Source organism: Amycolatopsis pittospori (genome assembly GCF_013870525.1).
GTDB classification, from domain to species: domain Bacteria; phylum Actinomycetota; class Actinomycetes; order Mycobacteriales; family Pseudonocardiaceae; genus Amycolatopsis; species Amycolatopsis pittospori.
Genome location: NZ_JACBXD010000001.1, coordinates 111092 through 166755, shown reverse-complemented (window position 1 = coordinate 166755; position 55664 = coordinate 111092). Strand labels below are relative to the sequence as shown.

General features: G+C 67.5%; 55 protein-coding genes, 1 tRNA gene and 1 riboswitch (2 of these 57 running past the window's edge). Of the genes, 25 read left to right on the top strand and 31 right to left on the bottom strand.

Going from position 1 to position 55664, the window contains the following annotated elements; translation table 11 throughout:
- Positions 1–25, top strand: partial view of a VOC family protein gene (locus H5J31_RS00870; protein WP_181770451.1) — the end only. The gene continues 386 nt to the left of window position 1, outside the view; 25 of the gene's 411 nt are visible here — the last part of the coding sequence; the start codon falls outside the window, past its left edge; it ends in the stop codon at positions 23–25.
- Positions 26–28: 3 nt separating this feature from the next.
- Here the strand turns inward: H5J31_RS00870 and H5J31_RS00865 are convergent, their stop codons facing one another.
- Positions 29–586, bottom strand: a complete 558-nt coding sequence (locus H5J31_RS00865; RefSeq protein WP_181770450.1) for a helix-turn-helix domain-containing protein — start codon at positions 584–586, stop codon at positions 29–31.
- A 77-nt stretch (positions 587–663) separates the two neighbouring features.
- Between H5J31_RS00865 and H5J31_RS00860 the strand changes: the two genes are divergently transcribed.
- The 4 genes from H5J31_RS00860 (at position 664) to H5J31_RS00845 (ending at position 5035) form a co-directional block, all read left to right on the top strand.
- Entirely contained in the window at positions 664–1836 is a 1173-nt protein-coding gene (locus tag H5J31_RS00860; RefSeq protein WP_181770449.1) for an MFS transporter, read from the top strand.
- A 161-nt stretch (positions 1837–1997) separates the two neighbouring features.
- Positions 1998–2942 carry a ParA family protein gene (locus H5J31_RS00855; RefSeq protein ID WP_181770448.1) on the top strand — a complete coding sequence of 315 codons (945 nt, stop codon included), beginning with the start codon at positions 1998–2000 and terminating at the stop codon, positions 2940–2942.
- The gene (locus tag H5J31_RS00850) at positions 2939–3619 is read left to right on the top strand and encodes a hypothetical protein (protein ID WP_181770447.1); all 681 of its coding nucleotides are present in this window, start codon (positions 2939–2941) and stop codon (positions 3617–3619) included. Before H5J31_RS00855 ends, H5J31_RS00850 begins: the two co-directional genes overlap by 4 nt.
- A 6-nt stretch (positions 3620–3625) precedes the next feature.
- Complete coding sequence (locus tag H5J31_RS00845; RefSeq protein WP_181770446.1) at positions 3626–5035, top strand: restriction system modified-DNA reader domain-containing protein; 1410 nt, start codon at positions 3626–3628, stop codon at positions 5033–5035.
- 51 nt (positions 5036–5086) lie between these two features.
- Here the strand turns inward: H5J31_RS00845 and H5J31_RS00840 are convergent.
- From H5J31_RS00840 to glp, 4 genes are all read right to left on the bottom strand, one after another.
- Positions 5087–5159, bottom strand: a tRNA-Ala gene (locus H5J31_RS00840).
- Between the two features lie 90 nt (positions 5160–5249).
- Positions 5250–6062, bottom strand: a complete 813-nt coding sequence (sepX, locus tag H5J31_RS00835) for a divisome protein SepX/GlpR (RefSeq protein ID WP_181770445.1) — start codon at positions 6060–6062, stop codon at positions 5250–5252.
- A gap of 162 nt (positions 6063–6224) precedes the next feature.
- The gene (locus H5J31_RS00830; protein ID WP_181770444.1) at positions 6225–6896 is read right to left on the bottom strand and encodes a GNAT family N-acetyltransferase; all 672 of its coding nucleotides are present in this window, start codon (positions 6894–6896) and stop codon (positions 6225–6227) included.
- On the bottom strand, positions 6896–8167 hold the full coding sequence (glp, locus tag H5J31_RS00825) for a molybdotransferase-like divisome protein Glp (protein WP_181770443.1): 1272 nt from the start codon (positions 8165–8167) through the stop codon (positions 6896–6898). Before glp ends, H5J31_RS00830 begins: the two co-directional genes overlap by 1 nt.
- Before the next feature lie 218 nt (positions 8168–8385).
- On the opposite strand from glp, the gene H5J31_RS00820 reads away from it, so the two are divergent.
- Both H5J31_RS00820 and H5J31_RS00815 read left to right on the top strand, forming a co-directional pair.
- Positions 8386–8958: a 5-formyltetrahydrofolate cyclo-ligase gene (locus H5J31_RS00820; RefSeq protein ID WP_207897256.1), complete on the top strand. Its 573-nt coding sequence runs from the start codon at positions 8386–8388 to the stop codon at positions 8956–8958.
- 82 nt (positions 8959–9040) lie between these two features.
- Positions 9041–10363 carry a UTP--glucose-1-phosphate uridylyltransferase gene (locus H5J31_RS00815; RefSeq protein WP_236004425.1) on the top strand — a complete coding sequence of 441 codons (1323 nt, stop codon included), beginning with the start codon at positions 9041–9043 and terminating at the stop codon, positions 10361–10363.
- 160 nt (positions 10364–10523) lie between these two features.
- On the opposite strand, the gene H5J31_RS00810 is transcribed toward H5J31_RS00815, so the two are convergent.
- The 6 genes from H5J31_RS00810 to H5J31_RS00785 form a co-directional block, all read right to left on the bottom strand.
- A complete protein-coding gene (locus tag H5J31_RS00810) occupies positions 10524–11246 on the bottom strand; it encodes a class I SAM-dependent DNA methyltransferase (RefSeq protein WP_181770440.1) in 723 nt (240 codons plus the stop codon).
- Entirely contained in the window at positions 11239–13446 is a 2208-nt protein-coding gene (locus H5J31_RS00805; RefSeq protein ID WP_181770439.1) for an MMPL family transporter, read from the bottom strand. The genes H5J31_RS00810 and H5J31_RS00805 overlap by 8 nt, the downstream gene beginning before the upstream one ends.
- A gap of 112 nt (positions 13447–13558) precedes the next feature.
- Positions 13559–13828 carry a hypothetical protein gene (locus H5J31_RS00800; protein ID WP_181770438.1) on the bottom strand — a complete coding sequence of 90 codons (270 nt, stop codon included), beginning with the start codon at positions 13826–13828 and terminating at the stop codon, positions 13559–13561.
- A complete protein-coding gene (locus H5J31_RS00795; protein WP_181770437.1) occupies positions 13825–14172 on the bottom strand; it encodes an ArsR/SmtB family transcription factor in 348 nt (115 codons plus the stop codon). The genes H5J31_RS00800 and H5J31_RS00795 overlap by 4 nt, the downstream gene beginning before the upstream one ends.
- 28 nt (positions 14173–14200) lie before the next feature.
- Positions 14201–14956: a GNAT family N-acetyltransferase gene (locus H5J31_RS00790; RefSeq protein ID WP_181770436.1), complete on the bottom strand. Its 756-nt coding sequence runs from the start codon at positions 14954–14956 to the stop codon at positions 14201–14203.
- Positions 14957–15034: 78 nt separating this feature from the next.
- The gene (locus tag H5J31_RS00785) at positions 15035–15769 is read right to left on the bottom strand and encodes a DUF2786 domain-containing protein (RefSeq protein WP_181770435.1); all 735 of its coding nucleotides are present in this window, start codon (positions 15767–15769) and stop codon (positions 15035–15037) included.
- Between the two features lie 93 nt (positions 15770–15862).
- Between H5J31_RS00785 and H5J31_RS00780 the strand changes: the two genes are divergently transcribed.
- The gene (locus tag H5J31_RS00780; protein WP_181770434.1) at positions 15863–17326 is read left to right on the top strand and encodes a phytoene desaturase family protein; all 1464 of its coding nucleotides are present in this window, start codon (positions 15863–15865) and stop codon (positions 17324–17326) included.
- Here the strand turns inward: H5J31_RS00780 and H5J31_RS00775 are convergent.
- The 4 genes from H5J31_RS00775 to H5J31_RS00760 all read right to left on the bottom strand — a co-directional run bounded on the left by H5J31_RS00775 (position 17290) and on the right by H5J31_RS00760 (position 20714).
- Positions 17290–17955, bottom strand: coding sequence for a response regulator (locus H5J31_RS00775; protein WP_181770433.1), 666 nt, complete (start codon positions 17953–17955; stop codon positions 17290–17292). The genes H5J31_RS00780 and H5J31_RS00775 overlap by 37 nt on opposite strands.
- Positions 17952–19124, bottom strand: a complete 1173-nt coding sequence (locus H5J31_RS00770; protein WP_181770432.1) for a sensor histidine kinase — start codon at positions 19122–19124, stop codon at positions 17952–17954. The genes H5J31_RS00775 and H5J31_RS00770 overlap by 4 nt, the downstream gene beginning before the upstream one ends.
- Positions 19125–19377: 253 nt before the next feature.
- Positions 19378–19935 (bottom strand): TetR/AcrR family transcriptional regulator, encoded by a 558-nt coding sequence (locus H5J31_RS00765; RefSeq protein ID WP_181770431.1) that lies wholly within the window; start codon positions 19933–19935, stop codon positions 19378–19380.
- A complete protein-coding gene (locus tag H5J31_RS00760; RefSeq protein WP_181770430.1) occupies positions 19914–20714 on the bottom strand; it encodes an SGNH/GDSL hydrolase family protein in 801 nt (266 codons plus the stop codon). Before H5J31_RS00760 ends, H5J31_RS00765 begins: the two co-directional genes overlap by 22 nt.
- A 416-nt stretch (positions 20715–21130) precedes the next feature.
- Here H5J31_RS00760 and H5J31_RS00755 point away from each other — a divergent pair, with 416 nt between their 5' ends.
- Positions 21131–21568: an Imm10 family immunity protein gene (locus H5J31_RS00755; protein ID WP_207897219.1), complete on the top strand. Its 438-nt coding sequence runs from the start codon at positions 21131–21133 to the stop codon at positions 21566–21568.
- Positions 21569–22029: 461 nt separating this feature from the next.
- Here H5J31_RS00755 and H5J31_RS00750 read toward each other — a convergent pair whose 3' ends face one another.
- Positions 22030–22833 (bottom strand): class I SAM-dependent DNA methyltransferase, encoded by an 804-nt coding sequence (locus H5J31_RS00750; protein WP_181770429.1) that lies wholly within the window; start codon positions 22831–22833, stop codon positions 22030–22032.
- 87 nt (positions 22834–22920) lie between these two features.
- Positions 22921–24402, bottom strand: coding sequence for a GAF domain-containing protein (locus tag H5J31_RS00745; protein ID WP_181770428.1), 1482 nt, complete (start codon positions 24400–24402; stop codon positions 22921–22923).
- A gap of 105 nt (positions 24403–24507) precedes the next feature.
- On the opposite strand from H5J31_RS00745, the gene exaC reads away from it, so the two are divergent.
- Together exaC and H5J31_RS00735 are read left to right on the top strand one after the other, a co-directional pair.
- On the top strand, positions 24508–26031 hold the full coding sequence (exaC, locus tag H5J31_RS00740; protein ID WP_181770427.1) for an acetaldehyde dehydrogenase ExaC: 1524 nt from the start codon (positions 24508–24510) through the stop codon (positions 26029–26031).
- Positions 26031–26414 (top strand): DUF779 domain-containing protein, encoded by a 384-nt coding sequence (locus H5J31_RS00735; RefSeq protein WP_181770426.1) that lies wholly within the window; start codon positions 26031–26033, stop codon positions 26412–26414. Before exaC ends, H5J31_RS00735 begins: the two co-directional genes overlap by 1 nt.
- Here the strand turns inward: H5J31_RS00735 and H5J31_RS00730 are convergent.
- Positions 26368–26940 carry a TIGR03086 family metal-binding protein gene (locus H5J31_RS00730; RefSeq protein ID WP_181770425.1) on the bottom strand — a complete coding sequence of 191 codons (573 nt, stop codon included), beginning with the start codon at positions 26938–26940 and terminating at the stop codon, positions 26368–26370. The genes H5J31_RS00735 and H5J31_RS00730 overlap by 47 nt on opposite strands.
- A gap of 39 nt (positions 26941–26979) precedes the next feature.
- Between H5J31_RS00730 and H5J31_RS00725 the strand changes: the two genes are divergently transcribed.
- Both H5J31_RS00725 and H5J31_RS00720 read left to right on the top strand, forming a co-directional pair.
- Positions 26980–27675, top strand: a complete 696-nt coding sequence (locus tag H5J31_RS00725; RefSeq protein ID WP_328701329.1) for an MOSC domain-containing protein — start codon at positions 26980–26982, stop codon at positions 27673–27675.
- Positions 27665–28273, top strand: a complete 609-nt coding sequence (locus tag H5J31_RS00720) for a TetR/AcrR family transcriptional regulator (RefSeq protein WP_181770423.1) — start codon at positions 27665–27667, stop codon at positions 28271–28273. Before H5J31_RS00725 ends, H5J31_RS00720 begins: the two co-directional genes overlap by 11 nt.
- A gap of 66 nt (positions 28274–28339) precedes the next feature.
- On the opposite strand, the gene H5J31_RS00715 is transcribed toward H5J31_RS00720, so the two are convergent.
- Positions 28340–29932: a beta-N-acetylhexosaminidase gene (locus H5J31_RS00715; RefSeq protein WP_181770422.1), complete on the bottom strand. Its 1593-nt coding sequence runs from the start codon at positions 29930–29932 to the stop codon at positions 28340–28342.
- Positions 29933–30041: 109 nt separating this feature from the next.
- A complete protein-coding gene (locus H5J31_RS00710) occupies positions 30042–31949 on the bottom strand; it encodes a propionyl-CoA synthetase (RefSeq protein ID WP_181770421.1) in 1908 nt (635 codons plus the stop codon).
- A gap of 147 nt (positions 31950–32096) precedes the next feature.
- Between H5J31_RS00710 and H5J31_RS00705 the strand changes: the two genes are divergently transcribed.
- A complete protein-coding gene (locus tag H5J31_RS00705; protein ID WP_181770420.1) occupies positions 32097–33866 on the top strand; it encodes a serine/threonine-protein kinase in 1770 nt (589 codons plus the stop codon).
- 75 nt (positions 33867–33941) lie between these two features.
- Here the strand turns inward: H5J31_RS00705 and H5J31_RS00700 are convergent, their stop codons facing one another.
- Positions 33942–34313, bottom strand: a complete 372-nt coding sequence (locus H5J31_RS00700; RefSeq protein ID WP_328701328.1) for a hypothetical protein — start codon at positions 34311–34313, stop codon at positions 33942–33944.
- A gap of 1 nt (position 34314) precedes the next feature.
- Between H5J31_RS00700 and H5J31_RS00695 the strand changes: the two genes are divergently transcribed.
- Positions 34315–34548, top strand: a complete 234-nt coding sequence (locus H5J31_RS00695; RefSeq protein ID WP_328701327.1) for a hypothetical protein — start codon at positions 34315–34317, stop codon at positions 34546–34548.
- A gap of 146 nt (positions 34549–34694) precedes the next feature.
- On the top strand, positions 34695–35588 hold the full coding sequence (locus H5J31_RS00690; RefSeq protein ID WP_236004461.1) for an EamA family transporter: 894 nt from the start codon (positions 34695–34697) through the stop codon (positions 35586–35588).
- Here the strand turns inward: H5J31_RS00690 and H5J31_RS00685 are convergent.
- The gene (locus tag H5J31_RS00685; protein ID WP_181770417.1) at positions 35572–36624 is read right to left on the bottom strand and encodes a DUF3558 domain-containing protein; all 1053 of its coding nucleotides are present in this window, start codon (positions 36622–36624) and stop codon (positions 35572–35574) included. The genes H5J31_RS00690 and H5J31_RS00685 overlap by 17 nt on opposite strands.
- A gap of 83 nt (positions 36625–36707) precedes the next feature.
- Positions 36708–38279 carry a dolichyl-phosphate-mannose--protein mannosyltransferase gene (locus H5J31_RS00680; protein ID WP_181770416.1) on the bottom strand — a complete coding sequence of 524 codons (1572 nt, stop codon included), beginning with the start codon at positions 38277–38279 and terminating at the stop codon, positions 36708–36710.
- Positions 38280–38347: 68 nt separating this feature from the next.
- Between H5J31_RS00680 and rsmI the strand changes: the two genes are divergently transcribed.
- Entirely contained in the window at positions 38348–39181 is an 834-nt protein-coding gene (gene rsmI, locus H5J31_RS00675; protein WP_181770415.1) for a 16S rRNA (cytidine(1402)-2'-O)-methyltransferase, read from the top strand.
- A gap of 4 nt (positions 39182–39185) precedes the next feature.
- Here rsmI and H5J31_RS00670 read toward each other — a convergent pair whose 3' ends face one another.
- Positions 39186–39662 (bottom strand): QsdR family transcriptional regulator, encoded by a 477-nt coding sequence (locus tag H5J31_RS00670; protein WP_236004421.1) that lies wholly within the window; start codon positions 39660–39662, stop codon positions 39186–39188.
- A gap of 177 nt (positions 39663–39839) precedes the next feature.
- Between H5J31_RS00670 and H5J31_RS00665 the strand changes: the two genes are divergently transcribed.
- Positions 39840–40799, top strand: a complete 960-nt coding sequence (locus tag H5J31_RS00665) for a quinone oxidoreductase family protein (RefSeq protein ID WP_181770414.1) — start codon at positions 39840–39842, stop codon at positions 40797–40799.
- A 1-nt stretch (position 40800) separates the two neighbouring features.
- On the opposite strand, the gene H5J31_RS00660 is transcribed toward H5J31_RS00665, so the two are convergent.
- The 5 genes from H5J31_RS00660 to H5J31_RS00640 form a co-directional block, all read right to left on the bottom strand.
- The gene (locus H5J31_RS00660) at positions 40801–42078 is read right to left on the bottom strand and encodes an aminodeoxychorismate synthase component I (protein WP_181770413.1); all 1278 of its coding nucleotides are present in this window, start codon (positions 42076–42078) and stop codon (positions 40801–40803) included.
- Positions 42079–42198: 120 nt separating this feature from the next.
- A complete protein-coding gene (locus H5J31_RS00655; RefSeq protein WP_181770512.1) occupies positions 42199–42813 on the bottom strand; it encodes a glycoside hydrolase family 25 protein in 615 nt (204 codons plus the stop codon).
- 93 nt (positions 42814–42906) lie between these two features.
- On the bottom strand, positions 42907–43671 hold the full coding sequence (locus H5J31_RS00650; RefSeq protein ID WP_181770412.1) for an ABC transporter permease: 765 nt from the start codon (positions 43669–43671) through the stop codon (positions 42907–42909).
- Positions 43661–44671: an ATP-binding cassette domain-containing protein gene (locus H5J31_RS00645; protein WP_181770411.1), complete on the bottom strand. Its 1011-nt coding sequence runs from the start codon at positions 44669–44671 to the stop codon at positions 43661–43663. Before H5J31_RS00645 ends, H5J31_RS00650 begins: the two co-directional genes overlap by 11 nt.
- Positions 44672–44758: 87 nt before the next feature.
- The gene (locus H5J31_RS00640) at positions 44759–45346 is read right to left on the bottom strand and encodes a PadR family transcriptional regulator (protein WP_181770410.1); all 588 of its coding nucleotides are present in this window, start codon (positions 45344–45346) and stop codon (positions 44759–44761) included.
- Between the two features lie 62 nt (positions 45347–45408).
- Between H5J31_RS00640 and metG the strand changes: the two genes are divergently transcribed.
- The 3 genes from metG (at position 45409) to H5J31_RS00625 (ending at position 49836) form a co-directional block, all read left to right on the top strand.
- The gene (gene metG, locus H5J31_RS00635; protein WP_181770409.1) at positions 45409–47202 is read left to right on the top strand and encodes a methionine--tRNA ligase; all 1794 of its coding nucleotides are present in this window, start codon (positions 45409–45411) and stop codon (positions 47200–47202) included.
- A gap of 7 nt (positions 47203–47209) precedes the next feature.
- Positions 47210–48046 (top strand): TatD family hydrolase, encoded by an 837-nt coding sequence (locus H5J31_RS00630; protein ID WP_181770408.1) that lies wholly within the window; start codon positions 47210–47212, stop codon positions 48044–48046.
- Positions 48047–48459: 413 nt separating this feature from the next.
- Positions 48460–49836: a transglycosylase family protein gene (locus H5J31_RS00625; protein ID WP_181770511.1), complete on the top strand. Its 1377-nt coding sequence runs from the start codon at positions 48460–48462 to the stop codon at positions 49834–49836.
- 60 nt (positions 49837–49896) lie between these two features.
- Here H5J31_RS00625 and H5J31_RS00620 read toward each other — a convergent pair whose 3' ends face one another.
- A complete protein-coding gene (locus H5J31_RS00620) occupies positions 49897–50973 on the bottom strand; it encodes a DUF222 domain-containing protein (RefSeq protein WP_181770407.1) in 1077 nt (358 codons plus the stop codon).
- Between the two features lie 222 nt (positions 50974–51195).
- Positions 51196–51783: a GNAT family N-acetyltransferase gene (locus H5J31_RS00615; protein WP_181770406.1), complete on the bottom strand. Its 588-nt coding sequence runs from the start codon at positions 51781–51783 to the stop codon at positions 51196–51198.
- 40 nt (positions 51784–51823) lie between these two features.
- Between H5J31_RS00615 and rsmA the strand changes: the two genes are divergently transcribed.
- From rsmA to H5J31_RS00595, 4 genes are all read left to right on the top strand, one after another.
- Positions 51824–52660, top strand: coding sequence for a 16S rRNA (adenine(1518)-N(6)/adenine(1519)-N(6))-dimethyltransferase RsmA (gene rsmA, locus H5J31_RS00610; RefSeq protein ID WP_181770405.1), 837 nt, complete (start codon positions 51824–51826; stop codon positions 52658–52660).
- 245 nt (positions 52661–52905) lie between these two features.
- Positions 52906–52996: riboswitch (SAM riboswitch) on the top strand.
- Between the two features lie 211 nt (positions 52997–53207).
- The gene (locus tag H5J31_RS00605) at positions 53208–54218 is read left to right on the top strand and encodes a methionine ABC transporter ATP-binding protein (protein ID WP_181770404.1); all 1011 of its coding nucleotides are present in this window, start codon (positions 53208–53210) and stop codon (positions 54216–54218) included.
- Between the two features lie 122 nt (positions 54219–54340).
- A complete protein-coding gene (locus H5J31_RS00600) occupies positions 54341–55306 on the top strand; it encodes a 4-(cytidine 5'-diphospho)-2-C-methyl-D-erythritol kinase (RefSeq protein WP_181770403.1) in 966 nt (321 codons plus the stop codon).
- A 67-nt stretch (positions 55307–55373) separates the two neighbouring features.
- Positions 55374–55664, top strand: partial view of an ABC-F family ATP-binding cassette domain-containing protein gene (locus H5J31_RS00595; protein WP_181770402.1) — the 5' portion only. The gene runs 1482 nt beyond the window's last position; only the first 291 of its 1773 coding nucleotides appear in the window; the start codon lies at positions 55374–55376; the stop codon falls past the right edge of the window.

The following is a 55664-nucleotide window of genomic DNA, read 5'->3' as shown; positions in this document are numbered from 1 at the left end:
GGTCCGTATCCAGCAGCGCGCCTGAGCGCTACCGGGTGCGGGCGCGGACGTGGATCCGCTCGCCCTCTCCGCCGAAGAGGCTGAGCACCTCGACCCGTTCGCGTCCGGCGGCGCCGAACCAATGCGGCGTCCGGCAGTCGAACTCGGCGGCCTCGCCGGGACCCAAGACGACGTCCTGGTCGCCGAGCACGAGCCGTAGCCTGCCCCGGAGCACGTAGAGCCACTCGTGCCCGGTGTGCGTCCGCGGCCGGGGTTCGTCGTCGCCAGGCGGGATCGTCATCTTGTAGGCGCGGGGCCCACCTTGATGCCGGGTGAGCGGGATGAGCGCCCGGCCGTCCCGGGGTGCGTCGAGCACCCTCGGCGAGGGGACGATCTCGTCGACGCGCAGGCCCAGCGCGGCGATGACCGGCAGCAGCAGTTCGAGGCTCGGCTTGCGCTGCCCGGATTCGAGGCGGGACAGGGTGCTGGTGGAGATGCCGGTGGCGCGGCCGAGCTCCACCAGCGTCGTCCCCTTCTTCTCCCGGGCGCGGCGCAGCCGGGGCGCGATCAGCTCGATCGCCGCGGCGACGGCGGGTTGACTCTCCATAAGGTCAGCACAGCATCTCGTCCCGATTCCGGCAAAGAACTTTGCCGAAACAGCCAACCGCTGCGGATGCTGGCGCCATGATCGAAACCAAGCGCCTCCCCGCCGGCGTCTATCTCCTCGCCTTCAGCCTCTTCGCGATGGGAACCGCCGAGTTCCTGCTCGCCGGGGTCCTCCCCGCCGTCGCCGCCGACCTCGACGTCTCCCTCTCTGCCGCGGGCGCGCTCATCACCGCGTTCGCGCTAGGAGTTGTCCTGGGCGGCCCCCCGTTCGCCGTCCTCAGCCTGAAATGGCCACGCCGAACCGCCCTGATGGTCACCCAGCTGCTGTTCGCCGCCGCGATCGCGGCCGGCCTGATCGCCGACGACCACCTGGTCCTCCTGCTCACCAGATTCGTCGCAGGCCTCGCCTACGCGGGCTTCTTCGCCGTCGCCTCGGTGACCGCGATCAGCCTCGTGACCCCCGACCGCAATGCCCGCGCTTCGGGCGTCGTCGTCTCCGGACTCAGCGTCGCCATGGTGGCCGGGGGACCGGCGGGCACCCTGCTCAGCCACCTCACGGACTGGACCGGCGGCTTCTGGGGCGTCGTCGCGCTGACCCTCTTGGGCACCGTCGCCTGCGCCTTCGGCCTGCCCGCCACCTCGTCTGGTGCCGTGAGCGTTTCCGGGGAACTGCGCGCGATGCGTTCTCCGCGCCTCTGGGGCGTCTACGCGGTCACGATCCTGAGCACGGCCGCGTACATGGTTTCGTTCAACTACCTGGCGGCCGTCCTCGCCGACGTCACGCGTGTTCCCGTCGTGTGGATCCCCGCTGTCCTGGCACTTTTCGGGATCGGCGCCTTCGTCGGCCTGTCCGTCGGCGGCCGGATCTCCGACCAGCGGCCGCATCATGCGCTGCTCGGCGGTGCGCTCGGCATCGCCGTACTTTCCGGACTGTTGGCTCTTTTTGCTGCTTCCGTCTGGGTTGTCGTGCCTTTGGTGTTCCTGCTGGGAATCGCGGCCTTCGTGCTGAACCCGGCTCTCTATGGGCGGGTTTTCGCGATCGCCGGTTCGGCCCCGACTCTGGCCGGCGCCACGACGGTCTCGGCCTTCCAGCTGGGGATCAGCCTTACGCCGGTCTTTGCCGCCGTGGCCCTGAATCTGGACGCTCCGGTGACCGCGGTGTCGTGGATCGGTGCCGCACTGGCGTTGTTGACGATTCCGTTGATCATCGCCGATCGAAACTTCGAAAAGGCTAAATCATATCCGCGATGATGTACCGAATCCGTGGGTCTTTCGGTCTCCTGTTCGATTTTGCCCGATACGGCGAACGGGCTAACGCGCAGCGCACATTCGTGTCGTTGTGGCTGCTTGTCGGTTGCCCTTTGCGTACATGTTCTGCGAGTGTCGTCGAGCCGAGTGGACGGGGAGAGTGTATGCGGGTCGTGGCGGTCATGAACTACAAGGGCGGGGTGGGGAAGACGACCATCACGGCGAATCTCGGCGCGATCGCCGCAAACCTCGGCCTGCGTGTGTTGCTCATCGACCTGGATCCGCAGACGAATTTGACCTTCTCCTTCTTCTCGATCGACGAATGGCATGATCGAATCAAGGACAAACGGACGATCAAGCAGTGGTACGACGCCGAGATGCCGGGGCGGGATATCTCGTTGTCCGACCTGGTTCTCACGCCGGAGCGGGTCAACGACGCGCTCGAGACCGCAGATGGACGGCTCGATTTGATCTCTTCTCATCTCGGTCTCATCGACATCGATCTCGAACTCGCCGCCCGGCTCGGCGGGACCACCACCTTGGACGGATCGAAACGAAAGTTCCTCGATCTGCACAGCTGTCTGCGCCGAGGACTGGAGGACAGCGACTTCGGCCAGTACGACCTGGCACTCATCGACTGCGCCCCGAACTTCGGCCTCGTGACCAAGACAGCGATCGTGGCCAGCCAAAAGATTCTCGTGCCTGCCAAGGCGGACTATCTGTCCACCCTGGGGCTGGAGTACCTTGTCGGCAATTGCGACAGCCTGGTGCGGCAGTTCAACGAATATGTCGATCACAAGGGAGGCGTCGCGGGGTATCGCCGGATCGATCCCGGCATGCTCGGCGTGGTGTTCACCATGGTGCAGATCTACTCGCAGCAGGTGACGGCCGCCCAGCACGCCTACATAGAAGAGACGAATCTGAACTCGCGGGTGCCTGTGCTGACGAGCAAGATCCGTAACAGCCCTCGCCATTTCGGGGACGCGGGGGAGAGCGGCGTTCCGGCAATGCTGCGTGCCACCGGGAGGGACGAGGTCGTCAGGGAATTCGAGCAGCTGGTCGATGAGGTGCTGGGTGCGCTGGCGCTGTCGCCCGGCGGCGACCGATGAGTGACCTCAGGGATTTCGTTGTCTTGCAGGCCCGGGTCTTCGAGTTTCTGGAGAAGCAGGACGAGGCCACGCTGCAAGCGATTGCCACTGGCGCCGCGCGGCTTTCCTTGCTGCGCGGTGATGGCTCACCTGAGTCCGACCACCTGGCAGCGGCGCAGCCAGTGGCGGCTGTTCTCCCGGTGGCACCCTCCGGCGATCCGCTGCAGGCGGCCCAGGACCTCAGGAAGCTGACCTCGGAAGACGAGCGTCGAAGCTACTTGACCGCGGTAAAACGGAATATGAATGAGTTAAGGAGGATAGCCAAGAATTGCGAATTGCCAAAATACAGTCATCTTCGCCGAGATGAGATCATAAGTCTTATTGTCAGTCGTAAAATTGTTGAGCAGGATGGACGTAGCTCAGGAACCACTCGGCGAGGGGCTGCACCGTCCACGGCTTCACCGAAATCGAACGTCGACGCGGCGGCCGTCGCTGCGCACCTGAGGGAAACCGGCACTGAGGAAGAAGGGGCCGCCTATCTCGAAGCCCGCCAGCTGGACCGGGATGACCTGCTCGCTGTCGCCGCGGAATTGAAGCTTACTCGCGTGGAGCGATTGAGTCAGAAGGAGCTCACGAGAAGAGTCCTCAAACAGGCGATCGGCGCCCGGCGCAAGTTCGAAGGCCTCCGGAAATGGTGACAGTCCATGGACAGTGAGACCGGAGGGCGCGAAAGTGAGACCGGTGGTCGCACGATGTACCTTATCGGCGGTCGGCGGGTCACAGTTCTCGACTTGCTGCAAGCCGGCTTGCTGCAGGCCGGAGCGAAGCTCCGGTTCCACCGCAGTCGAATCGGTGTTGCCTATGACGCGACGGTGACCGAGAAAGGGCGCATCCGACTCGAGCCCGAGGGCGAAGAATTCCGTTCGCCCTCCCGGGCTGCCATGGTGGCGGCCGGGATGCGGGCAGTCGATGGCTGGCGAGCTTGGCTAGTGGTCGACCAGGAGCGGTTCCTGGACGCGGTTCGCCAAGATCTGCTCGACCGCACGATCTCGAAAGTCGCGGCCGCGACCCATCAGCGGAATGAGGACATCAAACGGCAACGCGTCTACGAGCGCCTGAAGCAGGCGCGTCGACGCGCTGAAGCACACGACCCTGAACGTATTTCAGTTCGCGAACTCTTGAAGCTGTGGGAGGCAGCGGATCGTGGAGATCAGGTGAGCCAGATCGAAGCGGACTTGGCCAATCATGGGCTGTTGACCTCGCCCAGCTTCCGAGCGGTAACGCTCGACACGGTTGTCTCGCTGACCACTCCATCCGACGAGGCGGAGCGGAGCGCGACGACGGGCGACACCGAAATCGGCGACATCCGGGTCGTCGAGAACGACGAGGGAGACGATGACTTGAATGTCCGTCTCACAGTGGGAAACCTGTCTCCTCTGGCAGGAGTGGAATCCGTCGGCCCCAACAGCCCGTTGGAGGAAGCGACCACGAAAATGCTCCTCAATGACTATTCTCAGCTCGCCGTACTAAGCGGCCCCCGTGGCCTGCGTGGCGCGGTGACTTGGCGCTCGGTCGCGCAGGCGATGCAACAGAAGTCCGTCGCGAGTGTTGCCGACGCGATCGACCCTCAGGCCGAAGTCGTTCCCTATGATCGCGACCTCTTCCAAGTGCTTCCCATCCTGCAGCAACGTGAGTTCGTGTTCGTGCAGGATGAAACCAAGGCGGTCAAGGGCATCGTCACGACGGCGGACGTGGCGCACCGCTATGGCGAGATGGCGACACCGTTCTTCCAGCTGGGCGAGCTGGATCAAACCCTCCGCTGGGTCGTGAGCCGTACCGCCGACATGGAGACCGTTCAGACGATCTGCTCGAGGCCGATAGAGAGCTTCGATCAGCTTACGATGGGCCACTGCAAGCGTGTTCTGGAGAACAAGGAGGTCTGGGAGAGGCTGGGCTGGCCGGTCGACCGTTCCGCCTTTATCTCCCGGCTCGAGGAGATTCGGCTCATCCGCAACCAGGTCATGCACTTCCATCCCGACCCCGTCCCGGAGGACACGGTCGACAAGCTACGGATGTTCACCAGCCTGTTGCATCGCTACCGAGGGCTGGCTTAGAGGGCAAAGCAAAAGGTCCGCATCCTCTGCGGATACGGACCTTTGATGTTGTGGAGCTGAGGGGAATCGAACCCCTGACCTTCTCGATGCGAACGAGACGCGCTACCAACTGCGCTACAGCCCCTGGTGAAGCTTGAGACCTCGGTGAAGCCTGGCCCCTTGTTTGAAGCTCCATGAGCCTATCAGTGGCTCATGGAGCCCCAAAATCCGGGGGTCACTCTCCGGAGGCCCGGCGGAATGGCCTGGTCCCGGGCTCGTCGAGCTCGTGGAAGGCCGGGTCCTCGTCGTCGAGGTCGACGACGACGGCCTGCCGGCGGATGCGTGACATCGGGGACGGCTTGCGCTCCACGACCTCCGGGCGTTCGGCGGCGACGACCTCGACGTCCTCACGGGAATCGTGGGATTCGTCCGAGTCGTCGACCGCCGGGCGGCGCGGGGCGCGGGTGTTGTTGAAGCGGGCGAGGCGGCGCTGCCGGATCTCGTTTTCGATGCGGACCTGGCGGCGCAGGTAGGCGAGGTAGCCGATGAGGACGGCATCGGCGGCACCGTGGGCCCACCAGACCATCGGGGTCAGGAAGCCGGCGATGAGCGCGGTCGCGACCGCGAACACCAGGAGCGCGATGACGACCCGTTGCCGGAACGAGTACTTGGCGCGCGCGGCGATGTCGGCGGCTTCGGGGTCGAAGCCTCCTCTGCCCGGTCGGTAGCCGGCGCCTTGGCGCTCGCTTTCCGCGCGGGTCGCTCGCGAGGGTTGCGGGAGCGGTTCGGCTTCCGTTTCCTCGTCTTCGAGGTCGGCGTCGAGTTCTGCCTCGAGCTCGGCCAGGTCGTCTTCTACCGATGGTTCCGTGTTCTCCGCCATGGCGAACTCCTCCGGTCCCTCGTGGCGTGTGCTCCCGCTCCGCACTACTCGCGCCGCTAGGGCCGAGTCCGCCGTCCGCGCGACCTGTTGGCGCTTGCGGGCGACCATGGGCACGAGAACGACGAGCCATGCCGCTGCGAGCGCGACGATGATCACCGAACTGGGCATCTCCCGTCACCTCCCCCGATCCACTGCTGTAGTCACGCTAGCCACAACAGTCACACACGCCGCGCAGACTCGCCGGTTTCGATCACGGAAAATGCATCACCAAATTAGGTGAATCTCACAGCTTGTGGTAACGCGGTCACCGGAACCGTCCGGTAACCGGGGTCAGACCCGCTCCGCGAGGCCCCTCGCGACGAGCCGGGAGACCAGTCCGTCACCGGTCTCTTCCTTGGTCACGGCGTAACAGAAGTGGTCCCGCCAGCCGCCCGCGACGTCGAGGTAGCGCTCGAAAAGGCCCTCTTGCCGGAACCCGGCTTTGGTGAGAACCCGCAGGCTGGCGGTGTTTTCGGGGCGGACGGTGGCTTCGAGCCGGTGCAGTCCGGCGAAATCGAAGACGTGATCGGTGACGAGGGCGACGGCGCCGGTCGCGACGCCGCCGCGGACGATGTCCGATGACACCCAGTAGCCGATCCAGGCCGACCGGAGCGACGCCCGGATGACATTACCCACAGTGATCTGTCCGGCGAAGCGTCCATCGACCGTGATGGTGAACGCGAGGCATTGCCCGCGCCGGGCGAGGCCGCGCAGGGCGAGCCACTGCGAGGGCCAAGACCAGAACGCGTTGCGGTCGGGCCACGGCCCGACGCCGGTCGGTTCCCACATCTCGAGGTGCTCGCGATCGCGCAGCCGGACGCGACTCCACTCGCCGGCGTCCCGCAGCCGGACCGGCCGGACGGCGAGGATCCCGGCGGGCACCCGGATCGGCCCGAGTTTCGCGGGCCAGCCCGGATGCCTGCTCTCGATGGGATACGCGACGCCGGAAATCGGTGCGCCCATTACGCGCGCTGGGCCAGGAAGGTCACCTTGACCTGCTCGCCCGCGGCGACCTCGGTGAGGTCCTCGTCGATGTTGATCAGGCAGTTCGCTTCCGCCAGCGACGCGAGCAGATGCGCGCCGGAGGTGCCGAGCGGCTGCACCAGGTACTCGCCGTTGCCCTCGTCGCGCAGCAGTTGCCCGCGCAGGAAGCCCTTGCGGCCCTTGGTCGAGGTGATGGGGGAGAGCAGCCGCGCGCCGACGATGCGGCGGTGCGGGTTCCGGGTGCCGCGCGCGGCGCGGATCAGCGGGCGGACCAGGACCTCGAACACGACGAGCGCGCTCATCGGGTTGCCGGGGATCAGGAAGGTCGGCACGGAATCGGGGCCGAGCCTGCCGAAACCCTGCACCGAACCGGGGTGCATGCCGACCCGGGTCATGTCGATGTGGCCGAGATCGGACAGCGCCGCGTGCACCTCGTCGCCCGCGCTGCCGCCGGCACCGCCCGCGACGACGACGATCTCCGACATCAGCAGGCGGCCTTCGACGATCTCGCGCAGCCGTTTCGGGTCGCCGGGCACGATGCCGACTCGGCTCACCTCGGCGCCCGCGTCGCGAGCGGCCGCGGACAGCGCGTAGGAGTTGACGTCGTAGACCTGCCCGACCGACGGGGTGCGGTCGATGTCGACCAGTTCGTCGCCGACGGAAACGATGGAAACCCGCGGTCGCGGGTAGACGAGGACCTTCGCCCGGCCGACCGCGGCCAGCAGGCCGACCTGGGCCGAGCCGATGGTGTCGCCCTTGCGCACGGCGACGTCCCCGATCTGCACGTCCTCACCGGTCCGGCGGACGTATCCGGCGGACGGTACGGATTTGTGCACGGTGACCTTGGCCTGGTGGCCGTCGGTGTAGGCGGTCGGGACGACTGCGTCGGCCAGAGTCGGCAGTGGCGCACCGGTGTCGACCCGCACGGCCTGTCCCGGCTGCAGCCGTCGCGGCTGGCGGGAACCGGCGGCGATCTCACCGACCACGGGTAGCTGCACCGGATCTTGGCCGGCGGTGCGGACGTCGACGCTTCGCACCGCGTAACCGTCGACGGCGGCCTGGTCGAAACCGGGCAGGGCGTGTTCGGCGACGACCTCTTCGGCGCACAGGAGGCCTTGGGCCTCGGAGATGGCGACCCGGACCGGCCGCGGGCGAACCGCGGCGTCCAGGGTCAGCGCGATCTGCTCCTCGACGGAACGGAACTGTCCCGCGTCTTCGGTCTCTGCCGCCTCGGCGATGGGCTCCGTCATGACTGGGGGATCTCGATCCGTTCGTTCGACCAGGCACGCGATGAAGGCCCGTCGGTGAACTGAAGTTCACCACCGTTACCAGGAGTGATGCGGTCCGAAGCCGCGGAAATCGCCCGATCGGGCAAGCTCCTCGTGGTCCGTGCCGCCGGGGTGGTCGCTGCGCCTGTCATAGGCGTGAAGCCTAACCTGACCACGTGGGCAAGCCCGGCAATGAGCACCTGAGCAAAGCGGAGTGGCGTTCTCGGATAACCGCCGAACGGCGTTCACAGGTGTCGGAGGAGCGGGCTCGGGAGGCGGTATCGCTGGCCGCCGCGGCCGCCTCGCTGCCGGGCGAGATCATCTGCGCGTACGTCCCGTTCGGCACCGAACCGGGCTCGACGCTGCTCCTTGATCAACTGATCGACCAGGGCAAACGTGTGCTCCTGCCGATCGTCCCCGACGCGCCGGGACCGCTGGACTGGGCGGCGTACGAAGGCCCGCCGACCCTCGGGCCGGGCCGCCTGCGCGGACTGCTCGAACCGATGGGCCGCCGGCTCGGTCCCGACACGCTGGGGACGGCCGATCTGGTCCTCGTCCCCGCGCTCGCCGTCGACGACGAAGGCGTCCGGCTCGGCCGGGGCGCCGGGTACTACGACCGGTCGCTCGGGTTCGCCTCGCCGGGCACCGCGCTGATCGCCGTCGTCCGCGACGCCGAACTCGTCCGCTCGCTGCCCGCGGAACCGCACGACGTCCGGATGACCGGCGTGCTGACCCCGGACCAGGGGACGGCGCCGCGGCCGGTAATACACTGACGCCCCGACGCAGTGGTTCAGAAAGGGCACAATGAGCTCTGACGCGCACCTGTCCGATCGATTCGCCGAAACGCTGTCGAAAATGCGTTCCGCGGGGGCACACGCCATGGAGCTGGCGGCCCTGCGAAGGCGACTCGAGCAGCTCTCCGAACCCGGCGCGGGTGAATTGCCGGGGAACGAACTCGAACCGCTGGGTGACATCAGCCGCTTGGTGGATCTGCCCGAGCCGGACGCCGAAGAGGCGCGTCGGGTCCTGGATCGCACGGCCGTTCTCAAGCTCAACGGCGGACTCGGCACCAGCATGGGGCTCACCGGGCCGAAATCGCTGCTGGAAATCAAACCGGGCAAGACGTTCCTCGACGTCATCGCGATGCAGGTGCTCTCCACCCGTGAGAAGTACAACGCCCGGTTGCCGCTGATCCTGATGAATTCGGCGGGCACCCGCGAGCCGTCTCTGGAGCTGCTGAAGAAGTATCCCGACCTCGCCGACGAGGTCATCCCGGCCGACTTCCTGCAGGGCCGCGAACCGAAGATCACCGCGGACGGCCGCCCCGCCGAGTGGCCCGCGAATCCGGAACTCGAATGGTGCCCGCCGGGGCACGGCGACATCTACATCGCGCTCGCGGTGAGCGGCATGCTCGAAACCCTGCTGGCGGAAGGCATCCGCTGGTGTTTCGTGTCCAACGCCGACAACCTCGGCGCGCTGCCGGACGCGCGGATCGCCGCCTGGCTCGCGAAGGAGGGCGTCCCGTTCGCGATGGAGACCGTGCTCGGCACCGCGGCCGACCGCAAGGGCGGTCACCTGGCGCGGCGTGCGGGCCGGATCGTCCTGCGCGAGTCCGCCCAGGTGCCCGACGGCGACGATTCCTTCGGTGACGTCGCCAAGTGGCGCTTCTTCAACACCAACAACATCTGGTTCGACCTCGAACGCCTGAAGGAACTGCAGGACGCCGACCCGGCCGCGCCGGCGCTGCCGCTGATCGTGAACCGGAAGACCGTCGACCCGGCGGATTCGTCCAGCACGCCGGTGATCCAGCTCGAAACGGCGATGGGCGCGGCGATCGGTTCGGTCGAGGGCGCGCGGGCCATCGAGATCCCGCGGACCCGGTTCGCGCCGGTGAAGACCACCGACGACCTGCTCGTCGTCCGCTCCGACGCCTACGTGCTCGACCCCGGCGGGGAGATGATCCCCGAGTTCACCACCACCCCGCCGGTCGTGTCGCTGAGCAAGGAGTTCTACAAGCTCCTCCCGGACTTCGACGCGCGTATCCCCGTCGCCCCTTCGCTCAAGGAGTGCACGAGCCTCGAAGTCGACGGCGACGTCACTTTCGGGAAGAACGTCGTCGTCCGGGGCGATGTGAAGATCGCCGGTCCGAAGACCGTTCCGGACGGCGAAGTCCTCTAGGGCGTGTTTCATAAGTCTGTTCGATGGGCTTCGTGATCCAGGTGGTTCCTGGCGGTGCGGGCGGATCGCCCTCGTACCGGGTCGTACTCGGGCGCATCCGCCCGTGCCGTCAGGGGCCGCCTGGGCGCGAAGACCGCGAACCCGACTTGTGAAACACGCCCTAGTCCCGCTGGGCGATGAACACGTACTCGCGTCCTGGACGGTCAGGGGCGTCCCGGACGTCCAGGACGCGAAATCCGTGTTCCGCCAGCAAGGACTCCAGTTCGTCGCGTTCGCGGAACCACAGCTTCGAGTCCGAGGTGACGACCTCGCCGTCGGAGAACCGGTAGCTGTACCGGAACGAGACGAACGGAAGGTCCACCTCGGTGACCTCTCGCCACTGTTCGACCTCGCCGACGCCGGGTACGTCGATGGTGTCGTGCGCGGTGTCGGCGGCCCAGTCCTCCCACGCGCGACGATCGGGGCGCCGGATCTCGAAGACCAGGTACCCGCCGGGCGCCAGCGCGGTGTGGATGCCTTCGAGCGTCCGGTTCCATTCGTCGTCGGTCAGGAAGACCTGGGCCACGTTGGCGGTCATCACGGCGATGTCGGCGCCGATCTCGCCCACCGTCTTCGCGTCACCGTGGATCCAGGTGACCTTCCCTTCCGGATCCTTGGCCTTCGCGACCTCCAGCGACGCCGTGGCGGGGTCGACCCCCACGACTTCGAGACCACGTTCGGCCAGCAGGACCCCCAGACAGCCGGTGCCACAACCGACGTCGAGGACCTTCTTCGCCCCGACTTCGCCGATGATGGCGACGTAGTGGTCCAGATCGTCACGAGGGCCATCGAACGCGTCGTAGATGGGTGCGAGCCGGGCATGGGCGAAGAGCGCGTCAGGCATTCGGCGACGATAGTTCCGGGACCCGTTCGGTAGCCACGGATTTATGCCCGGTTCGCCAGACCCGTTCGCCCAGCAGGGCCAGGAAGGCCGGCAGCAGCACGCCTCGGACGAGCGTCGCGTCGATCAGCACGGCGACCGCCATCCCGACACCCATCATCTTGTACTCGATCGCGCTCAACGTGACGAAGACGCTGAACACACCGACCATGATCACCGCCGCGCTGCTCACCACCCCCGCGCTGGTGCCGGTGCCGTGGACGATCGCGGCGACGGCGCCCTCGGCCCGGCGTTCGCGGATCCGGCTGAGGATGAAGATGTGATAGTCCATGCTCAGCCCGAGAAGCAGGACGAACATGAACATCGGCAGCCAGCCGACGATCCCGCCGTACGGGGTGAAACCCAGCAGGGACGCGAAATGGCCGTCCTGGAAGATCCAGGTGAGCACTCCATAGGCCGCGCCGATCGACAGCAGGTTGAGCGCGATCGACACGAGTGACACCGCGACGGCCCGGAAAGCCAGCAGTAGCAACACGAACGCCGCCAGCAGGACGAAGCCGAACACCAGTGGCATCCGTTCGATGACCCGGTCGGCGAAGTCGCGCGCGTTCGCCGTGCGGCCGGACACCGCGTACTCGACGCCGTCCACCTCGCCGATCGTCGCGGGCAGGACCTCGGTGCGCAGTTTCGCCAGGGCGGCGTCGGAGGCCGGATCGCGGCCCGAGCCGGACAGCGGGACCCGGACGACCACGGCGTCGTCGACGTTCGCGACCGCGAGGGGTTTGTTCAGCACCCCGCCGGTTTCACCGATCCTTCGGTCCAGGTCGGTGATCGCCGACCGCAGTGCGGGACTGTCGACCGGGCCGCCGTTTTCGGCCGTCAGCACCACGGTCGCGGGGTAGGCGATCCCGGGGAACGCCTCCTGGGTGCGGACCGCGGCGTCGATCGTCGGCATCGACCGCGGCAGGCTTTCCGCCGGCGTCGGATCCTGCAGCCGCAGACCGAGCGCGGGCAACGTGAGCAGGATCAGCAACGCCGTCGCGAGCCCGCCCCACAGTGCCGGCCGTCGGGTGACCACGCGGGCGGTCGCGGTCCAGAACCGCGAGTTCTCCGCGGCCGTGCGTCGTTCGCCCAGCCGGGGGATCCGACCGCGGTCGACCTTGTCGCCCAGAAGCGAGAGCAGCGCGGGCAGGACGGTGATGGCGCCGAGTACGGCGAGTCCCACCACGAACGCGGTGCTGATCGCCAGGCCGCGGAAGTTGTCGAGGCCGGTGATCACCAGCCCGCTCACGCACAGCACGACCGTCACGCCGGAGACGACCACGACATGCCCGGACGTCCTCGCCGAGACGCGGATCGCGTCGTCGACGCCGTGCCCTCGCGCGCGTTCTTCCCGTTGGCGCCGCAGGAAGAACAGCGAGTAGTCGACGCCGACCGCCATGCCGATGAGCAGGGTGATCACCGTCGTCGCGCTGTTGATCGGGGTCAGGTCGTCGACGACGGACAGGAAACCGAAGGTCGCCGCGACACTCGTCCCCGCCAGCAGCAACGGGACCGACGCGGCGACCAGCGAGCCGAAGACGATCAGCAGGATCACCAGGGTCATCGGCAGGGAGAGGAACTCCGACCGCTTGACGTCCTCGCGGATGCCCTTGTCGACGACGGTCGAGAGGCTGAGATCGCCGGACAGACCCAACCGGACCGACGGATGCCGCGCCGCCACCTGCTCGACCTGCGCCGTCGCGGCCTCGAAGTTCGGCCGGAGTTCCTTCTCCCCGCCGGCGATCGTGAAGCCGACGAGACCGGAGCGGCCATCGGCCGAGATCCGCTCGGCACCCCCGGCGGCCAGCGGGGACCGGATGTCGGCGACGGCGCCGGACCGGGTGAGTGTGGTGACCAGGTCGTCGGTCGCCCGCCGGAGTTCGCCGCTCGCGGCGAAAGGCGGCGAGCCGGGCTCCTTCGCCTGGACGAGAACGTTCTCGCGCAACGGATCGAAGGTGCTTTGGGCGTTCAACGCGGTCTGCGCGCGGCCGGACTCGCCGGGATCGGTGCTGCGCCGGCTTTCGCCGTCCAGCAGGGTTCCCGACAACAGGGCGAGGACCACCAGGGCGACCCAGCCGAGGAGGGTGAGCGCGCGATGCCGGACGGACCAGGCGGCGATCCGCTCGGTCACCGGAGCGCGCGAGTTGTTTTCGGGCAGCATGAACTACAGTCCTTTGCGTGAAGGAGTGAGATGCCTCGGGCGAGGTTTTTTGCTTCTTCTTTCCTGGGCCGTCGAGTTGCCGCTCGGCGGCCCAGGGTCTTTCACCGGCCGGTCAGTCGACCTCCTTGAGGATCCGCTCGACCGAGCCCACGCTCTTCCGGAGATCGGCGAGGCGGCCGTCGAGTTCGGTGAGTTTGCGTTCGGTCTCTTCCTGCGCCTGGACGGCTTTTTCGGCGAGCCTCCGGTATTCCTGCTCGCGAGCGAGCGCGCCCCTGGCCCGGATGGTCGCGCCGAACTGCCAGACGACCACCGTGATCACCACGGTCAGGAACACGAAGATGCCGATCACCCCGGCGACCTCCTGCCATTGATGCCACTTCACGGTCGTTCCCCCTGTTCGACGTCCGATAAGCCCGGAGTACTCAGTGTCGGCGCCGCGGCGGCGATGGCGTCCGGGCTCAGTTCGACCAGGAACGGTTCCACCTCGTAGAACTTCATCGCCTTCCCGTCCTCCGACAGCTCGAGGGTGGCCGACACGAGCCCGGCCGCCTCCAGTTTGCGCAGGTGGAGCTGCAGTAGCGCCCGGCTGATGCCGAGCTCTCGCGCCAGCTGACTCACGTAGGCGCGCTCCGCGCGGAGCGCCGCGACGATCCGCAGCCGGTGCGGGTTCGCCAGCGTCCCCAGCAGCCGCAGCAACTCGTCGCCGGAGGGCCCGGTGGCGTTCATAGCGGCGACCTGCACATGCCAAAGAAATCTAGCAGGTGCTCGCTCGGACTACCAGGTGCTCCAGCCAGACGTTCGGCTCCACGTAGACACCGACGTCCAGGGACGCCGAGGCGAGCACCGGCGCGATCCCGCCCGGCACGACCGTCAAGCCGTCCTGGAGTTCGACGCCGGTCCACGTCCGCCACTGCGCGAAGGTGCCCGTGACCGTCATCGCGAACGGCGCCACCTTGACGAACCGGGCGCCGAGTCGTTCATGCGTGCGCAGCCAGGGACCCTCGGGCAGCCCATCCGGACGACGACGGGCGATGTAGTCCTCAAAGGACAGTCCGGGTTCGGTTTCCTTCCCGGCCGGACGGACCGGCACGACGAGGGTGTGCTTCGCCGTCTCCGAGGCGCGTTTCTTCAGTGCTTCCAAGGCTTTGGTGGCCAGACCGCCGCCACGGCGGCCTGGCGCGACCATCACTTCGAGGGCGATCAGCGTATTCGTCTCACGGTCGTCCATCAGGTCTTCGGCCGCCCAGATCAGGGCGGCGTCCCAGCCGTGGTCCGGCAGTTCCGGACGCTCGGCGGTCGGGAAAGCGACCGGGACGGCGGCGGCTCTGGCCACCGGTACGCCGTCTTCCAGCAGGACGAGGAAGTACTCCGGCCAGCGGGCGGCCAGATGGGACGACTTCGCCAGCAGGCCCGTCTGGTCGTGCTGGAGGAACTCGCCGCCGACGCCACCGAGGCCGAGCGCGGGCACGCGCAGATCGGGCCGCGTGGACAGGTCTTCGATCACGATCATGCCCTCAGTAGAACCGAGGGCACGCGGTCTCACGAGGGGATTTCACGGTTGGAACCGGTTCACGTCGAAGGGGTCCGGCTAGCGGACCGGGAGCGCGCGGCGCCTTCCGGTGAGGCCGGTGGTGTTGAGGTTGGCACGCTCCCCGGCGGAATGCCCGTCGAGGTAGCCGCTGCCGGACAGTCGCCTCGGCGGTGCCGAGCGCAGGTCACCGTACTGCTCGTCGTACGCCTGCTTGACCATCGCCGTCCGGTCCTGGACCACCAGCGCGGCCGAACGCTGACCCGCGGCGGCGGTATGCGTGCGGGCCGCGGTGTCCTCACTGTTGCGGAGCCGTTCGTAGACCGCGCCGGAGAACCCGTGCAGCCAGGTGCGCCGGTACGCGGCCAGCGATTCGCCCGCGAACACGCGGTTCTCCGGGCGGACCCTGGTCAGCTGGGTGGTCGCCTGCAGCAGCAGGCTCGTGTATAGCAGTTCGACGCGCTCCAGATCGGAGCGGAAGCCGAAGACGGTCACCGCGGTGACCGACTGGCCGAGCCGGTGCAGCAGCGCCCGGCACCGCAGCGGATGCGCGATGTTCGTGAGCAGCCCCGCCTTGTCCCGGCTGTACGGGTTGTCGAGTGGGATCGTGACCTGGGTGATCTCGTCGGTGGTCGCGCCGGAGGCGGCCAGCAGCGCCTGGTCGATGCCGTACCGGGCGATCAGTTCGGCGGCCTTGGTGTTGTACGACTCGGCTTCGGCCTCGGTGACCGCCGGGTCCTCCGCCTTGGCGAGGAGTTTCCGGACGCGCGCGAGCAGCGTGTCGTGGTCGGGCATGGCCCCCCTTCCTGATTGGGTTGGTGCGGGTCAATCTAGGAGAGGGGTCCGACAATATTCGATCAGATGTTCGGACCCCGGCAAGGGGGTGGCATGTCGGCCGAAGTTTCGGTGGTCGGTTCCGGCCCGAACGGCCTCGCGGCGGCGGTGCTCCTGGCCAGGGCGGGTCTGTCGGTCGAGGTCCACGAGGCGGCGGACGAGATCGGCGGCGGAACGCGCACCACCCCGCTGTTCGACGACGACGTCCGCCACGACATCTGCGCCACCGGGCATCCGATGGCCGCGGCGTCCCCGTTCTTCCGCTGGTTCGGCCTCGCCGGGCACGGTGTCGAACTCCTGCGCCCGGAGATCGCGTACGCGCATCCGCTCGACGGTGGCCGCGCCGGACTCGCGTACGAGGACCTTGACCGGACCTGTGACGCCCTCGGCGCGGACGGGCCCCGCTGGCGCCGCCTGATGGGCCCGCTCGCCGAGCGCAGCCGCGAAGTGGCCGATCTCCTGCTGGGCGACCTTCGCCATCCACCGCGAGACCCACGGGCGGCCGCGCTCCTGCCCCCGCGGATGCTGACGCTCGCCTCCGGGTTGGAGCGTCGTCTGTTCATCGGCCCCGAGGCGCCCGCGCTGCTCTCCGGCGTCGCCGCGCATGTGATGGGACGTCAGCCTTCGCTCGCCGCCGCCGGCGCGACCCTGCTGCTCGGCCATCTCGCGCATTCGTCGGGCTGGCCGATCGCCCGCGGCGGCAGCCGGACCATCACCGACGCGCTCGCGGCCGACGTCCGCGCGCACGGCGGGCGGATCCACACCGGCAGCCGGGTCACGGACCTGCGGCAACTGGCGAAGTCGCCGGCGGTGATCCTCGACATCGCCCCGCGCGGCTTCCTCGAAATCGCCCGCGACCTGATGCCGCCGAGGTACCGCAAGGCGCTGGAGTCCTACCGGTACGGTCCCGGCGTCGCGAAGGTCGATTTCCTGGTGTCCGAACCGGTTCCGTGGGCGATGCCGGAGGTCGGCAAGGCGGGCACCGTCCACCTCGGCGGCACCCGCGACGCGGTGTTCGCGGCGGAAAACGCGATCGCGCGGGGGGAAGATCCGGACGACCGCTACGTGCTCGTCTCCGATCCGATGACGCTCGACCCCTCGCGTGGGCTGCCGGGGAAGCGGCCCGTGTGGGCGTATTGCCATGTGCCCAACGGCGATCCGCGCGACGTCACCGAGATCGTCCGTCGTCGGATCGAACGGTTCGCGCCGGGTTTCTCCGACACGATCCTGGCGAGCCGGTGTCTCACCGCGCCGGAACTGGAGACCTACAACGCGAACTACCCCGGCGGTGACGTCGCCGCGGGAGCGGTGAACCTGCGGCAGGTACTGGGACGGCCCGTGCCGCGCTGGAATCCGCATCGGACCCCGCTCGGCGGCGTCTTCCTCTGCTCGGCGGCGACGGCGCCGGGACCCGGCGTGCACGGGATGGGCGGCTGGCATGCCGCGAAATCCGTGCTGGGCAAGGACTTCGAACGACTGATTCAGGAGCCGCGAGGCCGCACGAGGCCCGTTTCGTAGGCCACCACCACGGCCTGCGCGCGGCTGGAGATCCCGAGTTTCGTCATCACGCGGTTCAGATGCGTCTTCACCGTGGCCTCACTGACCAGCAGGCTCCGCGCGATGTCGGCGTTCGTCGTGCCGGTGCCGACGAACCGCAGTACCTCGAGTTCGCGTTCGGTCAGCCCGGCCAGCGCGGGCGGCGCCGCCGGTTGTCCGGGCGGACCCTGGGTGAAGGCCTCGACCAGCCGCCGGGTGATGGTCGGACCGAACAGCATGTCGCCCCGCGCGACGGCGTGGATGCCGGCGATCAGCGTCTCCGGTGGGCTGTCCTTGAGCAGGAAACCCGCCGCGCCCGCGCGCAACGCGGTGTAGACGTACTCGTCGAGGTCGAACACCGTCAGCATGAGCACACTCGGTTTTTCGGGTCCGGCCTGCGCGAGGATCCGTTCCGTCGCCTTGACGCCGTCGAGTCCGGGCAGCCGGATGTCCATCAGGATCACGTCCGGACGCAGTTCGAGAGCCTTCTCGACGGCTTCGAGCCCGTCTCGCGCTTCGCCCACGACGCGCACGTCGGGAACGGCTTCGAGCAGAGCGGCGAAGCCCGCCCGGACGAGATCCTGGTCGTCGACCACCAGCACACTGGTCACCGGGCTCGCTCCTGCGGCAGATAGGGAAGGGTCAGTTCGATCGAGTAACCGCCGGATCCGGCCGGTCCCATTTCGATATGGCCACCGTACATTCTCGCGCGTTCACGCATTCCGATGAGCCCTTGCCCCGCCGGATCGGGCGGTGTCGTCCTTTCGGACGCGGAATTGCGCACACCCAGTACGAGTGCTTCCTCGCCGTATTCGAGGGTGAGTTCCGCCTTTGCCGCACTGGCGTGTTTGAGCACGTTGGTAAGCGCTTCCTGCGCGATGCGGTAGGTGCACAGCTGCTGGCCGGGAGGAAGCCGCCGCGGTTCGCCGATGGTCCGCGTCTCCACCGATAATCCGGCTTCGCGCACGCGCGCGACCAGCGCGGGAAGGTCGGCGAGGCCGGGTTGCGGACGGTATTCGTGGGTTTCGCGCTGCGGTGGGCGCAGGACCCCGAGCAGGCGCCGCAGTTCGTCGAGCGCCTCCGTCGTCGTCCCGGTGATGGTGTCCAGCGCGGCGCGCGCGGTGTCGGGGGAGGACTCGAAGACGTAGCGCGCGAGGTTGGCCTGCACCGAGATCACCGAGATGTGGTGGGACACCACGTCGTGCAGTTCATGGGCGATGCGGATGCGTTCCTCGACGACCGCCTGCTCCGCTTCGAGCCGGATTTCCCGTTCCGCGCGGACCGCGCGTTCCACCATCCTGTCCGCGCGGAGGTAGCCGAGGCGTCCGACGATGACCGTGCCGGCGCACTGGGCGAGCAGGCGCGTCGTCTCGACCACGAAGGACGGTGCGTGCCCGAGCACGAGGCCCAATTCGAAAAGGACGACCCAGGCGATGGTCGGCGCCGCGGCCTTCGCGGGCGGGTAGCGCGCCCACACCGTGTATGCCGCGATGAAGGCCGCGGGCTCGCCCAGCGCGGCACGGTAACCCAGAGCGGTGTAAACGGTCATGATCGAAACCGAGGCGAGCAGGACCGCGATCGGATGACGGCGGCGTACGACCAGCGGGACCGCGATGAGTACGGCGAGGGCGACGGCCCCGGGTGGCACCGGATCGCCGAACGAGCCGCCGCGAGGTGCCGCGCCCAGTGCGAGGAGGATCGCCGCGGCCGCCGCGATCAGGCAGTCGATCAGCAGAGGCCGCTCGCGAAGGAGTTGAAACGGCTGGGCGAGGGACGGCACGACCGAAAGCTACCGCCGGAGCGTTAAGGGGCTCAATTCATGCAACTTCCGCGGTATTCGTCCGGAGTATGTACCGCGAAGGTTTACCCCGGCTTCCGACTCGGGGTGATTCCGCTCGGTGATCCACCCGGATACCGTCGGAACAGGATGGACATTCCATTCCCCCAACTCGGCGAAGAGGATGACCCACTCTGGGTAAGAGGGCCTTTTGGGAGGGGATACCCGAAGCGGGGCGCCTCTTCGCCGAGCCTGATCATCCGAGATACGCGTCCAGCGTGACGGCCAGTGCCCTCTCCGGTGAAGGCGCGAAGCTCGCACCCGCCAGTCCGCCCCAAAGCCACAGCTGGGCGAGGCCGTGCAGCGATGCCCACAGTGACGACGCGAGCAGCCGCGGATCGGTCGTGGGATGCCAGTCGCCGTCCTGGACGGCGGCGACCAACGCGGCGAAGTAGTCGAACACCGCGCTGCTGACCCGGGTGAGTTCGGGATCGTCAGGATCGACGAGGTCGCGGCGGAACATCAACTCGAACATCGCCGGATTGGCCAGCGCGAAGTCGAGATAGCCGTGGCAGGCCGCGATCAGGCGTTCGCGCGGGGTCCCGTCCGGCAGGCCGGCGCCGCGGTCGAGCAGTTCGGCGTGACCGCGGGTGGCGACGGCCGAGAGCAAGGCCGCGCGGCCGGAGAAATGCCGCAGTGGAGCCCCGTGCGAGACACCTGCCGCCTTGGCGATCCCGCGCAGCGTGACGGCGCCGACGCCCTCTTCGGCCAGCAGATTCGCCGCCGTGTCGATCAGGCGGGTTCGGGCGCCCATGCCTGGTTTTCCCCGAGGACCGGCAGGAGATCGGGGCGCTTCGGCAGGAAGCCGTCCCCCGGCTGGCGGCCGATGAGCCGGTTGCGGAAGCGGGTGACCGCGACCGGCAGGACCTCCCGCGTCACCCAGCGCAGATCCGCCCGCAGACCGGGGCGGCCGGCCGAGCCGGGAAGCGGTTCGAGCCAGGCCGGGTCGTGGCCGACGCCGAGTTTGCCGAGGACGTGCCCGGCGAGCCGCCGGTGTCCCTGTTCGGAAAGGTGCAGCCGGTCCGGCCCGAAATAGCGGGAATCGTGCGCGGCGTGATCCGGCCAGAGGTCGACGAGCGTCGCGCCGTAGCTGACGGACGCTTCGCGGACGGCGTCGTTCAGCGCGGTGATGCGCGGGCGCATACGGTGCCCCATCGGCATGCGGTGGGAGATGTCGCTGAGAGTGAAGGTGACGACGGTGGGCGCGATCTCGGTGCAGACGCGGATGGCGGTGTCGACGCGGCGGGCCACCGTGCGCGCGTCCCAGCCGCGGCTCATCACGTCGTTGCCGCCGCCGAACAGCGCGATCAGATCGGGGGCGAGCCTGCTCGCGGCCGGGGTCTGTTCGGCGTGGATCTGGTCGAGGCGTCGCCCGCGGACCGCGAGGTTGGCGTACCGGAAACCGGGCTCGTCCTCGGCGAGGCGTCCGGCGACGAAGTCGGCCCAGCCGCGGTAGTGGCCGCCGTCCGGATGCGGGTCCGCCAGCCCTTCGGCGCAGCTGTCGCCGAGCGCGACGAAACGTTGGTAGCCCATCCAGATCTCCGTAACCGCGAGTTCACCTTGTAGACACTGTCTATCAAACTCGTGTAGACGCTGTCTACTTCTGGGCGCGCTCGCATGTGTCCTGTCCGGCTGATCCTTTCGGTGTCCGGGCCTAGTTTTCGGGGCGGTGGCTGGTGAGCTGGGGCGGGTTCGGCACAATGCCGCCCGTGCAGAGCCTTGATCTTGTCTCTGGTGGCGGGTCCGTATCGAGTGAACGGTTCGAGGTCGTGTTCACTGACGAGGACGGTGAGCAGCGGCTTCCGTGCGCGGTCGGGCGGGTTCGGGGAATCTGCGGGTGCTGATCCGCGGCGGGTAGCGGTCAGGAGAATGGGGCACATCCACCGAAGCCTGGTCTGGCCCCGGTGGTCAAGCGCTCAGGGACATGGGCTGTGGGAAGGGTGCTGCCGATGATGAGGCTGACCGCAGTGGAGGTCGGGTACTTCGAGGACTACGAGGACGATGAGACCGTGGAGGTCGGGATCGCCGGAGTCGATGGTGCCGGTGTCCGGAGGTCGTTCTCTATCCAGCGATCCACCTACGAGCCCGACGAGCAAGAAGTCCGGTCAGGGATGGACTCTTACTGCGTCTCCACCGAACGAGGTGTCACGGTGTATGGCTGCCTGCGTGGTGTGCGATTGACCGGTGCACAGCTCACCCTGGAGTTCACGGCCGAGGACGCCGCGATCCTGGACGTCCCGATTGCCGTGGAGGCAGACCTGAGCGGCTCACGTACTGATGACGTGGTTCTGTCCGGACGGCTCCGCGAGATTCTCGCCTGGGGCGCTCACGACAAGCGACCAGAGCTAATCGGGCTGAGCGCTGCTGGCCCCTCCTCCGGTGGGTGAAGCTTCCGGAGTGGAAGGCGGACGGGATACAGGCACCCGTCGTTCGGCTCGACGACGGGCCGCGTGATCAACGGTGCGCATGCTCGAAGCCGAACCGCAGTCACCGATTCCGCAAGGTAAGTCCGGACAACTCGGCGACCAACTGTCCGGACCTAGTTTTCGTGCCGCAGCTCAGCGGCACACAGACCCGAAAGGCTCAGCCGGACGGGACAACATGCTGTCCTGTCCGGACGAAGGTGGCGGTGTTCGGACCTCGATGGCGGAGGTAGTGGCGGAGTTCGGGGGTACATGGCGGGTCGTTGCCTGCGGGGGCAGTGTGGTTCGCGTCTCCGTACTCTGCATTGTCACGCGGCGACGCCGTTGCTTCCGATGCTGTCGAGCCCGTCCTGCGCACCGAATCCGCCAAGAAGGTCCGGACAGATCACCGCCGTGATGTCCATACCTATTTGGCGAACCGCAGGTCAGCCGCCCGAAATCCCGCCATCTTCGAACGGAACGGACAACATGCCGGGGTCTGCCTCCCAGACGGACACGTGCTTGGTGCTCTCGGCGGTGAACTCCGAGCGGTCCCAATCCGCCCAGCGGTACTTCGGCCTCATCCCGGCGATACGCGCCATGAGGTCCATCTCGGCAGGCCAGGCATACCGGAAGGGGATACGGCGGAACCGCCCCGTCCCGTCGGGTGACACCGTGACGTGGTTCGACGTGAACTCCTGCGTGACGACGTCGTACTGGTCGAACCCGACGTAGCCGGGGGTCACCGTGAACGGGACGGTGTCCTGTCCGGGTGGCAGTCGGCGCAGGTCCGGGAGGCCCACCTCGACGAGGAACAGTCCGCCCGGCCGCAGGTGCGCGGCCGCGTTGCGGAAGACGTCGACCTGCCCGTCCTGGGTGGTCACGTTGCTGATCGTGTTGAACACCAGATAGACCAACGAGAACCGGCCGTCCACCCGCGTCGTCGTCATGTCGCCGATCGTGACCTCGACGGCGTCGCCGCCCGGCTTGTCCACGAGCCGCGCCGCCATCGCCCGGCTCAGTTCGATGCCGCTCACCGGTACGCCGCGAGCGGCCAGCGGCGCGGCGATCCGCCCGGTGCCGACGGCGAATTCGAGGACCGGGCCGTCGGCGAGGTCTTCGAGGACGTCCACGGCGGTTGTCACCACGTCGGGTGAGTTCACGCCGCCCGGTGCGTCGTAACTCGCGGCCACGCTCTCGGGGAACCAGCCGTCCGCCGGGTCGTCTCCCGCGTTCGCTTCACCGATCATGGTCGCCGACGCTACGCCCGCGGCCGTGCGTCCCTCACCCCATTTTCGGCACCCCGGCGGAGCAAGGGACCTTTGCTATCACTTTCGTCAGCGACCCAGCCGGGCCCGATGGGTGAAGGCCACGGCACGTCGCGGGTCGCCGTCGGGCAGCACCCGGCACAGCGCGTCGACGATCTCCAAGTCGTCGGCACCGCACGACGTCTCCCAGTACGACCAGAGCGCCGCCGCGTCCTTGCCGCCGAGCACGACCCGGCGGACCGACGCGGTGACGGACTCGCGTTCCTCGCGCACGGCGGGGGATTCCGACTCGGCCAGAAGCGGACCGTGGAACGCGTCGGCCGCACCGGCGACGTCGCCCCGCCTGAGCGCCGCGCGGACCCGCAGGAAGTCGGCGTCGACGTCGGCCGACAGCCGGTACGGCCGCGTCCGCACGATGTCCGACCCGAGTTGCGTCCGCAGCCGGTGGATCTCGGCGCGCACCGTCACCGGGTTGCCGCTCTCGCCGTAGAGCAGCAGCGCCAGCCGTTCCGCCGAGAGTCCGCCGGGGTTCAGGGCAAGCAGCGTGAGGATCTCCGCGTGCCGCAAGGTGAACGGGATCTCTCGTCCGTCCACAGTGGTCGACGGCGGGCCGTCGGTGAGGAACTCCAGCGCGAGCCGGGGGCGCCTCGACGGGCCCCGGTTCCGCAGTCGCAGCAGGTAACCCTCGCTCAACGGCTCCACCGTGCCGAGCCGTCCGTCGGGCAGGGTGACCGCGCCGCCGCCGCGCCGGATGTCCACAGTGGAGGGAAGATCGCCACAGGATTCCGCCGCGAGCACGCGGCCCTGCGCGGAAAGCAACGCGCCCGGCGCGCCGCGGAGCGACTCCAGATGGGTCATGTTCATGATCCGCAGCCGTTCGTCGCGCAGCGCGAGCCGTGCCCGCAACTGTCCTTCGGCGAGCTGGGCGGCGGCCGTGACCAGCGCGAGCATTGCGGGATGGACGGTCCGCAGCGGCCCGCTGACGTCGATCGACCCGAGCAGTGCGCCGGTCTCCGGATCACGTACGGGCGCCGCCGCGCAGGTCCAACCGTGATAGGTCCGCACGAGATGCTCGGCCGAGTAGATCTGCACCGGCTCCCCGGTGGCGAGCGTCGTGCCCATCGCATTGGTGCCGATGACGTCCTCGCTCCACCGCGTGCCCTCGGCGAGCATCACGCCGTCCGCACGCCGCAGCACGCCCGCCGCGCCCTCGCGCCACAGGATGTGCCCGGCCGCGTCGGTCACGATCATCATGTGCTCGGCGTCGTCCGCGATGCTCACCAGCGTCTGGCGCAGGATCGGCAGCACCGGGGCCAGCGGATGTTCTTCACGCAGGCCGCTCAGCTCGCTGGAGTCGTAGACCAGCGGGGCGACACCGGTGTCCGGATCGACCCGCGCGGCGAGCGAGCGATCCCATGACGCCGACACGATCGACCTGGGAGAACGTGGCGCGGGAACCCCGGAGAGGACGGCGTCGTGGACGTCCTTCAGCAGCCGCGCGTACTCCTGAGGGTCACGCGGCGACGCCTCACCATCGGGCCGCTCCGCCACGTTTTCGAGGATAGGTGACCGCGCTCACTTCCCTGCAACGTGCGTGCAACGTCGCCCGGCCTACCTTCGCCGCCATCCGTCACCCCTAGCGATGAGGCAGGACAGATGGCCAAGTACGCGGCACCGAACACCGAAGGCAGCGTCGTCAGCTACGAATCGCGCTACGACCACTACATCGGAGGCGAGTACGTACCGCCCGCGAGCGGTCGGTACTTCGAAAACCCGACCCCGGTGACCGGACAGGTGTTCACCGAGATCGCCCGCGGCACCGCCGCCGACGTCGACCGCGCGCTCGACGCGGCCGAGGGCGCGGCCGCGGCATGGGGCCGGACGTCGGTGGACGAGCGGTCGAATGTGCTGCTCAGGATCGCCGACCGGATGGAACAGAGCCTCGAAGCGATCGCCGTCGCCGAGTCTTGGGAGAACGGCAAGCCGGTCCGCGAAACCCTCGCCGCCGACATTCCGCTCGCGATCGACCACTTCCGCTACTTCGCCGGCGCCCTGCGCGCCCAAGAAGGCGGCATTTCGCAGATCGACGACAACACCGTGGCATACCACTTCCACGAGCCGCTCGGCGTCGTCGGCCAGATCATCCCGTGGAACTTCCCGCTGCTGATGGCGGTCTGGAAACTCGCGCCCGCGCTTGCCGCCGGCAACGCGATCGTGCTCAAACCGGCCGAACAGACCCCGGCGTCGATCCACCTGCTGATGTCGCTCATCGGCGATCTGATCCCGCCGGGCGTGCTGAACATCGTCAACGGGTTCGGCGTCGAGGCGGGCAAACCGCTCGCGTCGAGCAACCGGGTACGGAAGGTCGCGTTCACCGGCGAGACCACCACCGGGCGCCTGATCCTGCAGTACGCCAGCGAGAACATCATCCCGGTCACCGTCGAACTCGGCGGGAAGAGCCCGAACATCTTCTTCGACGACGTCGCCGCGGCCAACGACGCCTTCTACGACAAGGCGCAGGAGGGCTTCGCGCTCTTCGCGCTGAATCAAGGCGAGGTCTGCACTTGCCCGTCGCGGGCGCTGATCCAGTCCGGCATCTACGACCGGTTCCTCGGCGACGCCGTCGAACGGGTCAAGAAGATCAAGCAGGGCCACCCGCTCGACACCGAGACGCAGATCGGCGCGCAGGCCTCCAACGACCAGCTGGAGAAGATCCTTTCCTACATCGACATCGGCGTGAAGGAAGGCGCGAAGGTCCTCACCGGCGGCGAGCGCAGCGACCTCGGCGGAGAACTGTCCGGCGGGTACTACGTGCAGCCGACGGTGTTCGAGGGCGACAACAAGATGCGGATCTTCCAGGAGGAGATCTTCGGCCCGGTCGTCTCGGTGGCGAAGTTCGACGACTACGCCGACGCGCTCAAGATCGCCAACGACACGCTGTACGGCCTCGGCGCCGGTGTCTGGTCCCGCGACGGCAACACCGCCTACCGCGCCGGCCGCGACATCCAGGCCGGCCGGGTGTGGGTCAACAACTACCACGCCTACCCCGCGCACGCGGCCTTCGGCGGCTACAAGGCGTCCGGCATCGGACGCGAGAACCACAAGATGATGCTGGACCACTACCAGCAGACCAAGAACATGCTGGTGTCCTATTCGGACAGTGCGCTCGGGTTCTTCTGATGGCGCGACGGGTCGGCTTGACACCGGCCGCCGCGGATCTGCTGCGGCGGCTGGTGTCGCTCCACGGGCAGGTGATGTTCCATCAGTCGGGCGGATGCTGCGACGGAAGCGCGCCGATGTGTTACCCGGCGGGCGAATTCCGCACCGGCGTCTCGGACGTCCACCTCGGCGACCTGGTCGTCGAAGGGATCGAAGACGTCCCGGTGTGGATGTCGGGCCCGCAGTTCGAGTACTGGAAGCACACGCATCTGACGATCGACGTCGTTCCCGGCCGGGGCAGCGGATTCTCCTTGGAGGCGCCCGAAGGGGTCCGTTTCCTGACCCGCTCCCGGTTGTTCAGCGACGAGGAATCGGCGGAATTGAACGGCCCAGCAACGCGATGAGCCGCTCACCCGGGCCGGCGTCCGGCGGTGCCTCGACAGCGTGGTCGAAGGCGCCGCCGGGTCCGCGCACCGGCATGACGTCGGGGTAGCGGCTCGCCACGCGCAACGCGGCGGTGGCGAGTTCGTCGTCCCAGTGATGCTCGCGGCCGAGTGCGGCGTCGAGGTCCCAGCCGTGGACGAGGGTGTCGACGAAGAGCACGGCCAGGACGTTCTTGCCCGGCAGCGGACCGAAGCCGCCGAAATCGAAGATCTTTTCCAGGGCTTGCGTGCCGAAGGCCGCGAGAAACTCGGAGGAACTCTTTTCGTAGGCGTCGGTGAGGTCGTCGTCCGAGGTCGGATGGGTTTCGCGTGGCCGTCCCGCGGCTTGGGCCGCACCGCGCTCGTAGTTGTCGATCAGGTGTTTCACGATGTCGCGGACGGTCCACTCGGCGCAGGGGGTCGAGCGGCCCCAGTCGTCCGTGCCGATTCCGGCGATCGTCGTCCCGGTGTCGTGATGGGCTCTGGTCGTCAAGGCGAGGAAGTCCATCCGGCTAAGCTATACGAACGATCGTGCTATCTTCTAGGGGTGAGCACTCTCGAACTGAACGAGGTCTTCGTCGGTCGGCCGTCCGTGCTGGGGGTGAAGCGCGACGTCCCGGTGTACAGCGCCATCGCGAAGTCGCGCGTCGAGTCGTCGTTCCTGAAACTGGACGAGATCAACCTGGCGGGCGACGACCAGGCGGATCGCACCGTCCACGGCGGGGTCGACAAAGCGGTCTACGTCTATCCGGCGGCGCATTACGCGGTGTGGTCCGAGCAGGGTTTCGCAGTGGCCGCGGGCGATTTCGGGGAGAACCTGTCGGTGGCGGGGGCCGACGAGTACGACGTGCGCATCGGCGACGTCTGGTCCTGGGGAGAAGCGCTGGTCCAGGTCTCGCAGCCGCGGACACCGTGCTTCAAACTCGCGATGAAGACCGGGCGCAAGGACGTCATCCCGGCGATGATCGACTCCGGTCGCAGTGGCTGGTACCTGCGCGTACTTCGGACGGGTGAGGTCCCCACGTCCGGTCTCCTGACGCTGGAAGAACGCGATCCGGTGAATCCGACGATCGCGGAGGTGTACGTCGCGTCGTTCGCCAACGTCGCCCAGCTGGGCGAGGACAGGCGGGCCGAGTACTGGGCGCTGCTGGACCGGGTCCTGGCGGCGCCGGCGCTCTCCCGGCAGTACCGTGACGGCCTGGAAACGGCGAAACGGCGGTGGGAGGAACGGAATGCCGGTTGACGGCCGGGTGGCCCGAGGCGACGCGACGAGGCGGATCGTGCTGCGGCGCGCCGTCGACATCGCTTCCGTCGAGGGGCTCGACGGGTTGTCGCTCGGCAGGCTCGCCACCGAACTCGAACTGAGCAAATCGGGTGTGTTCGCGTTGTTCGGTTCCAAGGAGGAACTGCAGCTCGCGGCGGTCGAAACGGCGAGCGCGATCTTCACCGAGAACGTCGTCGGCCCGACCCTGGAGGTCGAGCCGGGTATCGACCGGCTGCGTGCCCTTTGCGTGAACTGGCTGGATTATTCGGAACGCCGCGTGTTCCCGGGCGGCTGCTTCTTCTTCAACACCGGCGCCGAGTACGACGCGAGGACCGGCCGCGTCCACGACGCCGTGGCGCACGCGAGCCGCTCGTTCGCCGAGTTCATCCGGACCACCGTCATCGCGGCGAGAAAAGCGGGTCATCTTCGCGAGTCCGTCGACGTGGACCGGCTGGCGTTCGAACTCCACGCCCTCGGCCGGGCCGCGAACGCGGACTCGGTCATGTTCGGCGGCGCGAAGCCCTACACGCTCGCCCGGGCCGCCATCACCGCTCGCCTCGACGCCGCCGCGAAGTGACATGAACGGCCCGTTACTTGCAAATTTCGCAAGTAACGGGCCGTTCATTGCACGCGCGCGGGACTGCTACTTCCAGTCGACCTGGGTCGATCGGTAGAAGTCGATGCCCTGCTGAACCCAGCGCGGACCCTGCTTCGCCAGCCGGAGCCGGTAGGCGTCCCAGCTGCGGGAAGCCTTCGGCGACCAGCCGATCTCCGCGTGTCCCGGCAGCCTCGGGAACGCCATGAACTCGATGTTGTCACTGGTGATCAGCGTTTCCGACCACAGCGGCGCTTCGACACCGAGCACGTTCTTCTCCGTCACGCCCTGCAGATACGTGGCCGGATCCCAGTCGTAGCCGTCCTTGACCTCGATCAACGCGGCCCAGTCCAGGCCGAGCGGCGTCTGCGGGTTGTACTTCATGTCGAGGTACGCCTTGTTCGCCGGCGACATCAGGATCTTGTTGCCCCGGGCCGCCGCGGCGGCGACGTTGGCGTCGGTGCCGGTCGTGCCCCAGAACTGGGGGACGGCCGAAACCGGCGGGTTCGTCTTCGCGATGTCATGCCAGCCTGTGATCAGCTTGCCGTGCTTCGCGACGATCGGATGCACCTTCTTGGCGAAGGTCTGGTAATCCTCCGGGGTGGTCGAGTGCGCCTCGTCGCCACCGATGTTGATGTACTTCCCCGGAGTGATCGCGGCCAGTTCGCGGACGACGTCGTCGACGAACTTGTAGGTGATGTCCTTGCCGATGCACAGCGAGCTGTAGCCCACCTCGATGTCCGTGCGCGGCGGCACCGCGACGCCGTCGCAGTTCAGTTCGGCGTAGGAGTGCTGTGCCGCGTTGGTGTGCCCCGGCATGTCGATCTCGGGAACGACCGTGATGTGCCGCGAAGCCGCGTAGCGCACCAGATCCTTGTACTGCTCCTGCGTGTAGTACCCGCCGGGTGCGCCGCCGACGGCCGTCTGCCCGCCCACGGTCGCCAGCTTCGGCCAGCTCTTGATCTCGATCCGCCAGCCCTGGTCGTCGCTCAGGTGCAGGTGGAGCGTGTTGATCTTGTACTGCGCGATCTGGTCGATGTAGAGCTTGACCTGCGCGGGGGTGAAGAAGTGCCGCGCGACGTCGAGCATCGCGCTGCGGTAGCCGAAGCGCGGGTAGTCGAGCACGGTGCCGCCCGAAACCACCCACGAGCGGTGCTGGACGGTCTTCGCGTCGATCGCCGACGGGAACAGCTGGCGCAGGGTCTGGACGCCGAGGAACAGGCCCTCGTCGGTGTTCGCCTTCAGGGTCACGCCGGAGGACGACACCTTGAGCTGGTAGCCCTCGGTGCCCACGCGGTGATCCGCGTGACCGGTTTCCAGGGAGATGGCGGGGCCTCCGCCGCGGTGGCCGGTGACGACGGGCAGCCGGTAGCCGGTGGCGGGCCGCAGCAGGCCGGCCAGGTATTCGGCGACCTGTTTGCCTTCGCGGTCGGCGCGGATGACGGTCGCGGGGCTGAGCCGGAAGTTCGCGCGGGGGTCGGCCTTCGCGGCGACCGGTGCGGGGACGACGTCGGTGACGGTCCGCTCGGCCTTCGCGTGCTGCGCCGCCGCGGTGTCCGCGCTCGCCGTCGCGGGCAGTCCGAGAGTCACGAGACTCAGGACGGCCACGCCGAGCACGGTTCTGGACAGGCGTTTACTCATGGAGCACCTCCGGTCGGGGAACTGGAGACTCTCTGCTCTTAGAGGTATAGACCAATAGGGCAAAGCCGACAACACCCGATCGGACTAGGTGTGCGTACCGATCACCGGTTCACTCCCCACGAAGCACCGCTTTCAGAGCATCGAGAACACTCGCGTCTTCGATGGTCGAGGGCGCCGCTTCGTCACGGCCGTCGGCGATCCCGCGCATGGTCTTGCGCAGGATCTTCCCGGACCGCGTCTTCGGCAGCGCGTCCACAATGGACACGTCGCGGAACGCCGCCACCGGGCCGATGTCGCGGCGCACCAGCGCGACCAGTTCGGTCTTGAGGACGTCGGCGTCGGTTTCGACACCCGACTTCAGCACCACGAACCCCCGCGGCAACTGCCCCTTGAGCTGGTCCCTCACCCCGATCACCGCGCATTCCGCGACGGCGGGGTGCGAGGCCAGCACGGCCTCCATCGAACCTGTCGAAAGCCGGTGGCCCGCGACGTTGATGACGTCGTCGGTGCGGCCCATGACGAACAGGTAGCCGTCTTCGTCGACGTACCCGGAGTCACCCGTCAGGTAGTAGCCGTCGTACCGCGAAAGGTACGCCTCTCGATACCGCTCGTCGTCCTCCCACAGCGTCGGCAGCGAACCCGGCGGCAGAGGCAACTTGATGGAGATCGCCCCCTCTTTCCCGGCCGGAAGCGGCTCGCCCGCCTGGTCCAGGATCCGCACGTCCCAGCCCGGCACCGGCTTCGTCGCGGAACCGGGTTTGACCGGCATCGGTTCCAGTCCGCGCGGATTCGCCGCGATCGGCCAGCCGGTCTCGGTCTGCCACCAGTGATCGATCACCGGCGTACCGAGCTTCTCGTGCGCCCAGTGATACGTCTCCGGATCGAGCCGTTCACCTGCCATGAACAACGTCTCGAACCGGCCTAAATCGTATTTCACGAGTTCGTTCGCGTCCGGGTCGACCTTCTTGATCGCCCGCAACGCCGTCGGCGCGGTGAACAGCGCCTTCACCCCGTGATCGGCGATGACCCGCCAGAACGCGCCCGCGTCAGGGGTTCCGACGGGCTTGCCTTCGTACATCACGGACGTCGCCCCGATGAGCAGCGGCGCGTACACGATGTAGGAGTGGCCGACGACCCAGCCGACGTCCGACGCCGTCCACCACACGTCGCCGGGACGGACGTCGTAGATCGCGCCCATCGACCAGGCCAGCGCGACCGCGTGACCGCCGGTGTCGCGCACGACGCCCTTCGGCTTCCCGGTCGTGCCCGAGGTGTACAGGATGTACAGCGGATCGGTCGCCGCGACCGGCACCGGATCGGCGGGGGAGGCCTTCGCGACCAGTTCGTCCCAGTCGACGTCGCGTTCGCCCAGTTCGGCGCGGGCCCGCTCCCGCTGCAGCACGACGACCTTGTCCGGCTGGTGGGCCGTTCCCGCGAGTGCCTCGTCGATGATCGGCAGGTACTCGACGACTCGCGCCGGCTCTATCCCGCACGACGCGGCCACGACGACCTTGGGTTTCGCGTCTTCGATCCGCGCCGCGAGTTCCTTGGGCGCGAACCCGCCGAACACCACCGAGTGCACCGCGCCGAGCCGGGCACAGGCGAGCATTGCGATCGCCGCCTCGGGCACCATCGGCATGTAGACGATGACGCGGTCGCCCTTTCCGACGCCGAGCGAGGCGAGCGCTCCGGCGAACCTGGCGACGTCGTCCAGCAGTTCCGCGTAGGTGAACCGGCGAACGGAATCGGTCACCGGCGAATCCCAGATCAGCGCGGTCTGTTCGCCGCGGCCGTCCCGCACGTGCCGGTCGAGCGCGTTGAACGCCGTGTTCAGCTCTCCGTCCGGGAACCAGCGGTAGAAGGGCGCCTTCGAGGAGTCGAGGGCCCGCGTCGGCGGGCTGGTCCAATCGATCGCCCGAGCGGCTTCGAGCCAGAAGCCCTCCGGGTCTTCGAGACTCCGCTGGTACGACTCGGCGTACATCGAATGCTCCTTCGCCCTCGGGTACGGACCCATCATGGACCGGCCACGAGATGAATGCCTGGTGGTAACGGCCGGGAGACGCCGACGACAACCCGGCAACCCTGCGAGGACGTATAGCGTCCTAAGCTGAACCAAGGGAAAAACCGGCCGGAAACGGCCAAACCAGCGAGGGGAGCAGGGTCCATGGGACTAGCGAGCGCGCTGCTTTCGTTCGCACACGGCCTGTTCGGGCCAGGTATCTGGCCTGGTGACTGGGTGTGGGCGACGAGCACCGCGGGAGCGCTGGTCGCGCTGCTGCCCGCACTGGGGGCGATGATCGTCGCGATCATCCGCAAAGGCACCGGCAACCGCTACGACGTGGTGACCCTGTCCATCTTCGGCGGGATCGGCGTCGTCGCCGTCTTCCTGCTTCCGTGGCTGCTGGCCACCGGTGCCTCACAGGTCTACCAGGAGGCAGCTTCGCCGAAGGGCGGTGACTCCGGCTTCTCCAGCAGTGATCTGTCGACGTTCAACACCGACTACAGCCCGCTGGTCGGCAAGCAGAGCGCGTACCTGGGGCAAGGCCAGAACGTGTACGAGGTCCTGTTCTATCCGAACGGGATGCAGCTGAGCTACATCTTCTACCTGATCCTGCTGGTCGGCCTGCCCGCGCTTTCGCTGCTCTTCGTGATGCTGCAGGCACGCACCGCGTTCCGTCGCGGCCCGAAGTGGCCTTCGCGGTTCTTCTGGATCCCGTTCGTGCTGATGGTGCTGGCCAGCGTCGGCATGGGCGCGAACACCGCCGTGCACTTCTGGCTCGGCTTCCTGCCGCTCAGCGTGCTGGGCCTGATCCCGGTCGCGCTGGTCGGCCCGCCGCCGTGGTCGGTGATCAACCGGCCCGACCCGCAGCCCCGGCAGAAGATCGAGCCCTACCGTCCGGAGCCGCCCGCCCCGAAGCCGCAGCAGCAGCTTCCGCCGCCGCCCGCGCCGCCCAAGCAGTACCCGGCGACCGCGCTGGCGCAAGCCCCCGAACCACCTGCTTTGGCCGCGGTGCCCGGCCCGGTCCCGGCGCCCCCGGGTTCCCGTAATTCCGGCGGCAGCCGCTACAAGCGCGTCCGGCGGCTCGGTCACGGTGGCTTCGGCACCGTGTGGGAAGCGGTCGATACACAGCTCAACCGCACGGTCGCGCTGAAGATCGCGCACGCGCCGGACCGGGACACCGAAGAGCGCATGCAACGCGAGGCCCGGGCGCTGGCCGTGGTGAACCACCCCAACTGCGTCAAGGTGTACGACCTCGTCGAGGAACCCGACGGGCTCGCGCTGGTCATGGAGTACCTCGAAGGGCGCTCGCTGGCCGAGATCGTCGACTCGCAGGGCCCGCTGGACGACATCGCCGCCGGACGACTCTGGTCGACCATGGCGGGCGCGCTCGCCGCGGCGCACGAGAAGGGTGTGCTGCACCGCGACCTCAAGCCGTCGAACATCATCCTCGACCGCAACGGGCTCGCCCACCTCATCGACTTCGGCATCGCCCGCAGCCAGGGCGACTCGAAGATGACCGCGACCGGGATGATGATCGGCACGCCGGACTTCGTCGCCCCCGAGCAGGCGATGGGCGCTACCGCGAGCCCGGCGTCGGACGCCTGGCAGCTCGCCGCGACGGTGAGCTACGCGCTGTCGGGCCAGCCGCCGCGCGGCACCCGGGAAACCCCGATGGCCGCGCTCATGGCCGCCGCCCGCGCCGAACCGGTGTCGAAGCTGCCGAACCGCAGCGCCCACGCCCGGATCCTCATCGCGTCGCTCGATCAGGAGCCCCGCCGCCGTCCGACGCTCACCGCCGTACGGCGCGACGTCGAAGGCTGGCTGGCCCGCGCCGGCAAGTCGCCGGACGGCCCGGTCACCCAGATCGTGCCGCGGCGGCCTCCGCAGCAACAGCAACCTCAGCACCAGCAGCCGCAGCGTCACCCGCGCTGACCTGCGAAAAGTGAGCAAGGGACCTTTGCTATCGCTCTCCCGGAGAGAGTGATAGCAAAGGTCCCTTGCTCTCTTTCAGCCGATGATGACCCAGGTCCCGTCGCGCCACGCCATGGTGAACGTCTTGGGGTCGCTCTCCATGATCGACGCCTTCGGCGAGATCGCCGCCGGCGGGACGGTGACCTTGTCCGGGCCCTTACTCTGCACCTTCGCGCGGTCGACCTTGGTGAGCTTCAGCTTCTGCAGGTCGCCTGAGGAGAACATCCCGAACTGGATCGGCGTGAGGCTGCGGCACTCCTTGTCCCCGCCGTCGAAGGCCGGCCCGGTGATCCGGCAGACCGTATCCAGATCCTTCGCGCCCAGTGCGTGGTGGTAGTCCTCCATCACACCGGCGGCCCCGTCCGGAGTGTGCGCCACCGCGCCGCCTGCCGCCGGTGTGCTGGCCACGGTGGCGGACGTCGCCGAAGGACGCGAAGCACTCGTTGTCGGCGTAGGTTCGCTCGAACTGCTACTCGGCGCCGCCGAGCTGCCCGGAACGGCCGAAGACTGCGGCGCCGCGGTCCCCGGCGTCTGCTCCTCGCAGCCCGCGATCAAGAACAGCGCCGCGGCCGCGCAGGCCGCCCCGAGCGGTCGGATCGTCATCATGCCCCCTGTCGTATTGCTACTGACCAGGGGAGAGTAACAACTAGACCCCAAGTGTCACAGTCGAATCGGGAAATCCGACCTTGACGGGTAGTCCGCCCGCTGAAAATATCTGCATGCATCTACATTAGATGTACGTACATGCAAACTGGGGGAGAGATGACGACGGACGCGCGTGCGGGGTTGATGCCTTTGGTGGCTTTCGCAGTGTTCACCGCGACGCTCGACGTTTACGCCGGGAACCAAGTCCAGACTTTCAGTCCGCTCAGCGTCGCGGCGATTTCGCTCAGTCTCGCGGCGGCGTTCTTCTTCGGCACCGAAGTCGTGAGGCGAGGGCTGCCGTCCGCTTTGAGCCCGTTCCGTGAGCAGCGCACCGACGTCCTCGCCATCAACGTCACCACCGCGGTCACCTGGCTGAGCATGTTGTACGCGCTCAAGTTCCTCGAGCCCGCCATCGTCAACGTGATCAGTCTGGCGATCGGCCCCGTGCTGACGGTGCTGCTGGGGTCGTTCCTCCGCCGAGGCAGCGTGGTCCTGCGCGCGGAGATCGCCACGGCTGTCGGTATCTGCGGTCTGCTCGTCGTGCTGGTCTGGGCGTCCCTCGCCGGGCACAGCGGTGTCGGCGAGCGCCCCGCCGCCGAAGTCGTCCTCGGCATCGTTCTCACCCTCGTGTGCGGACTAGCGTCCACCGGCAACGTGATGTTCTCGAAGCGCCTCAGCGACGCCGGTGCCAGTCCGCGCTCCGTGCTCGCCACCCGGTTCTGGTTGATCATCGCGATCGGCTGGACCTTCACCGCTCTCGACGAAACGCCCCGGCTCGGTGAAGCGTTCTTGCCGTCGGCCGTGCTCGCGGTGATCGGGGTGGCCTTGCCGATGTACCTGTTCCAGGTCGGCGTACGGCACACCGAACCGATCACCGCGGCACTGATCACGACCCTGTCGCCGGTGTTCGCGCTGCTCCTTCAGCTGCCGGATCCCCGGCTGCGGCCGTCGGCGGTGTCACTCGTCTGCATCGTCGCGATCACCGCGCTGGTCGCGGCCGGGGTCTTCGCCCGTGCTCGCCTCAAGATTCTCCGGTGATCAGTGACAGCACCGACACCGACAGGACGAGCTGGGCGGAGACGCAGGTCCGGCTCATCGCTTCCTTCTTCTTGCCGACGAAGTCGACCTGCACGACCTGACCGTTGCCGAGCTGGACACTCAGGGCACAGGTCTCCTCGGTCTGCTCGAACCGGGCCTTGAGTGTGCCGAACTTTCCGTTTCGCACGTCCGCGCCCGCTTTCGGTGGCACGGCTTCGAGGCCGCCGGTGCCGGTCGTATACATCCCGACGACCTTCGCGTAGGCGACTTCGTGAGTACAGGTCGGCCCCAGCGGGCTCTCGCCCTTCTGCGCGCCTTCGCGGCCCGCGTTGACGCCGGCGTAGTTCGCGTGAGTGAACTTGACGACCTCGCAGACGTCCGCGTCCTTCAGTGCCTCCGCGGGCGGCTCCTGAACGGTGCCCGGTGCCGGCTTCCCGCCGGCGAGCGGCACGAACTTCTTCAGCACCACTTCGGCGACTTTCTTCGCCAGTTCGCAGTGCTCGGCGCGAACGCCTCCTTCGTCGCTCCCGATGTCGTAAGCGTCGACGGCGATCGAGGCGTAGGCGCGGACGTCCATGTTCACGGAACAGAACGTCGCCGGTTCCGGGTCGAAGGCGTAGGTCCGCCCCTTGAACCCGGCGATCTCCACCGGCTCCATCACCGGTGAGTCCTGCGTGACCCAGCCGTACGGGTGATAGGCGTGCACTTGTGCGCCCTTGTTGTTCGGGAACACGAACTGGCAACCGCTGAGCGAGGCCTTGGTGCTCACGAGACCGAGCGGTTGCAGCTCCGCCTTGATCGAATCCTGCCACGCGCAGCCCTCGTCACTCTGAACGACGGGCAGGGCGAGCGGCTGGTCGAGCACTTGAGCGCTGAAACCCGACCCGTCGGCGGGCGGTTTGTACTGCGGATACTTCGATTCGCCGTCACTGCTCGCGGCGGGTGCGGCGCCTTCGCGGAAGGCCTTCCCGTCGATGGCGCTCGAGCACCCGGTGAGCAGCAAGGCAATGGCCACGAAATACGGCCAACGAGACATGATGGACCCCCAGATCCTTAATTCGGACAGGAGTCTAAGCCGCTTTACGGCGTCTCGCTGGGTCTTGCGTCAACCGATCGGGGTCACTTCCAGGACGGAAGCCACAGCTCCGCGTTCCAGTGTTCGTTGGTGATCGCGTTGCCGTTGAGGATCGGCCACAGCCAGGCGAAGTTGGCCACGACGAGCCCCACGTAGAGGGCGACGACGAGCATGCCTGTTCCCCGCCGTTCGAATCCGCGTTTCGCGCTGCCGAGGATCTGACCCAGGACCAAGGTCAACCCGAGGATCAAGAACGGCGAGAGCGGCGTCGCGTAGAAGTAGTACATCTGGCGGTCGAGGTTGGTGAACCAGGGCAGGTAGCCGGCGAAGTAGCCGACGAGCACGGCCGCGTACCGCCAGTCCATGCGGAAGAACGACCGCCACAGGCTCCAGCCCAGCATCGGCAGGGCCAGCCACCACATCGCCGGTGTCCCGATCAGCATCGTCGCCCGCACGCAGGTCGACTCGCCGCAGCCGGTCGCTTCGGAACCGCCCGCGTAGGCGTAGAGCATCGGCCGCAGCCCCATCGGCCAGGTCCACGGCTTGGATTCCCAGGGATGTGGTTTGTCCTTGGGGGTGACCAGGTTGGCGTGGAAGTCGAGGACGTTCATCGAGTAGTCGCCGAGCGACCGCAGCGCGGGCGGCAACCACGCCCACATACCGGGGTCGATGTCCTTGATCGCCACGTAGTTGCGGTCGGTGGCGGTCTCGCTCGCGAACCAGGCCCAATAGCAGGCTAGGTACACCAGGATCGGGATCACGACGATCGCCCACAGCGCGGGCAGCACGTCGCGGCGCAGCGTGCCGACCCACGGCCGCTGCACCCCGGCGGCGCGGCGGGCCGCGACGTCGAAGAACACGGTGAGCAGTCCGAACGCGGCGATGTAGTACAGCGCCGACCATTTGACGCCGAAGGTGAGGCCGATCATCAGGCCGCCGGCGAACCGCCACCAGCGGAAGCCCAGCTTCGGGCCGAACCGGGACTCGTTGACCCAGCCCTCGCGGACGGCGACGGCCAGCCGCCGCCGCACCTGGTCGCGGTCGCACAGCACGCAGGCGAACGCGGCGAGCACGAACACCGCGATGAAGATGTCGAGCATGCCCATCCGCGACTGCAGATGCAGCACGCCGTCGCTGATCACCAGGATCCCGGCGACCGCACCGAGCAGCGTCGAGCGGGTGAGACGGCGGGCGACCCGGATGGTGAGGAAAACGATCAGCGTGCCCGCCAGCGCCGGCATGATCCGCCAGCCCCAGGCGTTGTAACCGAAGAACCATTCGCCGATCGCGATGAGGTGCTTCGCCAGCGGCGGGTGCACGATCAGCTCGTAGCCGTAGTTGTCTTCGTAACCGCCGTTGCGCAGCATCTGCCAGGCCTGCGGGACGTAGTGCTTCTCGTCGAAGACGGGGGTGCCCTTGTCGGTGGGCGTGCCCAGGTTCTGGATTCGTACGATGCCGCCGATGAGCGTCAGCACCAGCGTGACGACCCAGCCGCGTAGGCGGTCGGTCGGCATGCCTCGGCCGAGGAGGGTGGCCTCCCGGTCGCTCGGTGGCCGGAGCGTGTCGACCGGATCAGGCCGCATGCTCTCGTCGTCACGGGTCAGGAGCGCGGTCACGGGGGCTGATCCTACGGGCGCGAGAGTGAACTCGGTGTCCGGATCTGGGAACCGGTTAACCTTCGGGAATGACCGAAGGACGCCTCGTGCTGGCAGCCACCCCGCTCGGAGACGTCCGTGACGCTTCGCCACGCCTTTCCGAAGCCCTCGCGACGGCCGACGTGATCGCCGCCGAGGACACCCGGCGCCTCCGTTCGCTCACCTCCGCCCTCGACGTGTCGCCGACGGGGCGCGTCGTCAGCTTCTATGAAGACGTCGAGACCGCCCGCCTGCCGAAGTTGCTGGAATCGCTGCGAGCGGGCGAGACGGTCGTGTTGGTGACCGACGCCGGGATGCCTAGCGTCTCGGACCCCGGCTTCCGTCTGGTGGCGGCCTGCGTCGAGGCGGAAGTACCGGTAACCTGCCTGCCTGGCCCATCCGCGGTGACCACGGCCCTCGCGTTGTCCGGCCTACCGTGCGACCGGTTCTGTTTCGAAGGATTCGCCCCGCGCAAGCCCGGCGAACGCGCGAAGTGGCTCGGTTCGCTGAAGGACGAGCCCCGGACCGCCGTGTTCTTCGAGTCGCCCCACCGTCTGGCGAGCACCCTCGCCGACGCTGCCGAGGTCCTGGGCTCCGAGCGCCGTGCCGCCGTCTGCCGCGAACTGACGAAAACGTACGAAGAAGTCAAGCGCGGCACCCTCCCCGACCTGGCCGCTTGGGCCGCCGAGGGGGTCAAGGGCGAGATCACCGTCGTTCTCTCGGGCGCGCCCCCGCGTTCGGTGAGCGTCGCGGATCTGGTTTCGGAAGTCTCGTCGCGGGTCGCCTCCGGCGAACGCCTCAAGTCGGCCGCCGCCGAGGTCGCCGAGGCCACGGGAGTGTCCAAGAAGGAGCTCTACGACGCCGTTCTCGCTTCGCGCAAGTGATCGGTCAGGAAAGCAGGGCCGTCGCCGCCGCGTGTGCCTTTTCGGCATCGGGCTCGGCGCCGGTGATGACATCCGTGTAGATGAAGGACTCGCCGATCCGCACCAGCAGGTAGGCCAGGTCTTCGACCGGCAACGGCGGGGTGAGCAGCCCAGCCGCGACCTCCTCGTCCAGGAAGCCGCACATCTTCGCGATCGCCCGGCTCTGCACCACGCTGGCCTTCGTCGTCAGGATCCGCAGCGCCCGCTCTGGCTCGTTGCGCAGGAACTCCCGGAACGGCTTCGAACCGTTCACGGTCCGGACGAACGTGCCGATCAGGTCGGCGATCCCCTCCGCGCCGCGCCCTAGCCTGCCGGAAGCGCGCGCCTCGAAGACCTCCATGGTCATCGACCACAGGATCTCGCCGAGCAACTGGTCCCGGCCGCCGACCCAGCGATGCAGCGTGGCGCGGCTGATCCCCAGTTCTCCCGCGAGCTCACGCATGTCCACCCGGCGTCCGTCGAGAAACCAGGCGCGCGCGATCGTGAACGCCCGTACGGGGTCCGGGCGCGGCGAAGTCAGCTGGCGTTCAAGTGCGGTTCCGATGAGTGAAACATATCACGGTACGTCTCACGGATGAGACATATGCAAGAATGTCTCATCTCGACGAGGAGGATACGAATGCGCGCAGTACAGGTGACCGAATTCGGTGGACCCGAGGTGCTCAACCTCGTCGATCTGCCCGACCCCGTGCCCGGCCCCGGTCAGCTGCTCATCGAGGTCGACCGGATCGGCGTCAACTACGCCGACACGCACCAGGCCGAGAACTCCTATCTCGCGCCCAGCAAGCTTCCGCTCGTGCCCGGTGGCGAGGTCGTCGGACGCACTGACGAGGGCAAGCGGGTCGTCGCACTGCTCAACGGCGGCGGCGGTTACGCCGAGCGCGCGGTGGCGGACCAGGTCACCAGCTTCGACGTGCCCGACGGCATCGACGATCTGACCGCGCTGTCCTTCATCGTCCAGGGCACCACCGCCCACCTGCTGCTGCGCAAGAACGCGCACCTCGAAGCCGGCGAATCCGTCGTCGTGCACGCCGCGGCGGGCGGGGTCGGCTCCATCGCCGTCCAGCTCGCGAAGGCATGGGGAGCGGGCCGCGTCATCGCGACCGCCAGCAGCGACGAGAAGCGCGCCCTCGCCCTCGAACTCGGCGCGGACGTCGCCATCGACTCCCGTGCCGAGAACATGACCGACGCGCTTCGTGAGGCGAACGGCGGCAAGCGCGTCGACATCGTCCTCGACATGACCGGCGGCACGGTCACGGACCAGAGCATCGCCGCGCTCGCGCCGTTCGGGCGGCTCGCGTTCTACGGCATGGCCAGCCGCAAGCAGCCGAAGCCGATCGAAGCCCGCAACCTCCTCGGGCACAGCACCACCGTGTCCGGGATGTGGCTGCCGCACGCCTTCAAACTTCCCGGAAACGTGTTCGGCCACGCGCTCGACGAACTCTTCTCACTGGCACTCGCGGGCCAGATCCGCGCCATCGCCGGTGGCGAATACGCCCTGTCCGACGCACGCACAGCCCACGAGGCCCTGCGTTCGCGTGGTACGACGGGCAAGCTCCTTCTGGACCCCACCAAGTAATTCAGCCGAGAAGTCGCTCCAGCGGAGCGGACTTGTGCAGGCATTCCTGCCATTCCGCTTCGCTGTCGGAGTCGGCGGTGATCCCGCCGCCGACTCCCAGCGCGATCGTGCCGTCGTGGATTTCGAAGGTTCTGATCGCGACGTTCAGTTCCAGTCCGGCGATCGGTGAAGCCAGCCCGATCGCACCTGTGTAGACGCCACGCCCCGTGGGTTCGAGTTCGGCGATCAGGTCCAGCGCCCGGATCTTCGGCGCGCCGGTCACCGAACCCGGCGGGAACGTGGCCGCGAGCAGGTCCGCGTCGTCGACCCCGTCGGCGAGCAGGCCCTCCACAGTGGACTCGAGATGCCAAACCCCGGGCGCCGGCCGGACCTTGAGCAGTTCCGGAACGCGAACACTGCCGGTGGCGCACACCCGGCCGAGGTCGTTGCGGACGAGATCGGTGATCATCACGTTCTCGGCGACGTCCTTGGTGGATTCCCGCAGGCGCCGCGCGAGATGTTCGTCGGCGGCGTTCCGGCGCGGAAGTGTGCCCTTGATCGGCGTCGACCGCACCTGCCGTCCTTGCCTGGCAAGGAAAAGCTCGGGGGAGAACGAGACGACAGAGCCCCATTCGCCGGCAAGGAAGGCGGCCCGCCGGGCACGCAGCAGGCGCACACCTTCGGCGAACAACGAGACTGGATCGCCGTCGAACCCTCCGGTGAAGCGAGCGCAGATGTTCGCTTGGAACAACTCGCCGGCCTCGATCGCGTGCACACATGCCTTGACCGCGTCGTAGTGCTCCGACGGAAGCGGACGCGACAACGGACCTGAACTCCACGGTTTCGTTTCGGGAAGTCCGGTCAGCAACGTTTCCAGTTCGGACACCTCGTCCGCCGGATCCGGATCGCGGTCGGGAAGCAGCGCCTCGAACCACCACGAACCGTCCGTGTCCAGCCGGAGCACCCGGTCGACCCAGCCCCAGGCCGACGGAGGAAGACTGCCCGAACGGCCCGATGGGTCGGTCAGGTCATATCCGAGGTACCCGAACCAGCCGCCCCCGACTGCGCCGGGCACCGCGTCGCGGACTCGCGGAAGACGAGTGGGGACGGCGAACGCCTCGGTCACGTCGTGAACGGGGGTCAGCGAAGCGCTCAACGCGATGACCGCGCGTGACGAGAACCAATCTCCGCAAAGCGCCGCCGGCGGGGCGAGCCCGAGTGCTCGGGCGCGGACGCCGAGGGCCGCCAGCGCCCGCTCGGGCGTGACGTCCGTCCGCAGTTTCCGGCACATCAACCGCACGCGACATTGTCGCTGCCCGGCCGGGCGAAAAGGCAACCCGCGCCGCCCGGAAAGTGACAACCGCGACCACGGGCGAGGGGTTCGGTGACGTGCCGCACACCCGTCGTCACGGGTGGATCCCTACAAGAGGAAGTCCGCGAGCGTGAAGGGATAGACCACGGCGTCCTGCGCGATCGGTCCTTCGACTCCGGGCAGTCCCGTGCCGAAACCGTGTTGATGCAGACCCAGCCGGGAGTGGAACCACCCCGGCCGACCCGGGATCTCGTTGTGCCTGACCAGCCACAACACCACTTCGCTGTCCGCCCATTTGTCCGGGTGCAGGCGGTTCGTCCAGCAGTCGAGCCCGGCGTACACCAGGACGCGTTCGACGCGGGCCGCGTGCCTGACGTGTTTGATCCACGCCTTGATGAACCGGTCGTCGACGCTGGGCGCCTCGACTTCGAGCGCCGGCGCGAGCGAACCGGGCGCGAAGGCGCCGAGCGCGCTTGCGGTCCGGACGAAATGGTCGGCCTGATCGTGGACGGCGCCGGGACGGGCGTAGTGCCGGGCGCCGGTGTGGATGCCGGCGTGCTGCGCGCCCGCCAGATTGCGTTCCGCGGCGACGTCACGCCAGTTGGTGTTCTCGCTGACGGTGACCGAGGCGAACCGGATGTCGGCGCCACGCACCGCCGCCCAGTCCGTCACCGTCTCCCGGTGGGACAGGGTGACGCCGTGTTCACCTTCCGGATCGATCAAAGTCACTCGCCCTCGAATTTCGCCCCAGTACGCCCGAAAGGTCACCCTACGTCCGCGGAGCGGCCGCAAGGTGACCTTTCGGTTCAGCGTGTCTCAGGCGTTCTCGCGTTGGAAGGTCCGTGAGCCCCACCAGATGGCCAGAACCGCCATCACCAGCACCACGACGCTGCCGGTGAACAGTGCGTCCATCGAGAAGTCGCCGCGGAAACTGTTCCGCTCGACATCCACCACATGCCGGAAGGGATTGATGCGGGAAATCGTGTACAGCCAATCCGGCGCCGACCCCGCGGTGATCGGGATGAGGATTCCGGAAAGCAGCAGCAACGGCATGAGAACCGCGTTGAGCAAAGCCGGGAACGCGTCCTCGCTCTTGAGGGTCAGGGCGAGGGCGTAGGAGCATGACGCCAGCGTGACCGACAGAAGGAAGACGATCACCAGGCTGAGCACGACGCCGCCGAATGGGGCGTTCAGGTCGAAGACCAGATACGCCAACGCGATGATGATCAACGCCTGCACGACCGTCTGCAGCGCGTTGGCGAGCACCTTGCCCAGCAACAGAGCCACCCGGCTCACCGGCGTGACCCGCATTCGCTCGACCACGCCGGAACGGAATTCCGCGAGGAGCCCGAACCCGACGAAGGAACTGCCGAACAGGGCGAGCTGCGCGATGATCGCCGGAGTGAAGATCATCCATCCGTCCACATCGGACAGCCCCTGTGCGTTGAGCGCCTTCACCAGGAGTGGCCCGAAGAAGAACAGATACAGCAACGGCTGCATGATGCCGATCATGATCCAGGTCGGGTTGCGCATCGCCGCGAGCATGTCCCGCCGGAAGATCAACCAGGTGTCATGCAACATGCGTCGTCTCCTTTTCCGGAGCGTCGTCGAGCGGCGCGCCCTCTTCGGCGTCGCGCAGGCTTCGCCCCGTCAATGTCAGGAAGACGTCGTCGAGCGTCGGACGGTGCACCTGCATGGACGTCATCGTGATGCCACGCGCGTCCAGCGCGCGCAGCAACTCGGGCATCGCGGTGTCCCCGCGCGGCACCCGGAAACGCACCATGCCGTCGGTGACGGCCATTTCGTGCGCGCCCTTGAGTCTGCCCGCGACCTCCGCGGTCTCCGCTGCCGACTCCGGTGGAACCCCGATGACGACGCTGTCGCCGGACACCCGTGCCTTCAGTGAATCCGGCGTGCCCTCGGCGACGATCTTCCCGTCGTCGATGACGATCAGCCGGTCGGAAAGCGCGTCCGCCTCGTCCAGGTAATGCGTGGTCAGGAAGACCGTGACTCCCTGCTCGTCGCGGAGCCTGCGGATGTGGTCCCACAGGTTCGCGCGGCTCTGCGGGTCGAGCCCCGTCGACGGCTCGTCGAGGAAGACGAGCCCAGGCGAGTGGATCAGCCCGAGGGCGATGTCGAGACGACGGCGCTGCCCGCCCGACAGCGTCTTGGTCGCCCGCTGGTCGAGTCCGGCGAGGTCGAGCTGCTCGGCGAGCGTGGCCCCACGCGCGAGCGCGTCCGCCTTGCTCATCCGGTACAGCCGTCCCTGGAACTCGATCTCCTCGACGACCTTGCTTTCCGGTGCGGTGCCACCGCCCTGGGCGACGTAGCCGATTCGCCGGCGCACCCCCAGCGGGTCGGCGAGCAGATCGCAGCCGCCGACCGTCGCCTCGCCCGCGGTGGGCTTGAGCAGCGTGGTCAGCATCCGCAGGGTCGTGGTCTTGCCCGCGCCGTTCGGTCCGAGGAAGCCGACCAGTTCTCCGGCCGATACGTCGAGGTCGACGCCCTTGACGGCGTGGACCTCGCCCCCATTGCGGCCCTTCCGGCGGAACCGCCGCTCAAGGCCGCGTGCCTTGATCATGAGTACCCCTTTCTGGATCCAGCTAGTCAAACTTGACTAGTTGGAAGCTGCACTGTGCCTCAGGAGTCGTTCCGTAGTCAAATTTGATTACCGGGGTGGCTCGCCGAACGCGGCGTCCCCTTCGCCCGACATCACGTATTCGCCCGCTTCGAGGCGGCCGATCAGATCTCGCATCCAGGACACGTTCGCCTCGGCGTGAGCGCTCCACAACCGGTACAGCTCGCTGACGTGCTGCGGTTTCCCCAGATCGACCGCGTGCTCGCGGGCGTAATGGGTCGATTGCGCGTGCGCTTCCATATTCGCCAGTTGCTGTTTCAGCAGGGCCAGCACCTGCGCGCGAGGCAGGCTCGGCATCAACGTGACCGCGGCCGAGAGCGCGTAACCGGTCACGTCGTCGCTCGCCAGCGCCCTGCCGAGTTGCACGAGGAACTCGGTCTCCCCGTCTTCGGTCAGCCTGTACGCGACCCGGTCGGGTCCGCCACCGACTTCGGTGTCTTCGACCTGTTCAAGGAGACCTTCGGCGGTCATCTTCTTCAACGCGTGATAGATCGAACCAGGCTGGACATTGCCCCATTTGTCGGCCGCCCACGAGAGGAGTTCGCGCCGGACCTGGTAGCCGTGTGCCTTCCCGTGCATGCGCACGACACCCAGCACCAGCAGACGCGTGGCGGACACCGAGGCCTCCGATCCTCTCCCGGACAACAATGCCTTAGACGACGTCCGTAGGCTAAACAAGCATGAGCACCCCAGTGTTGACTGCGGTGGCCTGGCCCTACGCCAACGGCCCCCGCCACATCGGCCACGTGTCCGGATTCGGCGTCCCGTCCGACGTCTTCTCCCGCTACCAGCGAATGGCCGGCAACCGGGTGCTCATGGTGTCCGGCACCGACGAACACGGCACCCCGATCACCGTCCAGGCCGACAACGAAGGCCTGACCTCACAGCAGACGGCCGACAAGTACACCCGACAGATCGGCCAGGACCTGCAGGGGCTCGGTCTCACCTACGACCTGTTCACCCGCACCACCACGGGTAACCACGCCGACGTCACGCAGCAGATCTTCCTCGCGCTGCACCGCAACGGCTACGTGGTGCCCAAGACCACGCGGGGCGCGATCAGCCCCTCGACCGGCCGCACCCTGCCCGACCGCTACATCGAGGGCACCTGCCCGATCTGCGGTTACGACGGCGCGCGCGGCGACCAGTGCGACAACTGCGGCAACCAGCTCGACGCCGCCGAGCTGATCAACCCGAAGTCGCGGATCAACGGTGAAACACCGAAGTTCGTCGAGACCGAGCACTACTTCCTCGACCTGACCGCGTTCATCGACACCCTCGGCAAGTGGCTGTCCAGCAAGACCGACTGGCGCCCGAACGTCCTCAACTTCACCAAGAACCTGATCGACGACATGCGGCCGCGGCCGATCACCCGTGACCTCGACTGGGGCGTGAAGATCCCGCTGGACGGCTGGCGTGACCAGCCGATGAAGCGCTTCTACGTCTGGTTCGACGCGGTCATCGGCTACTTCTCCGCGAGCGTCGAATGGGCGCGCCGTTCCGGTAACCCGGACGCCTGGCAGGAGTGGTGGAACAACCCTGACGCCCGCTCCTACTACTTCATGGGCAAGGACAACATCACCTTCCACGCCCAGATCTGGCCGGCTCTGTTGTTCGGTCACAACGGCGAGGGCGACCGCGGCGGCGAGCCAGGCAAGTACGGGAAGCTGCACCTGCCCGACGAGATCGTCTCCAGCGAGTTCCTCACGATGAGCGGCTCGAAGTTCTCGACCTCGCGCGGCACGGTCATCTATGTGCACGACTTCCTGCGCGACTTCGGCCCGGACACCCTGCGCTACTTCATCTCCGTCGCGGGGCCCGAAACCCAGGACACCGACTTCACCTGGGACGAATTCGTCCGTCGGACCAACTTCGAGCTGGCCAACGAGTGGGGCAACCTCGTCAACCGGTCCATTTCGATGGCCCACAAGAACGTCGGCGCGATCCCGCGCCCGGAGGCCCCCACGGCGGCCGACGAGGAACTCAAGGCACTGTCGCGCAAGGCCTTCGACACCGCCGGCGCCCACCTTCAGCGGTCCCGCTTCAAGGCAGCGGCGAGCGAAGCGATGCGTGTCGTCACCGCCGCGAACAGGTACCTGTCCGACCAGGAGCCCTGGAAGCTCAAGGACGACCCCGCTCGCCGCGACAGCGTCCTGCACACCGCGCTGCAGGTCGTCTCGGACGCCAACACGCTGCTGACCCCCTTCTTGCCTCATTCGGCTCAGAAGGTGCACGAGGCCCTCGGCGGCTCCGGGGTCTGGGCGGCTCAGCCCGAACTGCAGGAAGTCGAGGACCTCGACATCCCAGGTCGGATCAACCCCATCATCACCGGGGACTACAAGACCGAGCAGGCGCGCTGGAAGTCCGTGCCGATCGAGGTCGGCAAGCCGCTGGAAAAGCCGACCCCGTTGTTCGCCAAGCTGGACCCGGAACTCGGCGAGACAGGTCCCGAATGGGCCCCGATTTCGAAGTGATCAGCTGATGGGTGCGGAGAAGAAGGAACTCCCGCCGATTCCGGACAGGCTGCCGGTTTCGGTGGTGGACGCGCACACCCACCTCGACGCGTGCGGCGCGGTCACCGCGGCGGATGTGACTGCCATGGTCGATCGCGCCGAGCGTGCGGGTGTCTCGCGGGTGATCACCGTCGCCGACGATCTCGCGGCCGCCCGGTGGGCGGCTCAAGCGTCTACTTGGGACGCCAGGGTCTGGGCGGCCGTCGCGATCCATCCCACGCGTACCAAGGATTTCGGTGAATCCGAGAAATCCGAAGTGGAGCGTCTCGCGAAAGAGTCCAGAGTGGTCGCGGTCGGCGAGACCGGCCTCGACTACTACTGGGACTACTCGCCCCACGACGCCCAGCAGGACGCGTTTCGGTGGCACATCGATCTAGCCAAGCGGATCGGCAAGCCGCTGATGATTCATGATCGAGAGGCTCACGAAGACGTCCTCCGCATCCTCGAGGAAGAGGGCGCACCCGAGCAGGTCGTCTTCCACTGTTTCTCGGGGGACGAGCACATCGCTCGCCGCTGCATCGACGCGGGATATGTGCTTTCGTTCGCCGGAACGGTCAGCTTCCGCAACGCCCGCGGGCTTCATGAGGCGGCACGGATAGTTCCGGCGGATCAGTACCTCGTCGAGACGGACGCGCCGTTTCTGACCCCTCATCCGTTCCGTGGACGGCCGAACGAGCCCTACTGCGCGGCCTACACCGTTCGACACCTCGCGGCGTTCAGGGGCGAGGCGGTCCACGAGGTGGCCGAATCGGTCCGTGTGACCGCCGAGCGGGTCTTCCGATTGCCGACAGTCACATCGAGTTGAACGGACTGCGACATTAGTGATCAGCAATGGTCCACTTTGATGAGTGACCAACGTCACGGCACTCCGGGCGGTGTTTGCGCAACCCGGCGAGGTTCGTTACTGTCCCGTGATCGTGCCGGTCGGTACCCGCAAATGCGGTTGCCGGCTGTTACGCCCACAGTCACGTCAGTGCACGTCGGGGAAGCGGAACCGGGAGCGGTACGGCCTGGAACCGTGACGATGGCGCTGGCTGCGGGTGTCGGACTTCTAGAGATGCGCCGAAGTGCGCATCGAGACGAAGGACGTTGTGGAGCGGTTGTCGAGCTCCTAGACGTCTTGGGAAAGGGAACGACCCAGTGACTGGTAGCAGTAGGCAGGATGCCTCGCGCCTTGGCGTTGAGACGAACACCTTCGCTTCCACCGGTTCGGTGGCCGTGCTCGACCGCGACACTCACTACGGCGAGCTTGACTACTCCGACGATCCGCGCATCACGCACCAGGACGTCCTGGCTGCGCTCGGCCCCGACGCCGACACCTTGATGGCCGAGATCGACGTCGACGTCGACGAGCTGATCCGCCTCATCAGCGCCGAGACCACCATGCTTCCGCCGATCGTCATTCCGGACGAGATGGCCGAGGACCGCACCGCGGGCGCGCCGATGAAGGCCGCGACCAAGGACGAGGTCATCTCGAGCGCGACCCGCGTTTGGAAGAAGCGCTTCCTCAAGGGCACCGTCATGGCAGTCCTGCTCACCCTCGGGGGTGGCGGCGCGGCCGCGATGGCGATGAACAAGAGCGTCACGCTCGACATCGACGGCAAGCAGCAGACCGTTCACAGTTTCGGTGACACGGTCGGTGAGGTCCTCGAAGACGCCGGCCTTTCGGTCGGTGCCCACGACTCGCTCTCGCCCTCCCCGCAAGCCGAAGTCGGCGACGGCGGCGTCATCAAGCTGGAGCGTGGCCGCAAGCTGAACCTTGTCGTCGACGGCGTAGCGCAGGAGTCCTGGGTTCGTGCGACGAACCTCAACGAGGCCCTGAACCAGCTCGGCCGCTCCGATCTCGCGAAGTCCGGCACCTGGACCTCGATCCCGCAGAACGGTGAGCTCCCGCTCGAAGGCGCCACCGTCGAGGTCAAGACTCTCAAGAACGTCACCGTTTACGACGGTGCGAACGAGCCTCGCAAGGTTCAGACCAACTCCGTCACCACCAAGGAGTTCCTTGGTGAGCTGCGGATGACCCTCGGTCCGGACGACGAGGCCATCGGTGGACTCGACGTCAAGCTGGTCGATGGTGCCGAGGTCCACATCAGCCGGACCGGCGTCACCATGGTCAAGCAGAACGAGGAGATCGCCCCGCCCGAGCAGAAGGTCGACGACCCGGAGCTCGAGAAGGGCAAGACCAAGGTCGAAGACCCGGGCACTCCCGGTCAGAAGACCGTGACCTACAAGGTCACCAAGCGCAACGGCAAAGAGGTCGGGCGCGAGAAGGTCTCCGAAGAGGTCATCACCGAGGCCAAGCCCAAGATCGTCAAGGTCGGCACGAAGAAGCCGGCGGACCCGCCCATCGGTGACGCCGGGGCTTGGGACCGCATCGCACAGTGCGAGTCGACCGGTAACTGGGCCGCCAACACCGGCAACGGCTACTACGGTGGTCTGCAGTTCAACAAGAGCACCTGGGACGCTTACGGTGGCGCGCAGTACGCCGCTTACCCTCACCAGGCCAGCAAAGCCCAGCAGATCGCTGTCGCTGAAAAGCTCCGCGACGACCGCGGTGGCTACGGCGCTTGGCCGCACTGTGGCAAGAAGGCCTGACGCCAGATCACACTCCCTTCCTGAAGGTCATCGTGCGGGTTTGCGCCCGCATGGTGGCCTTCAGGCCGTTCTGGGCAGGTCAGGGGCCTTAGCGTCTTCCTCGGAGAGCTGAGCCGGTGCGCGGTTTCGCGTTGTCGATGCGGCTTCTGCATCGGATCTCGATCTCGACAGTCGTGTCCACCACCGCGGGGAACGTATATGTGCCACGTCCCGAGATCGTCCGGTGGCATTGTCCGCTTTCGTGCCGACGGTGCCGCTTTGCCTACCTCGGTCGTCCCGAGCCTGCGGTTGGACGGCCGCTGAGGAGGCCGTCGCCTTCTCAGCCGACTCCGCCGGTCTGGACTCCGCTGTAGCCCGCTCTGAGCTTTGGCGGGGCAGCGGAATGTTCGGACTACCTTCCGCAAGGTCGACTATCTCCGCGAAAGCATCGCCGCGTCTCTCTGCCGGTGTTCGTTGATCGAGGTCCCCGCTCGGGACTGGGTGTGCAAGGGGCACCAGAAGCGCGTTCAGGCGAGCGCCCGTCTCGGAATCGAGGTCGCCGCGCATGTCCCAGCGGCCGGTGCGTTTCTGGCGTAACCAGAACTCACGTCGTGGGCTTTTCGGCGTCGAGTCATCGGTGCTGTTCCCATCAGGGTCGAGACGTCCGATCAGGTCGGTTCCGGCAATCGTGACGTCGCGAGGTCTCGCGACGCTGGCGAGGTCGACCAGAGTCTTCTCGGCGTCAGCCCGGGCACTTGCCGCGACGTGTTCTGGCAGCCTCTTCATGACCGTGACGATCCGGTCGATGCCGCCGTCGGCCAGCACGCCCTTGGCGGCTGCGACTCCGGTCAAGGGCGCGACGGGTGGAGTCGAGGTGCCGTCGCGCGTGCGTCTCGAATTGAGTGCCAGGGCTCGACCGGTCACCTTCTGTGCCTCGGCCCGGGAGACCCGGGCCACATGCTCGTAGAAGACGGCGATCGAGTTGTACCCGAAGAGTTCTCGGACACCACGTGACTCGATCTCGGCCAGGATCTGGCCGACTTCGGCGAACAGGCGTCGCCCTTCGCGTAGCCGTGTCTGCAACTCGTCGAGTAGCAGATCGGAGTCGCCTTCCTGCAGGTTCAGCGGAAAGGCCTTGGAGGTGTTTTTGCTGGTCATCCCTCGATTGTCGAGAAATGATCGAACCTATGCACGGTATCGATCAGGTGAATCATGATCACGCTCTGGCGGCGCCAACTTGATCCGATCACTCCGGAGTGGGATACGCGCCGGACCGGAGACGCCGTAGGGATGGTGCGGTCAGGTCAGGGCTGTCGGGAGCCAACGTGATCAATGGGGCAGGCAGGGCGGTGCGGCCACCTGAACACAGGTGTCCTTCGCTCAGCGGTGCCGGCTAGCTCTCGGAGCGTTCAACTGCTCCCACTCCTCGCGAAGCACTCCGTAGACAACGGCATCGTGCACGCCGCCAGCCCAGCGCCTGGCGCGCCGGAATCTGGCTTCTTCGACGAAACCCAGGCGGCGTCCGATGGCGATCATCCCCGGGTTACCTGAGAACGTGGCGAAATCCAGGCGGAGCGCATCGGTGCGGGAGAACAAGTAGGTCGTCCGGAGGCGCAACGCTTCGGTGCCGAATCCGCCGCCCCAGTACCGTTCGTCGTAGATGACGAGTCCCAGCCGTCGCCAGTCGGTCTGCGCACTTTCCCAGTACCAGCTGACCTGGCCGATCAACCGGCCGTTGTTCAGGTCGGTAACCGCGAGGCTGGTGCGGGGATCGGGCAGGTCGGTCGAGGGTGCTACGAGCTTCAGAGCCTTGGAATCGGCATCTGCGGCGGTTGGGCGACCGAAGTACGGGCCGTTCGTTTCATGCCACGGTCGTGCGGGATCGAGCAGGTCACGGAGAGGCTCGAGGTCGACTGGGCGCCAGTCTCGCAGCCAGACCTTGTGCCCTTTGAGGTCGACACCATCCACCGGCCAATCGTGGCTTACCGGGGCTGGCTACGATCGTTGGGTGACTGAACTGCTCGGGCCTGCGGAGATCAGGGCGCTGGCGGCCGAGCTGGACGTCCGTCCGACCAAGAAACTCGGCCAGAACTTCGTGCACGATCCCAACACTGTGCGCCGTATTGTCGATCTCTCCGGAGTCGGCGAAGGCGACGTGGTGCTGGAAGTCGGGCCAGGGCTCGGTTCGCTGACGCTCGGGTTGCTCGCGACGGGTGCCAAGGTCGTCGCGGTCGAGATCGATCCCGTGCTGGCCGGCCGACTACCGGACACTGCTGCCGAGCGTGGCGGAGCCGAAAGGTTGACGGTCGTCGGTGCGGACGCTCTGCGAGTGACCGAGGCGGACTTGCCTGAACAACCGACGGCGTTGGTCGCGAATCTGCCGTACAACGTCGCCGTTCCAGTCGTGCTTCACCTGCTCGCCGAGCTGCCGTCGCTGATCAGCGGGCTCGTGATGGTCCAGACCGAGGTTGCCGACCGCATGGCGGCCGGGCCGGGGAGCAGGACCTACGGCGTCCCCAGCGTCAAGCTCGCGTGGTACGGGAAGGCCCGCAAGGTCGCCGCGGTGCCCCGGTCGGTGTTCTGGCCAGTGCCGAACGTGGATTCTGCGTTGGTCGGTTTCGAACGTGGTGAGGTTCTGTCGTCTGTCAGCCGTGAGCGCCTGTTCGCGGTCGTCGATGCGGCCTTCTCGCAGCGGCGAAAGACGTTGCGAGCGGCGTTGGCTTCATGGGCTGGTTCGGCCGAGCGTGCGGGCGAGTTGCTCGAGAAGGCGGGCATCGACCCCAAGACTCGTGGGGAGCAACTGGACGTTCATCAGTTCGCCCGTATCGCCGCCGCGACCGACTGAATACCGCGACAGCTGTGGTCGGCGTCGCACGGACGCGGCATCGTCCGAGGTCAGCACGACGGCGTAAGCCCCTTCTCGACGTTCATGATCCAAACCTGTCTGCGCAGGCAGCAGCCTTGATGTGAATTTGAGATGACGGCAATTTCCCATAATATGGACAGACAATCCTGTATTATGGACGCGACCAGACGTGTGATCTGCGACTACGCGCTTGCTTTCATCCAGTGGGATCGGTTTTACTCAGTGAGCCATCCCGAGCGACTGAGAGACCTGGCTCGCCGAAGTCGCAGCAACCACCCTCCACAGGGCAGGTGCTACCGCCAGGACCGATGGAGGCTGTGCCTAATGAACAGGGTCACCCACCCGCTCCTGCTGACCAAACGACGTGTCGTCGATGAAGGTCGCCGTTCGGTAAGTGCGTGTCGACGCTCCACCGTTACTGCCTGAGTCCTTCCTCTTCTTTCTGAATACCGTCCGCTCTGGACGGTTACTCGGTGACGGTCGGCGCGCTCGAAAGAAGCAGCGCCCCATTCGCATGGAGCCCTTCGTGATCACTGTCGAAAACTTGTCCAAATCCTTCCCCCTCAATGGAAATCCCGTCGTCGCCCTCCGCGACGTCAGCGTGGACATCCAGGCGGGCTCCCTCTTCGGGGTCGTCGGTCCGGCCGGCTCCGGCAAATCCACCCTCGCGCGTTGCATCGGCCTTCAGGAGCGTCCTGACCGTGGCGTCGTCCGCCTCGACGGCCTCAACACGGGCACTCTCGACGGCCGCCGTCTGCGGGAGATCCGCAGGCAGGTCGGTGTCGTGAGCACCAAGCCGGAGCTGCTCGCCGAGCGCACCATCGCCGGCAACATCGCGTCGCCGCTCGAGCAGCTCGGGCTGGACGGACCGCAGCGCCGGAACCGGGTCGGCAACCTCCTCGACCTGGTCGGACTCACGCAGCGCGCGGGTCAGCGACCGGGCGAACTGTCCGAGGGGCAGCTGCGTCGGGTGGCCATCGCCAAGGCTCTGGCCGCCGGACCGTCCGTGCTCCTGGCCGACGACCCGACCGCGGGTGTGCGGCCTGAGGAGTCCGGGTCGGTTTTGACCGTGCTCGACCGTGCGCGTGCCGAGCTCGGGGTCACGGTGTTGCTCACCACCCCTGACGCCGGCGTGGTTCGCCGGGTCTGCGACGACGTCGCCGTTCTCGAGGCCGGTGCGATCATCGAACGCGGAACCGTGCTCGACCTGGTCTCCGACCCGAGCAGCCGGACCGCGCAGGCGCTGCTGCCCTCGATCGAGACCAGCCGGGCGCAGGCATCGAAGTACGACCGCGCTGTGGATGTCGTGCTGGTCGGCTTCGCGTCGGTTGGTGCGTTGCTGCCTGAGGCCGCCGGTCGTTTCGACGTCGAGCTCGCCACCATCGGCGGCGGTTTGACTCGGATCGGTGACACCCCGGTCGGCCGCTTCCGGCTCGGCGTGCGCGGTGAGCACGCGGATGCCGCGCTCGCGTGGATCGCCGAACGCGGTGGCCACGTGACTCACCCGGTTCGTGGGCCGCAGGGCGTCGCAGCCTGACTTCCTAGCGAACGGGCCGTCCAGGACGAAATCCGTCCCGGACGGCCCGTTCGTGTCTGACTCGTCCTGTTCTCTTTTCTCCTGGTGGCAGCACAAGTGGAGCGGCCACGTAGGCTTGAGTCGTGCTCGCCGTCGTACCGCCCCCAGTCACCGTCAGGGTTCCCGCCAAGGTCAACCTTCACCTATCGGTCGGTGACGCACGTCCGGACGGCTATCACGAGCTGGTGACCGTGTTCCAGGCGCTGTCGCTGACCGATGAGGTGACGGTCGCCGTCACCGAGGACCCCGGCGTCGAGGTCTACGGCGAGGGCGAAGGTTCCGTACCGACCGGGGCCAACAACCTCGCGTGGAAGGCGGCGCAGGCACTGGCTGCCCACGTCGGCAAGGCGGACGGCGAATCCAAGGTCCGTGTGGTGCTTCGCAAAGGCATCCCGGTGGCCGGCGGGATGGCCGGGGGGAGCGCTGACGCGGCCGCGACCCTGGTCGGGCTGGCGTCGCTTTGGAAGCTCGACATCTCTCGCGACGAACTCGCCGGCATCGCCGCCAAGCTCGGTAGCGACGTTCCGTTCGCGCTCTACGGCGGGACGGCACTGGGTACCGGTCGCGGCGAGCAACTGGTGCCGGTCTTGTCGAGGCACACGTTCCACTGGGTTCTCGCGTTCGACCAGCGTGGTCTTTCGACCCCGCGGGTGTTCGGCGAACTGGACAGGTTGCGTGAAGAGGGCAGCCCGCCGCGAATCGGTTCGCATACGCCGGTGGTCGAAGCGCTGGCGTCCGGTGACCCGCGGCAGCTGGCGCTGCTGTTGGGCAATGACCTGCAGGCGGCCGCCGTCTCGCTGCGTCCTGGACTGCGCCGCACGTTGCGAGCGGGAGTCAACGCGGGTGCGCTCGCGGGGACCGTGTCGGGATCCGGACCGACCTGCGCCTTCTTGTGCGCGGATGCCCAGTCCGCGGTCGAGGTCGCCGCGGAATTGTCCGGCGCGGGAGTGTGCCGCACTGTGCGAGTCGCACATGGGCCGGTTCCCGGTGCCCGGCTGGTCGGTGGGGACGACGCGCCGAAGCCGGCGCCGCCTCGGGTGCACGCATGAGGGTGTCCGCAATGGACATCGACTAATTCGTTGTGGTGCAAGCATTTTGGAAAGGATCGGCTGAGGCATGGCCAACTTGGTCAACCTGGAGTCGGTGAGCAAGTCCTACGGGGTGCGCCCGCTGCTCGACGGTGTTTCGCTCGGTGTGGCGGAGGGGCAGCGCATCGGCGTCGTCGGTCTCAACGGGGGCGGGAAGACGACGCTGCTGGAGGTCCTCGCGGGGATCAGCGAGCCGGATACGGGACGCGTGAGTCAAGTCCGCGGCCTGCGGATGGCCGTCGTCACTCAGCGGACCGAACTCCCTGGTGGGAGCACCATCGGTGACGTCGTGCTGGAGCGATACGGCGCGGAGCACGAG

What these genes read in the sequence shown, in the direction of transcription:
- H5J31_RS00865 (WP_181770450.1), bottom strand. Translation starts at nt 586, where the DNA reads ATGGAGAGTCAACCCGCCGTCGCCGCGGCGATCGAGCTGATCGCGCCC.
- H5J31_RS00860 (WP_181770449.1), top strand. Translation starts at nt 664, where the DNA reads ATGATCGAAACCAAGCGCCTCCCCGCCGGCGTCTATCTCCTCGCCTTC.
- H5J31_RS00855 (WP_181770448.1), top strand. Translation starts at nt 1,998, where the DNA reads ATGCGGGTCGTGGCGGTCATGAACTACAAGGGCGGGGTGGGGAAGACG.
- H5J31_RS00850 (WP_181770447.1), top strand. Translation starts at nt 2,939, where the DNA reads ATGAGTGACCTCAGGGATTTCGTTGTCTTGCAGGCCCGGGTCTTCGAG.
- H5J31_RS00845 (WP_181770446.1), top strand. Translation starts at nt 3,626, where the DNA reads ATGGACAGTGAGACCGGAGGGCGCGAAAGTGAGACCGGTGGTCGCACG.
- sepX (WP_181770445.1), bottom strand. Translation starts at nt 6,062, where the DNA reads ATGCCCAGTTCGGTGATCATCGTCGCGCTCGCAGCGGCATGGCTCGTC.
- H5J31_RS00830 (WP_181770444.1), bottom strand. Translation starts at nt 6,896, where the DNA reads ATGGGCGCACCGATTTCCGGCGTCGCGTATCCCATCGAGAGCAGGCAT.
- glp (WP_181770443.1), bottom strand. Translation starts at nt 8,167, where the DNA reads ATGACGGAGCCCATCGCCGAGGCGGCAGAGACCGAAGACGCGGGACAG.
- H5J31_RS00815 (WP_236004425.1), top strand. Translation starts at nt 9,041, where the DNA reads ATGCGTTCCGCGGGGGCACACGCCATGGAGCTGGCGGCCCTGCGAAGG.
- H5J31_RS00810 (WP_181770440.1), bottom strand. Translation starts at nt 11,246, where the DNA reads ATGCCTGACGCGCTCTTCGCCCATGCCCGGCTCGCACCCATCTACGAC.
- H5J31_RS00805 (WP_181770439.1), bottom strand. Translation starts at nt 13,446, where the DNA reads ATGCTGCCCGAAAACAACTCGCGCGCTCCGGTGACCGAGCGGATCGCC.
- H5J31_RS00795 (WP_181770437.1), bottom strand. Translation starts at nt 14,172, where the DNA reads ATGAACGCCACCGGGCCCTCCGGCGACGAGTTGCTGCGGCTGCTGGGG.
- H5J31_RS00790 (WP_181770436.1), bottom strand. Translation starts at nt 14,956, where the DNA reads ATGATCGTGATCGAAGACCTGTCCACGCGGCCCGATCTGCGCGTGCCC.
- H5J31_RS00785 (WP_181770435.1), bottom strand. Translation starts at nt 15,769, where the DNA reads ATGCCCGACCACGACACGCTGCTCGCGCGCGTCCGGAAACTCCTCGCC.
- H5J31_RS00780 (WP_181770434.1), top strand. Translation starts at nt 15,863, where the DNA reads ATGTCGGCCGAAGTTTCGGTGGTCGGTTCCGGCCCGAACGGCCTCGCG.
- H5J31_RS00765 (WP_181770431.1), bottom strand. Translation starts at nt 19,935, where the DNA reads ATGGGCGCCCGAACCCGCCTGATCGACACGGCGGCGAATCTGCTGGCC.
- H5J31_RS00760 (WP_181770430.1), bottom strand. Translation starts at nt 20,714, where the DNA reads ATGGGCTACCAACGTTTCGTCGCGCTCGGCGACAGCTGCGCCGAAGGG.
- H5J31_RS00755 (WP_207897219.1), top strand. Translation starts at nt 21,131, where the DNA reads ATGATGAGGCTGACCGCAGTGGAGGTCGGGTACTTCGAGGACTACGAG.
- H5J31_RS00750 (WP_181770429.1), bottom strand. Translation starts at nt 22,833, where the DNA reads ATGATCGGTGAAGCGAACGCGGGAGACGACCCGGCGGACGGCTGGTTC.
- exaC (WP_181770427.1), top strand. Translation starts at nt 24,508, where the DNA reads ATGGCCAAGTACGCGGCACCGAACACCGAAGGCAGCGTCGTCAGCTAC.
- H5J31_RS00735 (WP_181770426.1), top strand. Translation starts at nt 26,031, where the DNA reads ATGGCGCGACGGGTCGGCTTGACACCGGCCGCCGCGGATCTGCTGCGG.
- H5J31_RS00730 (WP_181770425.1), bottom strand. Translation starts at nt 26,940, where the DNA reads ATGGACTTCCTCGCCTTGACGACCAGAGCCCATCACGACACCGGGACG.
- H5J31_RS00720 (WP_181770423.1), top strand. Translation starts at nt 27,665, where the DNA reads ATGCCGGTTGACGGCCGGGTGGCCCGAGGCGACGCGACGAGGCGGATC.
- H5J31_RS00715 (WP_181770422.1), bottom strand. Translation starts at nt 29,932, where the DNA reads ATGAGTAAACGCCTGTCCAGAACCGTGCTCGGCGTGGCCGTCCTGAGT.
- H5J31_RS00710 (WP_181770421.1), bottom strand. Translation starts at nt 31,949, where the DNA reads ATGATGGGTCCGTACCCGAGGGCGAAGGAGCATTCGATGTACGCCGAG.
- H5J31_RS00705 (WP_181770420.1), top strand. Translation starts at nt 32,097, where the DNA reads ATGGGACTAGCGAGCGCGCTGCTTTCGTTCGCACACGGCCTGTTCGGG.
- H5J31_RS00690 (WP_236004461.1), top strand. Translation starts at nt 34,695, where the DNA reads ATGCCTTTGGTGGCTTTCGCAGTGTTCACCGCGACGCTCGACGTTTAC.
- H5J31_RS00685 (WP_181770417.1), bottom strand. Translation starts at nt 36,624, where the DNA reads ATGTCTCGTTGGCCGTATTTCGTGGCCATTGCCTTGCTGCTCACCGGG.
- rsmI (WP_181770415.1), top strand. Translation starts at nt 38,348, where the DNA reads ATGACCGAAGGACGCCTCGTGCTGGCAGCCACCCCGCTCGGAGACGTC.
- H5J31_RS00670 (WP_236004421.1), bottom strand. Translation starts at nt 39,662, where the DNA reads ATGCGTGAGCTCGCGGGAGAACTGGGGATCAGCCGCGCCACGCTGCAT.
- H5J31_RS00665 (WP_181770414.1), top strand. Translation starts at nt 39,840, where the DNA reads ATGCGCGCAGTACAGGTGACCGAATTCGGTGGACCCGAGGTGCTCAAC.
- H5J31_RS00650 (WP_181770412.1), bottom strand. Translation starts at nt 43,671, where the DNA reads ATGTTGCATGACACCTGGTTGATCTTCCGGCGGGACATGCTCGCGGCG.
- H5J31_RS00645 (WP_181770411.1), bottom strand. Translation starts at nt 44,671, where the DNA reads ATGATCAAGGCACGCGGCCTTGAGCGGCGGTTCCGCCGGAAGGGCCGC.
- metG (WP_181770409.1), top strand. Translation starts at nt 45,409, where the DNA reads ATGAGCACCCCAGTGTTGACTGCGGTGGCCTGGCCCTACGCCAACGGC.
- H5J31_RS00630 (WP_181770408.1), top strand. Translation starts at nt 47,210, where the DNA reads ATGGGTGCGGAGAAGAAGGAACTCCCGCCGATTCCGGACAGGCTGCCG.
- H5J31_RS00620 (WP_181770407.1), bottom strand. Translation starts at nt 50,973, where the DNA reads ATGACCAGCAAAAACACCTCCAAGGCCTTTCCGCTGAACCTGCAGGAA.